Annotated in this window: 59 protein-coding genes (2 of these 59 only partly in view); 31 read left to right on the plus strand and 28 right to left on the minus strand. The window is 75.4% G+C overall.

From position 1 onward, the window contains the following. On the plus strand, positions 1–2,513 hold the 3' portion of the coding sequence (locus tag ACK586_RS07795) for an aldehyde dehydrogenase family protein (protein WP_409329892.1). 355 nt of this gene lie to the left of the window's left edge; only the last 2,513 of its 2,868 coding nucleotides appear in the window; its start codon lies off the left edge, out of view; the stop codon is at positions 2,511–2,513. Positions 2,514–2,613: 100 nt separating this feature from the next. Further along, complete coding sequence (locus ACK586_RS07800) at positions 2,614–3,480, plus strand: potassium channel family protein (protein WP_409329893.1); 867 nt, start codon at positions 2,614–2,616, stop codon at positions 3,478–3,480. Positions 3,481–3,511: 31 nt separating this feature from the next. Here the strand turns inward: ACK586_RS07800 and ACK586_RS07805 are convergent, their stop codons facing one another. Both ACK586_RS07805 and ACK586_RS07810 read right to left on the minus strand, forming a co-directional pair. Further along, on the minus strand, positions 3,512–3,745 hold the full coding sequence (locus ACK586_RS07805) for a hypothetical protein (RefSeq protein ID WP_409329894.1): 234 nt from the start codon (positions 3,743–3,745) through the stop codon (positions 3,512–3,514). Next, on the minus strand, positions 3,727–3,990 hold the full coding sequence (locus tag ACK586_RS07810; RefSeq protein WP_409329895.1) for a hypothetical protein: 264 nt from the start codon (positions 3,988–3,990) through the stop codon (positions 3,727–3,729). Before ACK586_RS07810 ends, ACK586_RS07805 begins: the two co-directional genes overlap by 19 nt. Before the next feature lie 137 nt (positions 3,991–4,127). Here ACK586_RS07810 and ACK586_RS07815 point away from each other — a divergent pair, with 137 nt between their 5' ends. From ACK586_RS07815 to gcvP, 12 genes are all read left to right on the plus strand, one after another. Next, positions 4,128–4,319, plus strand: a complete 192-nt coding sequence (locus ACK586_RS07815; protein ID WP_409329896.1) for a DUF1918 domain-containing protein — start codon at positions 4,128–4,130, stop codon at positions 4,317–4,319. 10 nt (positions 4,320–4,329) lie between these two features. Continuing rightward, the gene (locus ACK586_RS07820; RefSeq protein ID WP_409329897.1) at positions 4,330–6,423 is read left to right on the plus strand and encodes an elongation factor G-like protein EF-G2; all 2,094 of its coding nucleotides are present in this window, start codon (positions 4,330–4,332) and stop codon (positions 6,421–6,423) included. 160 nt (positions 6,424–6,583) lie between these two features. After that, positions 6,584–7,255: a cardiolipin synthase ClsA gene (clsA, locus tag ACK586_RS07825; protein ID WP_409329898.1), complete on the plus strand. Its 672-nt coding sequence runs from the start codon at positions 6,584–6,586 to the stop codon at positions 7,253–7,255. Next, positions 7,252–8,277 carry a DUF881 domain-containing protein gene (locus tag ACK586_RS07830; protein WP_409329899.1) on the plus strand — a complete coding sequence of 342 codons (1,026 nt, stop codon included), beginning with the start codon at positions 7,252–7,254 and terminating at the stop codon, positions 8,275–8,277. The genes clsA and ACK586_RS07830 overlap by 4 nt, the downstream gene beginning before the upstream one ends. A gap of 5 nt (positions 8,278–8,282) precedes the next feature. Further along, positions 8,283–8,615, plus strand: coding sequence for a small basic family protein (locus tag ACK586_RS07835; RefSeq protein WP_409329900.1), 333 nt, complete (start codon positions 8,283–8,285; stop codon positions 8,613–8,615). After that, positions 8,612–9,523 (plus strand): DUF881 domain-containing protein, encoded by a 912-nt coding sequence (locus ACK586_RS07840; RefSeq protein WP_409329901.1) that lies wholly within the window; start codon positions 8,612–8,614, stop codon positions 9,521–9,523. The genes ACK586_RS07835 and ACK586_RS07840 overlap by 4 nt, the downstream gene beginning before the upstream one ends. Positions 9,524–9,613: 90 nt before the next feature. Next, positions 9,614–10,009, plus strand: a complete 396-nt coding sequence (gene gcvH / locus ACK586_RS07845) for a glycine cleavage system protein GcvH (protein ID WP_409329902.1) — start codon at positions 9,614–9,616, stop codon at positions 10,007–10,009. 320 nt (positions 10,010–10,329) lie between these two features. Continuing rightward, positions 10,330–10,851 (plus strand): oxoglutarate dehydrogenase inhibitor Odhl, encoded by a 522-nt coding sequence (odhI, locus tag ACK586_RS07850; RefSeq protein WP_409329903.1) that lies wholly within the window; start codon positions 10,330–10,332, stop codon positions 10,849–10,851. Positions 10,852–10,855: 4 nt separating this feature from the next. Continuing rightward, positions 10,856–11,587 (plus strand): transcriptional regulator FtsR, encoded by a 732-nt coding sequence (gene ftsR, locus ACK586_RS07855; RefSeq protein WP_409329904.1) that lies wholly within the window; start codon positions 10,856–10,858, stop codon positions 11,585–11,587. 96 nt (positions 11,588–11,683) lie between these two features. After that, positions 11,684–12,166 (plus strand): bifunctional nuclease family protein, encoded by a 483-nt coding sequence (locus tag ACK586_RS07860; protein ID WP_409329905.1) that lies wholly within the window; start codon positions 11,684–11,686, stop codon positions 12,164–12,166. A 280-nt stretch (positions 12,167–12,446) separates the two neighbouring features. After that, positions 12,447–13,013, plus strand: coding sequence for a MerR family transcriptional regulator (locus tag ACK586_RS07865; protein WP_425330374.1), 567 nt, complete (start codon positions 12,447–12,449; stop codon positions 13,011–13,013). 76 nt (positions 13,014–13,089) lie between these two features. After that, a complete protein-coding gene (gene gcvP / locus ACK586_RS07870) occupies positions 13,090–16,107 on the plus strand; it encodes an aminomethyl-transferring glycine dehydrogenase (protein ID WP_409329906.1) in 3,018 nt (1,005 codons plus the stop codon). A gap of 45 nt (positions 16,108–16,152) precedes the next feature. On the opposite strand, the gene ACK586_RS07875 is transcribed toward gcvP, so the two are convergent. Both ACK586_RS07875 and coaA read right to left on the minus strand, forming a co-directional pair. Continuing rightward, entirely contained in the window at positions 16,153–16,353 is a 201-nt protein-coding gene (locus ACK586_RS07875) for a DUF5999 family protein (RefSeq protein WP_409329907.1), read from the minus strand. A gap of 260 nt (positions 16,354–16,613) precedes the next feature. After that, positions 16,614–17,573, minus strand: coding sequence for a type I pantothenate kinase (coaA, locus tag ACK586_RS07880; protein ID WP_409329952.1), 960 nt, complete (start codon positions 17,571–17,573; stop codon positions 16,614–16,616). Between the two features lie 127 nt (positions 17,574–17,700). Between coaA and ACK586_RS07885 the strand changes: the two genes are divergently transcribed. Beyond that, a complete protein-coding gene (locus tag ACK586_RS07885) occupies positions 17,701–18,501 on the plus strand; it encodes a GNAT family N-acetyltransferase (protein ID WP_409329908.1) in 801 nt (266 codons plus the stop codon). A 12-nt stretch (positions 18,502–18,513) separates the two neighbouring features. Here the strand turns inward: ACK586_RS07885 and ACK586_RS07890 are convergent, their stop codons facing one another. Further along, a complete protein-coding gene (locus ACK586_RS07890) occupies positions 18,514–19,059 on the minus strand; it encodes a YbhB/YbcL family Raf kinase inhibitor-like protein (protein WP_409329909.1) in 546 nt (181 codons plus the stop codon). Between the two features lie 167 nt (positions 19,060–19,226). Between ACK586_RS07890 and ACK586_RS07895 the strand changes: the two genes are divergently transcribed. Beyond that, complete coding sequence (locus ACK586_RS07895; RefSeq protein WP_409329910.1) at positions 19,227–19,982, plus strand: HAD family hydrolase; 756 nt, start codon at positions 19,227–19,229, stop codon at positions 19,980–19,982. Then, on the plus strand, positions 19,979–22,342 hold the full coding sequence (locus ACK586_RS07900) for a glycoside hydrolase family 65 protein (RefSeq protein WP_409329911.1): 2,364 nt from the start codon (positions 19,979–19,981) through the stop codon (positions 22,340–22,342). The genes ACK586_RS07895 and ACK586_RS07900 overlap by 4 nt, the downstream gene beginning before the upstream one ends. On the opposite strand, the gene ACK586_RS07905 is transcribed toward ACK586_RS07900, so the two are convergent. Next, entirely contained in the window at positions 22,343–23,047 is a 705-nt protein-coding gene (locus ACK586_RS07905) for a M50 family metallopeptidase (protein ID WP_409329912.1), read from the minus strand. A gap of 263 nt (positions 23,048–23,310) precedes the next feature. Here ACK586_RS07905 and ACK586_RS07910 point away from each other — a divergent pair, with 263 nt between their 5' ends. The 3 genes from ACK586_RS07910 to ACK586_RS07920 are packed head-to-tail and all read left to right on the plus strand — an operon-like array spanning position 23,311 to position 24,409. Then, positions 23,311–23,772, plus strand: a complete 462-nt coding sequence (locus ACK586_RS07910) for an SRPBCC domain-containing protein (protein WP_409329913.1) — start codon at positions 23,311–23,313, stop codon at positions 23,770–23,772. After that, positions 23,769–24,176: an ArsR/SmtB family transcription factor gene (locus ACK586_RS07915; RefSeq protein ID WP_409329914.1), complete on the plus strand. Its 408-nt coding sequence runs from the start codon at positions 23,769–23,771 to the stop codon at positions 24,174–24,176. The genes ACK586_RS07910 and ACK586_RS07915 overlap by 4 nt, the downstream gene beginning before the upstream one ends. A gap of 14 nt (positions 24,177–24,190) precedes the next feature. Further along, complete coding sequence (locus ACK586_RS07920; RefSeq protein WP_409329915.1) at positions 24,191–24,409, plus strand: hypothetical protein; 219 nt, start codon at positions 24,191–24,193, stop codon at positions 24,407–24,409. A 15-nt stretch (positions 24,410–24,424) separates the two neighbouring features. Here the strand turns inward: ACK586_RS07920 and ACK586_RS07925 are convergent, their stop codons facing one another. Further along, positions 24,425–24,589, minus strand: a complete 165-nt coding sequence (locus tag ACK586_RS07925) for a hypothetical protein (protein WP_409329916.1) — start codon at positions 24,587–24,589, stop codon at positions 24,425–24,427. A 120-nt stretch (positions 24,590–24,709) separates the two neighbouring features. After that, entirely contained in the window at positions 24,710–26,851 is a 2,142-nt protein-coding gene (gene helR, locus ACK586_RS07930) for an RNA polymerase recycling motor ATPase HelR (RefSeq protein ID WP_409329917.1), read from the minus strand. A gap of 296 nt (positions 26,852–27,147) precedes the next feature. Between helR and ACK586_RS07935 the strand changes: the two genes are divergently transcribed. Both ACK586_RS07935 and ACK586_RS07940 read left to right on the plus strand, forming a co-directional pair. After that, positions 27,148–27,474 carry a GYD domain-containing protein gene (locus tag ACK586_RS07935; protein WP_409329918.1) on the plus strand — a complete coding sequence of 109 codons (327 nt, stop codon included), beginning with the start codon at positions 27,148–27,150 and terminating at the stop codon, positions 27,472–27,474. A gap of 491 nt (positions 27,475–27,965) precedes the next feature. Continuing rightward, positions 27,966–28,175 (plus strand): hypothetical protein, encoded by a 210-nt coding sequence (locus ACK586_RS07940; RefSeq protein ID WP_409329919.1) that lies wholly within the window; start codon positions 27,966–27,968, stop codon positions 28,173–28,175. A gap of 21 nt (positions 28,176–28,196) precedes the next feature. Here ACK586_RS07940 and ACK586_RS07945 read toward each other — a convergent pair whose 3' ends face one another. Beyond that, the gene (locus ACK586_RS07945) at positions 28,197–28,607 is read right to left on the minus strand and encodes a hypothetical protein (protein ID WP_409329920.1); all 411 of its coding nucleotides are present in this window, start codon (positions 28,605–28,607) and stop codon (positions 28,197–28,199) included. 139 nt (positions 28,608–28,746) lie between these two features. Between ACK586_RS07945 and ACK586_RS07950 the strand changes: the two genes are divergently transcribed. The 4 genes from ACK586_RS07950 to ACK586_RS07965 all read left to right on the plus strand — a co-directional run bounded on the left by ACK586_RS07950 (position 28,747) and on the right by ACK586_RS07965 (position 31,848). Further along, a complete protein-coding gene (locus ACK586_RS07950) occupies positions 28,747–29,523 on the plus strand; it encodes a glycerophosphodiester phosphodiesterase family protein (RefSeq protein ID WP_409329921.1) in 777 nt (258 codons plus the stop codon). After that, positions 29,520–30,398 carry a lysophospholipid acyltransferase family protein gene (locus ACK586_RS07955; RefSeq protein WP_409329922.1) on the plus strand — a complete coding sequence of 293 codons (879 nt, stop codon included), beginning with the start codon at positions 29,520–29,522 and terminating at the stop codon, positions 30,396–30,398. Before ACK586_RS07950 ends, ACK586_RS07955 begins: the two co-directional genes overlap by 4 nt. A 145-nt stretch (positions 30,399–30,543) precedes the next feature. After that, complete coding sequence (locus ACK586_RS07960) at positions 30,544–31,311, plus strand: thymidine kinase (RefSeq protein WP_409329923.1); 768 nt, start codon at positions 30,544–30,546, stop codon at positions 31,309–31,311. A gap of 192 nt (positions 31,312–31,503) precedes the next feature. Beyond that, on the plus strand, positions 31,504–31,848 hold the full coding sequence (locus ACK586_RS07965) for an RNA polymerase-binding protein RbpA (protein ID WP_409329924.1): 345 nt from the start codon (positions 31,504–31,506) through the stop codon (positions 31,846–31,848). 97 nt (positions 31,849–31,945) lie between these two features. Here the strand turns inward: ACK586_RS07965 and ACK586_RS07970 are convergent, their stop codons facing one another. The 3 genes from ACK586_RS07970 to ACK586_RS07980 all read right to left on the minus strand — a co-directional run bounded on the left by ACK586_RS07970 (position 31,946) and on the right by ACK586_RS07980 (position 36,216). After that, positions 31,946–32,449 carry an FxsA family protein gene (locus ACK586_RS07970; protein WP_409329925.1) on the minus strand — a complete coding sequence of 168 codons (504 nt, stop codon included), beginning with the start codon at positions 32,447–32,449 and terminating at the stop codon, positions 31,946–31,948. Between the two features lie 77 nt (positions 32,450–32,526). Beyond that, positions 32,527–34,182, minus strand: a complete 1,656-nt coding sequence (gene lnt, locus ACK586_RS07975) for an apolipoprotein N-acyltransferase (RefSeq protein ID WP_409329926.1) — start codon at positions 34,180–34,182, stop codon at positions 32,527–32,529. A gap of 474 nt (positions 34,183–34,656) precedes the next feature. Next, the gene (locus tag ACK586_RS07980) at positions 34,657–36,216 is read right to left on the minus strand and encodes an amidohydrolase (RefSeq protein ID WP_409329927.1); all 1,560 of its coding nucleotides are present in this window, start codon (positions 36,214–36,216) and stop codon (positions 34,657–34,659) included. Between the two features lie 24 nt (positions 36,217–36,240). On the opposite strand from ACK586_RS07980, the gene ACK586_RS07985 reads away from it, so the two are divergent. After that, positions 36,241–36,771: a GNAT family N-acetyltransferase gene (locus ACK586_RS07985; protein ID WP_409329928.1), complete on the plus strand. Its 531-nt coding sequence runs from the start codon at positions 36,241–36,243 to the stop codon at positions 36,769–36,771. 5 nt (positions 36,772–36,776) lie between these two features. Here ACK586_RS07985 and ACK586_RS07990 read toward each other — a convergent pair whose 3' ends face one another. After that, positions 36,777–37,637: a lysophospholipid acyltransferase family protein gene (locus ACK586_RS07990; RefSeq protein ID WP_409329929.1), complete on the minus strand. Its 861-nt coding sequence runs from the start codon at positions 37,635–37,637 to the stop codon at positions 36,777–36,779. A gap of 44 nt (positions 37,638–37,681) precedes the next feature. Then, a complete protein-coding gene (locus ACK586_RS07995) occupies positions 37,682–38,848 on the minus strand; it encodes a carboxylate-amine ligase (RefSeq protein ID WP_409329930.1) in 1,167 nt (388 codons plus the stop codon). 143 nt (positions 38,849–38,991) lie between these two features. Here ACK586_RS07995 and ACK586_RS08000 point away from each other — a divergent pair, with 143 nt between their 5' ends. Continuing rightward, entirely contained in the window at positions 38,992–39,837 is an 846-nt protein-coding gene (locus ACK586_RS08000) for a hypothetical protein (protein ID WP_409329931.1), read from the plus strand. Between the two features lie 17 nt (positions 39,838–39,854). Here the strand turns inward: ACK586_RS08000 and ACK586_RS08005 are convergent, their stop codons facing one another. From ACK586_RS08005 to ACK586_RS08015, 3 genes are read right to left on the minus strand one after another with little or no spacing between them, the layout of a single operon-like run. Continuing rightward, the gene (locus tag ACK586_RS08005; RefSeq protein ID WP_409329932.1) at positions 39,855–42,005 is read right to left on the minus strand and encodes an intein-containing Rv2578c family radical SAM protein; all 2,151 of its coding nucleotides are present in this window, start codon (positions 42,003–42,005) and stop codon (positions 39,855–39,857) included. A 46-nt stretch (positions 42,006–42,051) separates the two neighbouring features. Continuing rightward, entirely contained in the window at positions 42,052–42,198 is a 147-nt protein-coding gene (locus ACK586_RS08010) for a hypothetical protein (RefSeq protein ID WP_409329933.1), read from the minus strand. After that, the gene (locus ACK586_RS08015; protein ID WP_409329934.1) at positions 42,195–42,464 is read right to left on the minus strand and encodes a hypothetical protein; all 270 of its coding nucleotides are present in this window, start codon (positions 42,462–42,464) and stop codon (positions 42,195–42,197) included. The genes ACK586_RS08010 and ACK586_RS08015 overlap by 4 nt, the downstream gene beginning before the upstream one ends. 126 nt (positions 42,465–42,590) lie before the next feature. Here ACK586_RS08015 and ACK586_RS08020 point away from each other — a divergent pair, with 126 nt between their 5' ends. Further along, positions 42,591–42,842, plus strand: coding sequence for a glutaredoxin family protein (locus ACK586_RS08020; RefSeq protein WP_409329935.1), 252 nt, complete (start codon positions 42,591–42,593; stop codon positions 42,840–42,842). On the opposite strand, the gene ACK586_RS08025 is transcribed toward ACK586_RS08020, so the two are convergent. Both ACK586_RS08025 and ACK586_RS08030 read right to left on the minus strand, forming a co-directional pair. Then, entirely contained in the window at positions 42,839–43,306 is a 468-nt protein-coding gene (locus ACK586_RS08025; protein ID WP_409329936.1) for an Lrp/AsnC family transcriptional regulator, read from the minus strand. The two genes, ACK586_RS08020 and ACK586_RS08025, sit on opposite strands and share 4 nt — an antisense overlap. Further along, a complete protein-coding gene (locus ACK586_RS08030) occupies positions 43,281–44,420 on the minus strand; it encodes a M24 family metallopeptidase (protein ID WP_409329937.1) in 1,140 nt (379 codons plus the stop codon). The genes ACK586_RS08025 and ACK586_RS08030 overlap by 26 nt, the downstream gene beginning before the upstream one ends. 75 nt (positions 44,421–44,495) lie before the next feature. Between ACK586_RS08030 and ACK586_RS08035 the strand changes: the two genes are divergently transcribed. Then, complete coding sequence (locus ACK586_RS08035) at positions 44,496–45,413, plus strand: 5'-3' exonuclease (protein ID WP_409329953.1); 918 nt, start codon at positions 44,496–44,498, stop codon at positions 45,411–45,413. Between the two features lie 19 nt (positions 45,414–45,432). On the opposite strand, the gene ACK586_RS08040 is transcribed toward ACK586_RS08035, so the two are convergent. The 8 genes from ACK586_RS08040 to ACK586_RS08075 form a co-directional block, all read right to left on the minus strand. Beyond that, positions 45,433–46,050: a DUF4333 domain-containing protein gene (locus ACK586_RS08040; RefSeq protein ID WP_409329938.1), complete on the minus strand. Its 618-nt coding sequence runs from the start codon at positions 46,048–46,050 to the stop codon at positions 45,433–45,435. A 102-nt stretch (positions 46,051–46,152) separates the two neighbouring features. Further along, positions 46,153–49,017: a DEAD/DEAH box helicase gene (locus ACK586_RS08045; RefSeq protein ID WP_409329939.1), complete on the minus strand. Its 2,865-nt coding sequence runs from the start codon at positions 49,015–49,017 to the stop codon at positions 46,153–46,155. Between the two features lie 174 nt (positions 49,018–49,191). Next, positions 49,192–50,091, minus strand: coding sequence for a diacylglycerol kinase family protein (locus ACK586_RS08050; protein ID WP_409329940.1), 900 nt, complete (start codon positions 50,089–50,091; stop codon positions 49,192–49,194). A gap of 7 nt (positions 50,092–50,098) precedes the next feature. Continuing rightward, on the minus strand, positions 50,099–50,983 hold the full coding sequence (gene tatC, locus ACK586_RS08055; RefSeq protein WP_409329941.1) for a twin-arginine translocase subunit TatC: 885 nt from the start codon (positions 50,981–50,983) through the stop codon (positions 50,099–50,101). 91 nt (positions 50,984–51,074) lie between these two features. Beyond that, a complete protein-coding gene (gene tatA / locus ACK586_RS08060; RefSeq protein ID WP_409329942.1) occupies positions 51,075–51,440 on the minus strand; it encodes a Sec-independent protein translocase subunit TatA in 366 nt (121 codons plus the stop codon). Between the two features lie 64 nt (positions 51,441–51,504). Next, complete coding sequence (locus ACK586_RS08065; RefSeq protein ID WP_409329943.1) at positions 51,505–51,711, minus strand: hypothetical protein; 207 nt, start codon at positions 51,709–51,711, stop codon at positions 51,505–51,507. A gap of 10 nt (positions 51,712–51,721) precedes the next feature. Further along, positions 51,722–52,705 carry a helix-turn-helix transcriptional regulator gene (locus ACK586_RS08070; protein ID WP_409329944.1) on the minus strand — a complete coding sequence of 328 codons (984 nt, stop codon included), beginning with the start codon at positions 52,703–52,705 and terminating at the stop codon, positions 51,722–51,724. Further along, complete coding sequence (locus tag ACK586_RS08075; RefSeq protein WP_409329945.1) at positions 52,702–53,679, minus strand: helix-turn-helix transcriptional regulator; 978 nt, start codon at positions 53,677–53,679, stop codon at positions 52,702–52,704. The genes ACK586_RS08070 and ACK586_RS08075 overlap by 4 nt, the downstream gene beginning before the upstream one ends. A gap of 124 nt (positions 53,680–53,803) precedes the next feature. Between ACK586_RS08075 and ACK586_RS08080 the strand changes: the two genes are divergently transcribed. Continuing rightward, positions 53,804–54,931: a DUF3866 family protein gene (locus ACK586_RS08080; protein WP_409329946.1), complete on the plus strand. Its 1,128-nt coding sequence runs from the start codon at positions 53,804–53,806 to the stop codon at positions 54,929–54,931. Between the two features lie 49 nt (positions 54,932–54,980). Here the strand turns inward: ACK586_RS08080 and pafA are convergent, their stop codons facing one another. Beyond that, positions 54,981–55,889 carry the 3' portion of a Pup--protein ligase gene (gene pafA / locus ACK586_RS08085; RefSeq protein WP_409329947.1) on the minus strand. 450 nt of this gene lie beyond the right edge of the window, so the window shows 909 of its 1,359 coding nt (coding positions 451–1,359); its start codon lies off the right edge, out of view; it ends in the stop codon at positions 54,981–54,983.

The following is a 55,889-nucleotide window of genomic DNA, read 5'->3' on the forward strand; positions in this document are numbered from 1 at the left end:
GCCCGGGCGGGGCGGGCGGCGTCGGCGGCCTGCTGGACCTCGCCGATCCCGAGAACCCGCTCGCCGGGGCCAGCGTCGTGTACGTCCCGTACTGCACGGGCGACCTGCACCTGGGCGGCGCCACCCAGGACTACGGCGGCGGGGTGGTCGTGCAGCACGTGGGCCGGACCAACGCGACCACGGCGCTGGAGACCATGGCGCAGGAGTTCCCCGACGCCGCCGAGGTGATCGTGCTCGGGCAGAGCGCGGGCTCGGCCGGTGCCCCGCTCTACGGCGGCCTGGCCCACGACCTGCTGCCCGAGGCCCAGGTCACCGTGCTCGCCGACGCGTCCGGCGCCTATCCGGGCGACGAGGCCATCACCGGCGTCGTCGGCGGCCTGTGGGGCATCTTCGACCAGCTCCCGGACTGGCCGGAGGCCGCCGGTGACGCGCCGACGGCGTGGTCCCTGCCGGGCCTGTTCGTCCAGGCCGGCGAGCACGTGCCCGGCATCCGCCTGGCGACGATCAACACCGCGGACGACGAGGTGCAGCGCGCCTTCGCCGACCTCATCGGCTTCGCCGACACGCCGCTGGTCCAGCTGATCGACGCCAACACCGAGGCCATCGAGGCCGCCGGGGTCCAGCTCGACACGTGGCTCAGCCCCGGGACGACGCACGTGCTGACCGCGCGGGACGACGTCTACGAGACCGAGGTCGGCGGCACCCGGCTGATCGACTGGATCGCCGCCGTCCTCCCCGGCGAGGACGTGGAGGACGTGCGCGGCTGTTCGCGCGCGGTCCCCGGCAGGGGCCGTCCCGGGTACCCGGGACGGCCCCTGCGCCGTTCGGCGAGACGGGCCGGCGTGCGCCGTCGCACCCGCCGCGGGAGCGCCGGACCGGTGCCGGTCGCGGCCCTTGTCACCGTGTGGGCACTGTTACAGAGTTGCCGAACTGTCGACGGATCGCGGTCCGGGGCCTCCGGCGCGGCGCGGCAGGTGATCTCCTGGAGCGGCGTCATGACAGCGGTGCAGAGCGAGAGCGGGGTCCTGGCCGGCGACGACCGGATCCTCATCGACGGGGAGCTGCAGCACAGCGGCAGCGGTGCGTTCTTCGACGTGGAGAACCCCGCCCTCGGCGAGGTCGCCGGACGGTGCACCGACGGCACGCCCGAGGACGTCGACCGCGCCGTCCGGGCGGCCCGGCGGGCGTTCGAGCAGACGGACTGGAAGCGCGACGTCGAGTTCCGGCACCACTGCCTGATGCAGCTGCACGAGGCGCTGGAGGAGGAGCAGGAGCGGCTGCGCCGGATCGTCGTGACCGAGACCGGGACGCCGGTGATGGCCACGTACGGCATCCAGATCGCGCACCCGGTCGAGGAGTCGGCCCACTGGCCGCGGTTCGGGCGCACCTTCGAGTACCTGCAGGAACTCGGCACCGACACGGCCATGGGCATGAGCTCGCGCCGGGTGCTGCAGTACGACCCCATCGGCGTCGTCGCGGCCATCACGCCGTGGAACACGCCGCTCTACCTGAACATCGCCGAGTCGGTGCCGCCGCTGATGGCCGGCAACGCCGTCGTCCTCAAGCCCGCGCAGCTCACCCCGTGGATGGGCACGGAACTGGGCCGGATCGTGGCCGAGAAGACCGACATCCCGCCGGGCATCTTCAACGTGGTCGTCGGCGAGTCCAACGAGGTGGGCGGGGCGCTGGCCGCCCACTCCGACGTCGACATGGTCACCTTCACCGGCTCCACCGCCGTGGGCCGGTCGATCCTCGCCGCCGGCGCCTCCACGGTGAAGAAGGTGATGCTGGAGCTCGGCGGCAAGTCCAGCCTGATCGTCCTCGACGACGCCGACCTCATGGCGGTGCTGCCCACCGCGGCCGGCACCGCGTGCTTCAACTCCGGCCAGAGCTGCACACTGGCCAGCCGCATCCTGCTGCCGCGGGCGCGCTACGAGGAGGGCATCGCGATCCTCAAGGGCGCGATGGAGATGATGCCCTACGGCGATCCGTGGGACCCCAACAACATCCAGGGCGCCCAGATCAGCCGCACGCAGCAGCAGAAGGTGCTCGGGCTCGTCCAGTCGGCCCTCGCCGACGGCGCCCGGCTGGTCACCGGCGGCGAGGCGCCCGACCACCTGCCCGGCTACTTCACCGAGCCCACCGTCCTCGCCGACGTCGACCCCCGCTCGCGGATCGGCCAGGAGGAGATCTTCGGCCCGGTCCTCACGGTGACCCCCTACGACACCGAGGAGGAGGCGATCGCGATCTCCAACGACACCGTCTACGGGCTGTCCGGCGAGGTGGCCAGCGCCGACGAGGACCGGGCGCTGCAGGTCGCGCTGCAGATGCGCGCCGGCACGATGGTCGTCAACGGCGGCTCGTACTTCGGGCTGAAGACCCCGCTCGGCGGCTACAAGCAGAGCGGCCTGGGGCGCCGCAACGGCCACTGGGGCTTCGAGGAGTACCTCGAGATCAAGGCCATCGGCCTGCCGCTGCGCGAGAACGGCAACGGCCCCCGCGTCGTCGACTAGCGGCGGAGCCCGTCGGCCCCGGCGGGACCTCCCGCCGGGGCCGACGGCGCCCGGTGCCGGCTGGCAGGCTGGCCCGGCGCCGGAGATCGTCACGTGGTCGGTGACCGATGTCGGTGGCGTCCTCGTGCTCCTGGTGCTCCGGGACGTCTTCCACACGATCTGGCACCCGGGTGGCCGCGGTCGCCTCAGCTCCCGCGTCATGGCCGCGGTCTTCCGGGTGGGGCGGAGCCGGGGATGGCGCTCGCGGGCGGGGACCGGTCCCACCGGCCTGCTGCTGGTGGTCCTCACCTGGGTGGTGCTCGTGGTGATCGGCTGCGCGCTGGTCTACTGGCCGCACCTGCCGGGCGCGTTCTCCTTCGACGTCGGCCTGGTCCCGGCCGCGCGGGAGGACGTCCTCGACGCGGTGTACCTGTCCGCCGTGACCCTCAGGACCCTCGGCTTCGGCGACGTCGTCCCGGTGGCCGGCTGGCTGCGGGTCGTGGTCCCGGTGCAGGCGCTGGTCGGTTTCGCCCTGCTCACCGCCGCCGTCACCTGGGTGCTGCAGGTCTACCCGGCGCTCACCCGGCGACGTGCCACGGCCGTGCGGCTGTCGCTGCTGCGCCGGGTGGGAGCCGCGGACCTGGTGACCGGCCCGTCGACGCTGGCCGCGCAGCTGCTGCACGACGTCGCCGGCGAGCTGGTCCAGGTGCGCATCGACGCGACCCAGTATGCCGAGACCCACTACTTCCGGGAGGCCGATGCCGACGCCTCCCTGCCGGCGATGCTCGGGGTGGCGCTGGACCTCGCCGAGCGGGCGCGCACGTCCTCCGACCGCGACGTCCGTTTCGCCGGGGAGCTCCTGCACGCGGCGGTCGCCGACCTGCTGACCGTCGCGGACGAGGAGTTCCTGCGGGCCGGGGGTGACGTCCGCACCCGGTGCGCGGCCTACGCCGCGGCGCACGGGCACGAGGTCGCCACGGCGGCCTGAGCCCGGCGACCGCCCGGCTCGGGCCGCGTCGTCAGGCGGCACCGGGTGGCGAGCCGGCGGGGGTGCCGGCCACGGAGAGCAGCTGGCTGGCGGCCAGGACCACGACCTCCGTGACCGCCGTCGGCCAGCCGATGCGGCTGGCCAGCAGCCGGCCGGCCGACCGGGACCCGCGGACGGCCGCGAAGAGGACACCGCCCGGGCGGGCCGCCCGGAGGAGCCGCAGCGCGCGGGCGAACCGCAGGAAGGTCACGGCCAGGAAGACCATCTGCGCACCCAGAAGCGACGCCGGTCCCGGGCCGCCCGCAGCACGAACCCGGCCACGAACACCACCCAGCACAGCCGGCCGACGACGGTGAGGGTGGCCACCAGCCCCGCCTCCTGGGCGAGGACCTGCCCCAGCACGACCAGGACGAACACCGGCCCGAGCACGCCCATGGGCGTGTCCAGCCGCCGCGCCAACCCGTCCCGTTCCGGGGAGCCGGCCTCGTCCGGGGTGCCATCGGTGCGCATGCACGTCACCTACCCCGCCCACCGCGGAGCCGGCGGTCGACCGCCGGCGGAGGGCCGAGGGGGTTGATCGGCCCCCTCCGCACGGGGCAGGGTGTGAGCCACACCACATCGATGAGCGCGCCGTTGCGGAGGTCGCCGTGGAGGCACACGTCGGAGACCGGATCGTCGTCCGTTCCACCCACACCGGGGAGCCGGCGCGCACCGGCCGGGTGATCCGGTGCCACGAACCCGACGGAGGCCCGCCGTACGAGGTGGAGTGGGAGCCCGACGGGCACACCGGCCTGTTCTACCCGGCCGGGACCGCCACCGTCGTCCGCGAGCAGGACTGAGGGCCGGGGGATGGTCAAGGACACGGCCCCGGCCCCGGCCCCGCGAGCCGCCGAGCGGGTCCGCAACGTCGCCCTCGTCGGCCACGCCGGCGCGGGCAAGACCACACTGGCCGAGGCGCTGCTCGCGGCCTCCGGGGCGCTGCCGCGCGCCGGCCGGGTCGAGGACGGCACGACCTGCCTCGACGCCGAGGACGTCGAGGTCCGCCAGCAGCGGTCGGTCGGCTTGGGCGCGGCGACGATCGAGCACGACGGGCACCGCGTCACGCTGCTGGACACCCCGGGCTCCCCGGACTTCGTGGGCGAGCTGCGGGCCGGGCTGCGGGCCGCGGACGCGGCGCTGTTCGTGGTCTCGGCCGCCGGCGGGGTGGACGCGGCGACCGTCCAGCTGTGGGAGGAGTGCGCCGCGGTCGGGATGCCGCGTGCCGTCGTCCTCACCCAGCTCGACCGGTCCCGCGCCGACGTCGACGACACCGTCCGCGCCTGCCAGGCGATGCTCGGCGAGGGGGTCTTCCCGCTGCACCTGGTGCAGCGCGGCCCCGACGGCGGCGTCCGCGGGCTGGTCTCCCTGCTCGAGCCGCACCCCGACGCCCCCGATCAGGCCGAGGCCGACCGGCTGCGCGCCGAGCTCATCGAGGCGGTGATCGGCGAGAGCGAGGACGAGACGCTCATGGACCGCTACCTCGCCGGCGAGGAGCTCGTCGTGGCCGACCTGGTGGCCGACCTGGAGACCGCCGTCGCCCGCGGTCACTTCCACCCCGTGCTGTGCGTCGCCCCGCTGACCGGCGTCGGCGTGCCCGAGCTGCTGGACCTGCTCGTGGCCGCCTTCCCGTGCCCGGTGGAGCACGGCTGCCCGCCGGTGACCCGGCCCGACGGCCGCCCGGCGCCGGCGCTGAGCTGCGACCCCGAGGGCCCGCTGGTCGCCGAGGTGGTGAAGACGACGACCGACCCCTACCTCGGCCGGGTCTCCCTGGTGCGGGTCTTCTCCGGCACGCTGCGCCCCGACACCCCGGTGCACGTCTCCGGGCACGGGATGGCCGACCGCGGCCATCCCGACCACGACGTCGACGAGCGCGTGGGCGCGATCTCCTCGCCGCTGGGCACGGCGCTGCGCCCGGTCGCCGCCTGCCCGGCCGGCGACGTCTGCGCGGTCGCCCGGCTCACCTCCGCCGAGACCGGGGACACGCTGTCCTCCCCGGAGGACCCCCACCTCATGACCCCGTGGGAGCTGCCGGTGCCGCAACTGCCGGTCGCCGTGGAGGCAGCCTCCCGCGCCGACGAGGACCGGCTGGCCACCGCCCTGGCCCGGCTGGCCGCCGAGGACCCGACGGTCCGCGTCGAGCGTCGCCCCGACACCGGCCAGCTGCTGCTGTGGTGCGTGGGGGAGGGGCATGCCGAGGTGCTGCTGGACCGGCTGCGCTCGCGGCACGGCGTCGCCGTCTCCACCGTGCCGGTCCGCGTGCCCATGGTGGAGACCCTCGCCGGACCGGCCCGGGTGACCGGCCGGCTGGTCAAGCAGTCCGGCGGGCACGGCCAGTACGCCGTCGTGGTGGTCGAGGCCGAGCCCGGCCCGCCGGGCTCCGGCGTGGTCTTCGAGCAGCGGATCGTCGGCGGCACCGTGCCCGGGCAGTTCCACGGCAGCGTGGAGAAGGGCATCCGCACCCAGGCCGCCCGCGGGGTCAACGGCGACCGCCCGCTGGTCGACGTCCACCTGACCCTCGTCGACGGCAAGGCCCACTCGGTGGACTCCTCCGACGCCTCCTTCCAGTCCGCCGGCGCCCTGGCCCTGCGGGAGGCGGCCTCGGCGGCCGGCACCCGGGTGCTCGAGCCCTGGTGCGAGGTCGCCGTCGTCGTGCCGGGGGAGTACGTCGGCGCGGTGATGAGCGACCTGGCCACCCGGCGGGCGCGGGTGACCGGCACCGATCCCGATCCCGACCGCGACCGGACGACGGTGCGCGCCGAGGTCCCCGAGGTGGAGCTGCTCAGCTACGCCGGCGCGCTGCGGTCGGTCTCGCACGGCACCGGGTCGTTCACCCGCGCGCCCCTGGGCTACGAGCCCGCCCCGGCCAACCTGGTGGCCGCCGGCCTCGTGGCGGTGCCGGCGTAGGCCCCCGCGACCGCGACCGCGGCCGGTCCGGCCGGTCGCCGCGGGTCCTGCCCGGCGAGGACGGCGTGGGCGCCACGTGCGGACGACGGCGCGGGGGACACTAGCCTCGGCAGCGGACCCGAGCGGGTCCGCTGCGAGCGCGCGTCGGGCGGGAGGAACGGTGACGTCGTCGAACGGGTCGTCCCTGCCCGTTCCCCGGCCGGTGCCGGAGGCGGTTCCCGCCGTCGACCGGGTCGCCGACCGCAACCAGCTCCCCGAGCGGGTCTGGACCCTGCCCAACGCCCTGTCGGTGCTGCGCCTGCTGGGTGTGCCGCTGTTCCTCTGGCTGCTGCTGGGTCCCGAGGCCGACGGCTGGGCCGTCGTCGTCCTCATGGTCGCCGGGTTCACCGACTGGGCCGACGGGGCGCTCGCCCGCGCGCTGGGCCAGTACAGCCGGCTGGGGGCGCTGCTGGACCCGGCGGCCGACCGCCTGTACATCGTCTCGACGCTGATCGCCTTCGTGCTGCGCGACGTCGTGCCGTTCTGGGTCGTGGCCGTGCTCGTGGGCCGGGAGCTCGTGCTCGGCGTGATGCTGCTGGTGCTGCGCCGCTACGGCTACCCGCCGCTGCAGGTGCACTACCTGGGCAAGGCGGCCACCTTCATCCTCCTCTACGCGTTCCCGCTGCTGCTGCTCGCCGACGGCGACGGGCCGCTGGTCGCCGTCGTGCAGCCGGTGGCCTGGTCGCTGACCATCTGGGGCGGCGTCCTGTACGTCGCCGCCGGCCTGCTCTACGTCGTCCAGGTGCTGGGCCTGGTGGCCGCGGAGCGGCGGGCCGCCCGGGCGGTGCCGTGACCGCGCCCGTCCGGGGCGGCGGGCTCCGAGCGGCGGGCGCCTCGCTGCTGGACCAGGTGCTGGCCGAGACCCTGGATCCGGCCTACGAGCAGGCCGCCCGGGCGCGGGAGGAGAACCCGGCCCCGAGCCCCCGGCGCCGGGGCGGGGGCCGGCTGGCCGTCGCCCTCGTCATGGTCGCCGCGGGCGTGCTCGCCGCGGTCACCTACCACCTGACCGCCGTCGGCGCCGAGGGGAGGCAGGCGATCCGCGCCGCCCTCGTCGCCGACATCGGCAACGCGCAGGACCGCGCCGACGACCTCGCCGCCGAGCTCGAGCAGCTGCGTGCCGACGTGTCCCGCGCCCGCGAGGACGCGCTGGCCGCCTCCGACGAGGGCCGCCAGGCCCTCGACGAGCTGGACGCGGCCGAGCAGATGGCCGGCACCGTGCCCGTCACCGGGCCCGGCCTGCTGGTCACGCTCGCCGACGCCGCGGCGCCCGCGCAGGACGACCCGGTCGGCGGGGACGCCGAGGTCGACCCCCGGGGGCAGGTCCGCGACGACGACATCCAGCTCGTGGTCAACGCCCTGTGGGCCGCCGGCGCGGAGGCCGTGAGCGTGAACGACCAGCGGCTGGGTCCCACCACCGCGATCCGCTTCGCCGGCCAGGCGGTGCTCGTCGACTTCCGCCCGGTGACCAATCCCTACGAGATCCGTGCGATCGGGGACCCGTCGACCCTCCGCTCGGCCTTCCTCACCGTGCCCGAGGTGCAGTCGCTCGCGCTGATCGCCGAGTCCTACGGGCTCACCTTCGAGCTCGCCCAGCGCGACGACCTGTCCCTCCCCGCGGCCCGGACCCCGCAGCTGCGCGCGGGCGAGCTCGTCCCGGTCCCGGGCGACCTCGCCGGCACGGCGCCCGCCGGCGAGGACGCGCCGCCCGCGACCGAGGACGCACCGCCCGCGGGCACCCCGCCGGGGACCGCACCCACCCCCGACCCGGGTGCCGCCGATCCCGGCGCCACCCCCGATCCCGACCCCGGAGGCTGACCCTCGTGATCCCCGTCCTCGGGCTGGTCGTGGGGGTGGTGCTCGGCCTGGTCCTCGACCCGACCGTCCCGCTGTGGCTGCAGCCCTACCTGCCGATCGCCGTCGTCGCGGCCCTCGACGCGGTCTTCGGGGGAGTGCGCGCCCGGCTCGACGGCATCTTCGACGCGAAGGTCTTCGTGATCTCGTTCGTCTCCAACGTCGTCGTGGCCGCGCTGATCGTCTTCCTGGGCGACCAGCTCGGTGTGGGCGCGCAGCTGTCGACCGCGGTCGTCGTCGTCCTCGGCATCCGGATCTTCGGCAACGCCGCCGCGATCCGCCGGCACGTGTTCCGGGCATGAGCGACGCTCCGCGGCCCGGCGTCCCCGGCGGCCGCCCCGATCCCGACGACGAGATCCCGGCCGCCGGGTCGGCGGAGGAGCCCGCCGCCGGACCGGCGGACCGGGAGGACCCGGCCGGCAGCACCGAACCCGACGGCAGCACCGAACCCGACGGCAGCACCGAACCCGACGGCAGCACCGGACCCGACGGCAGCACCGGACCCGAGGGCAGCGGCAGGACCCGGCGCCGGCGCGACCCGGTGGCGGCCGCCCTCATCGGCGTCCTCACCCTGCTGCTCGGGTTCGCCTTCGCCGTGCAGATCCGGGTGACCGACACCGAGCAGGCGCTGACCGGCGCCCGCGAGGAGGACCTGGTCCGCATCCTCGACCAGCTGGAGGCCGACGAGGCCCGGCTGCGCTCCCTCCTCGCCGACCAGCGCTCCGCACTGCGCGAGCTCAACGACTCCGACAGCCGCGCCGACGCCGCTCTGGACGAGGCGCGACGCCGCGCCGACGCCCTCGCCATCCTCAACGGCACCGTCGCCGCCCGGGGCCCCGGACTGATCATGACGATCCGTGACCCGGCCGGCGAGGTGCGGGTCGCCGACGTGCTCGACGCCATCCAGGAACTGCGCGGGGCCGGCGCGGAGACCATGCAGATCGACGGCGTGCGCATCGGGGTGAGCTCCGCGGTGACCGGCGAACCCGGTGGGCTGCGGATCGACGGCGAGCCGCTCACCAGCCCCTACGAGATCCGCGTCATCGGCTCCCCGCAGGACATGGAGACGGCGATGAACATCCCCGGCGGCGTCGTGGACAACGTCAACCGCCGCGGCGGGAGCGTGGTCATCGCGCAGTCCGACAGCGTGCTGGTGGACGCGTTGCGGCCCCTGGAGACGCCTCAATACGCTGAGCCCGACGCCGACTAGAGAAACGACCCCCTCCTCCCCACGCCACGCCCCGCGCGCCGCGGGCCCCGGGAGGGGGCCACCCACCACCGAGGCCAGGAGCCCCGCCCCATGAGCGTGCCCGCCGACCGCCGCTACACCGACCAGCACGAGTGGACCCTCGTGCGGGAGGGCGAGGAGGGGACCGTCGTGCGCGTGGGCATCACCGACCACGCCCAGGACGCGCTCGGCGACATCGTGTTCGTGCAGCTGCCCGAGGTCGGCGCCGAGTTCTCCGCCGGGGACCCCATGGGGGAGGTGGAGTCGACCAAGTCGGTCTCCGACGTCTACGCGCCCGTCGCGGGCACCGTCGTGGCCGTCAACGAGGCGCTCGACGCCACCCCGGAGACGGTGAACGCCGACCCCTACGGCGCGGGGTGGCTCGTCGACATCCGCACCGGCGACGGCGACCCCACGTCTGCGCTGCTCGACGCGGCGGGCTACCAGGCGCTGGTCGACGGTTCCTGACCCGCCCGGGGGTCGCCGGCAACGGGCCGGGCCGGGGCCGCGGCGGGCGCCGACGGCGTGGGAGCCCACGGGTCACCCGGAGGCGGATCACTATGCTCGACGGTGCGTCCGCGCGCCCCCGGGAGGCCTCCCGGGGGCCGTGACCGTGACCCTGGACCTGCGGTTGACCCTCGGGTCCACCGCTGGTTCCATGACCAACGGCCCGCCGCGCCCCGTGCGGCGGCCGACCCACGACGGCACCGACCGGTCCGTCGTCCGCCGGCCGCCCGCGGCCAACCCCCAGGCCCGCGGCGGTGCCCCCTGCACCGGAGGAGACAGACGTGCACTGCACTCGTTGTGGACACAACAACCCCGAGGGCAGTCGCTTCTGCGCGCAGTGCGGCTCGGCCCTGGCACCGGAGCGGATCGGCGAGTCCACCAGCGTCATCCCCAAGGTCGGCGGGGAGGACTCCGGCGAGGTCGCCGAGGTCGCCGTCGAGACCGCCGCCGACGCCCACGCCGGCGCGGTCGAGTCCCTGCCGCCGGGCTCGGCGCTGCTGGTGGTCAAGCGCGGCCCCAACGCCGGCAGCCGGTTCCTGCTCGACCAGGACGTCACGACCGCCGGGCGTCACCCCGACAGCGACATCTTCCTCGACGACGTCACCGTCAGCCGCCGGCACGTGGAGTTCCACCGCGAGGGCGGGGGCTTCTCCGTGCACGACGTCGGCAGCCTGAACGGCACCTACGTCAACCGCGAGCCGGTCGACGTGGCCACCCTGGCCGGCGGCGACGAGGTGCAGATCGGGAAGTTCCGACTGGTGTACCTCACCGGCCCGCGCACCGGCGAGCCCTCCGCGCGCTGAGCCGGTGGCCGGAGCGCGAGCCCGCGCGTCCGGGGACGGCGCCGACGAGCACGTCTCCCGGCTCACGATCGGGGAGGTGCTGAGCGTCCTGCGCGACGACTTCCCCGACGTGACGATCAGCAAGATCCGGTACCTCGAGTCCGAGGACCTGGTCCACCCCGAGCGCACCGCGTCCGGCTACCGGAAGTTCTCCCCGGCCGACGTCGCGCGGCTGCGGTACGTGCTGGCCGCCCAGCGCGACCAGTACCTGCCGCTGCGGGTGATCAAGGAGCACCTCGACGCGCTGGACCGAGGCATGCCCCTGCCCGGAGCCGGCGGGCCGGCGGCCGACGCGGCGGGGGCCGTGGCCGAGGCCGGCGCGGGCGACGGCGCGATGACCCCCGAGGCGTTCGCCGCGGCCGCCGGGATGGACCTGGCGCAGCTCGCCGACTGCGTGCAGTTCGGGCTGCTCGCGACCGATGCCGACGGCCGGCACCCGGCGTCGGACCTGCCCGTCGCGCGGGCCGCCGCCGCGCTGGCACGGCACGGCCTGGAACCACGGCACCTGCGGGTCTACCGGACCGGTGCCGAGCGCGAGGCCGGCCTGGTCGAGCAGCTGGTCACGCCGGTGCTGAGGGCCCGGTCGGAGGACGCCCGGGCCCGGGCGACGGAGAAGCTGCGCGAGCTCGCCGGGCTGTCCGCGCAGCTGCACACCGCGTTGCTGGAGGCGCGACTCCGGGACCTCCTGCGCTCCTAGGTCGGGCGTACCGTGGTCGCCACAGGTCCCCGGGGCGTCCCGATCGCGTCGGCCCGGGACCCGATCAGCCGTACCGCCGCAGCCGAGGAGTCTCCCGTGCAGGAACTGCGTGTCGTCGGGGTCCGGGTGGAGCTGCCCGGCAACCAGCCGATCCTGCTGCTCAAGGAGACGCAGGGCGAGCGGTACCTGCCCATCTGGATCGGTGCGGTCGAGGCCGCCGCGATCGCCTTCGAGCAGCAGGGCGTGCGGCCGGCGCGGCCGATGACCCACGACCTGCTCCGCGACGTCGTCCGGGCGCTCGGTGCCACGCTCGAGGCGGTCAACATCACCGAGATGCGCGACGGGATCTACATCGCCGAGCTCGTGCTGGGCGAGGACCGCGTGGTCAGCGCCCGTCCCTCCGACGCCGTCGCGCTGGCGGTCCGCACCGGGGCGCCGATCTTCGGCGCCGAGACGCTGCTCGACGAGGTCGGGATCGAGATCCCCGACGAGCAGGAGGACGAGGTGGAGAAGTTCCGCGAGTTCCTCGACCAGATCTCCCCGGAGGACTTCGGCGCCGGCTCCGGCTCCGGCGGCTGAGGACCCCGCCCGCGCCGGGACCGGAGGGGCCGGTGTGACCCCGGGAGGAACAGTCGTCACACCCGCCCCGCCCGCACCGTCCCGGCTCCAGTGCAGCGGCAGCACCGCCGATACCCTCCCTTCGGGTCGAGTGCAGCGACACGCCGCCCCGCTCAGTTGACCGACCCCAGGGCCCGGCTTACCGTTCGGCGAACAACACCGGTGTGACACCGCCGTCCGTGGGTGCCGTACCGGGTCGCCGTCCCCGACCGGGGGCGGGACGCGGAGGAGGGACGCCGACGTGAGCGACCAGAGCACTGGCTCCCAGGGTCAGCTCTTCAGTGACGCCGCCGTCGGCGCCCCCTCGTACGACGAGGTGGACACCGACCTCGTCGGTTACCGCGGCCCGACCGCGTGCGCCGTCGCCGGCATCACCTACCGGCAGCTGGACTACTGGGCCCGCACCGGGCTGGTCGCCCCCTCGGTGCGCAGCGCCACCGGCTCGGGCACCCAGCGGCTGTACTCCTTCCGCGACGTCCTGGTGCTCAAGGTCGTCAAGCGGCTGCTGGACACCGGGGTCTCGCTGCAGAACATCCGCAAGGCCGTGGACCACCTGCGCAACCGCGGGATCAAGGACCTCGCCAACGTCACGCTGTTCTCCGACGGCGCCACCGTCTACGAGTGCACCTCCGCCGAGGAGGTCGTCGACCTGCTGGCCGGCGGGCAGGGCGTCTTCGGCATCGCCGTCTCCGGCGCGCTGCGCGAGCTGTCCGGCGAGCTGGCCGAGCTGCCGGCCGAGCGGGTCGACGGCGCGCCGGTGCAGGCCGACGACGAGCTGTCGCTGCGTCGCCGCCGCAAGGCGGTCTGAGCGGAGCCTGGGCCGGGCCCTCGCGCGAGGCGGACCGTCGGGCAGGTGGCCCGGCGATTGAGGTAGCGTCGCAGCAATGGCGGACGCTGCCCCGAGCCCCTCGTCGAGCCCCCTCCCGTCGCTGCGGTCGCTGAGCCCCGCCGGCTCCTTCGCCGGCCGGCACATCGGCCCCCGGTCGGCCGAGACCGCCGAGATGCTCGCGGCCGTCGGGTACGACTCGCTGCAGTCGCTGGTCGACGCCACCGTGCCCGAGGCCGTGCGCGACCGCCGCCCGCTGGACCTCCCGGCCGCCGCCGACGAGGCCGCCGTCCTCGCGGCGCTGCGCGAGCGGGCCGCCGACAACGAGGTCGTCACCTCCATGATCGGGCTGGGTTACTCCGGCACGGTCACACCGGCGGTCATCCAGCGGGTCATCCTCGAGAACCCCGCCTGGTACACCGCCTACACGCCCTACCAGCCCGAGATCAGCCAGGGCCGGCTCGAGGCGCTGCTCAACTTCCAGACCACCGTCGCCGACCTCACCGGGCTGCCCGTGGCCGGCGCCTCGATGCTGGACGAGGCCACCGCCGCCGCCGAGGCGATGACGCTGGTCCGCCGCGCCGGCCGGGCGAAGCCGGAGGCGGTGTTCGTCGTCGACGCCGACACCCTGCCGCAGACCCTCGCCGTGCTCGAGACCCGCGCCGCGCCGCTCGGCATCCGCCTGCACGTCGCCGACCTGTCCGGCGGCTGGCCCGCCGACCTGCCCGAGGCCGGCGCGTTCGGTGTCCTGCTGTCGTTCCCGGGCGCCAGCGGAGCGGTCCGCGACCACCGGGCGCTGGCCGCCGCGGCGCACGAGGCGGGGGCGGCCGTCGTCGTCGCCGCCGACCTGCTCGCGCTGACGCTGCTGGAGGCACCGGGGGAGTGGGGGGCCGACGTCGCCTGCGGCAGCAGCCAGCGCTTCGGGGTCCCGCTGGGCTTCGGCGGCCCGCACGCCGGCTACCTGTCGGTGCGCGAGGGGCTGGCACGGCAGCTGCCCGGCCGGCTGGTCGGCGTCTCCGTGGACGCCGACGGCGACGTCGCCTACCGGCTGGCGCTGCAGACCCGCGAGCAGCACATCCGCCGGGAGAAGGCGACCAGCAACATCTGCACCGCGCAGGTCCTGCTCGCCGTCATGGCCGGGGCGTACGCCGTCTACCACGGTCCCGAGGGGCTGGCCGGCATCGCCGCCCGGGTGCACCGCTGCGCGGTGGCGCTCGCCGGCTGGCTGCGCGCGGGCGGCCTGCAGGTCGCGCACGAGGCCTTCTTCGACACCGTGACCGTCGCCGTCCCCGGCCGCGCCGCCGAGGTCGTCCGCACCGCCGCGCAGCGCCGGGTCAACCTGCGCCTGGTGGACGCCGACACCGTCGCCGTCGCCTGCGACGAGACGACGACACCGGAGGTGCTGGCGCTGGTGGCCGAGGCGTTCGGCGTGCCGGCCGACGAGTCGGCGCTGGACGACGACGGTCCCGACGCGCTCCCGGCCGGGCTGCGCCGCACCACGCCGTACCTGACCCACCCGGTCTTCTCCGCGCACCGCTCGGAGACGGCGCTGCTGCGCTACCTGCGGTCGCTGTCGGACAAGGACCTCGCCCTCGACCGCACGATGATCCCGCTGGGCTCGTGCACGATGAAGCTCAACTCCGCCGTCGAGATGGCCGCCATCACCTGGCCCGAGTTCGCCGGCATCCACCCCTTCGCCCCGGCCGAGCAGACCCGTGGCTACCGCCGGCTGATCGACGAGCTGTGCGAGGGGCTCGCCGAGATCACCGGCTACGCGGCGGTCAGCGTCCAGCCGAACGCCGGTTCGCAGGGCGAGTTCGCCGGGCTGCTGGCCATCCGGGAGTACCACCGGTCGCGCGGGGAGGAGCACCGCGACGTCTGCCTGATCCCCAGCTCCGCGCACGGCACCAACGCCGCCAGCGCGGTCATGGCCGGGATGCGCGTGGTCGTCGTCGCCTGCGACGAGGCCGGCAACGTCGACCTGGCCGACCTGCGGGTCAAGGTCGACCAGCACGCCGGCCGGTTGGCCGCGATCATGATCACCTACCCGTCGACGCACGGGGTGTTCGAGACCGAGGTGCAGGACATCTGCGCCGCCGTGCACGACGCCGGCGGACAGGTGTACGTCGACGGGGCCAACCTCAACGCGATGGTCGGCCTGGCCCGGCCGGGCCGCTTCGGCTCCGACGTCAGCCACCTCAACCTGCACAAGACGTTCTGCATCCCGCACGGCGGCGGCGGTCCCGGCGTCGGCCCCATCGGCGTGCGCGAGCACCTGGTGCCGTTCCTGCCCGGGCACCCGCTGGCCGACACCGGCGGGCGCGGGCCCGCTGTCTCCGCCGCGCCGTGGGGATCGGCGGGCATCCTGCCCATCTCGTGGGCCTACCTGCGGCTGATGGGCCCCGACGGGCTGCAGCGCGCGACCGAGCACGCCATCCTCGCCGCCAACTACGTCGCGGCGCGGCTGCGCGAGCACTTCCCGGTGCTGTACACCGGCCGCGACGGGCTGGTCGCCCACGAGTGCATCCTCGACGTCCGGCCGCTCACCAAGGCCACCGGCATCACCAACGACGACATCGCCAAGCGGCTGGTCGACTTCGGGTTCCACGCGCCGACGATGAGCTTCCCCGTCGCCGGCACGCTCATGGTCGAGCCGACCGAGAGCGAGGACAAGGGCGAGCTCGACCGGTTCGTGGCGGCGATGGTGGCCATCCGCGGGGAGATCGAGAAGGTCGCCACCGGCGAGTACGACCGGGAGGACAACCCGCTGCGCAACGCCCCGCACACGCTGGCGATGGTGGCGGGGGAGTGGGGCCGGCCCTACCCGAGGTCGACGGCGGTGTACCCGGTGCCGAGCCTGACCGGCCGCGGCTACCTGAGCCCGGTGCGCCGGATCGACCAGGCCTACGGCGACCGCAACCTGGTGTGCTCGTGCCCGCCGCCGGAGGCGTTCGCCGAGCCGTCGGACCACGTCCGGCCGGCGGCCGCACCGGTCGCGCACGTCCCCGACCGGGGTCAGGGCGCTCCGGACGACCTGGGCACCACCGAGGACGTCGTCGGCGCCGGTCAGGCGTAGCCGCGGCCCCTGGGTCCCCGCCACGGCGGGGACCCGGGACGGGCGTCAGGCGCCGGCGAGCACCGGCACGAAGTCGCGGTGGTGGGCCACGGCCCGGCCGTCGGGCAGCAGCTCGCCGTCGTCGTCGAACAGGACGACGCCGTTGCAGAGCAGGCTCCACCCCTGCTCGGGGTGGCTGCTCACCACCGCGGCGAGGTCGCGCGCGTCGTCGTCGGCGGCGGGGCAGGGGCGTACGTGAGCGCACATGGGGATCACTCCCGATCGGCGGCGGGTGGGCCGCGTGATGACGGTTCGTGCCCGGCTGGTGACCGGATGACGAGAAGTGTGCTCCGGCTCACGTCCGGTGTCAGGTGTCCGGGGAACGGAGTCACCCTCCCGGGTTGGCGAGACCTGCCAGCGCGCCGCCGTCGCCTCGCGTCCGCCTTCGTCCCACGACCGTTATCCCCAACATCGTCGCCGCGGAGCGGCCGCGGGTGTCGCAGGGGAGGAGGAGCAGCGAGGACCGGTCAGATCTTGCGCAGCAGGACCCGGCGCACCGAGTGGTCCGCGGCCTTCTGCAGCACCGCCCGTGCCCGGGAGCGCGTGGGCACGATGTTCTCCCGGAGGTTGGGCACGTTGACCGACCGCCAGATCTCCAGCGCGGTCTGCCGGGCCTGCTCGTCGCTGAGGTCGGCGAAGCGGTGGAAGTAGGCGCCGGTGTCGGCGAACGCGGTGCGGCGCAGCGCGAGGAACCGCTCGACGTACCACTCCTGGATGTCGCTCTCGGCGGCGTCGACGTAGACCGAGAAGTCGAAGAAGTCCGACAGGAAGACCTCGGGCGCGCGCCCGTCGGCCCGCCGCCCGGCCTGCAGGACGTTGAGACCCTCGAGCACGAGGATGTCGGGCCGGTCGACGTCCTGGGTGTCGCCGGGGACGACGTCGTAGGACTGGTGGGAGTACAGCGGCGCGGACACCCGGCCGCGGCCGCTCTTGACCTCGGCGAGGAAGCGGATGAGCGCCCGCCGGTCGTAGCTCTCCGGGAAGCCCTTGCGACCGAGCAGCCCGCGGGCCTCGAGGACGGCGTTGGGGAGCAGGAAGCCGTCGGTGGTGACCAGGTCGACCCGGGGTGCCCCCGGCCCGGCAGCGAGCAGGGTCTGCAGCAACCGGGCGGTGGTGCTCTTGCCGACGGCGACGCTGCCGGCGACGGCGATGACGTAGGGGACCTTGGCGCTGGTGTCCCCGAGGAAGCGGTTGCGGGCCGCCCACAGCCCTCGACTCGCCTCGACGTGCAGGTTGAGCAGGCCGGCGAGGGGGAGGTAGACGGTCGCGACCTCGTCGAGATCGATGCGGTCGCCGAGGCTCTTGAGCTCGGCCAGATCCTGCTCGTCCAGCGGCAGCGCGGAGCCGGCCGCGAGCGCACGCCACGAGGCGCGGTCGAACACCGCATAGGGCGAGATGGCCCGGGTCCCTGCCGTCACGGCGCCCATCGTGCCGTCCACGGGCGGGGCGCCCACGCCCCGGGTCACCCGACCGGGGTGGGCGCGCGCCGGCACCCGGGTCGGAGGGGCGGGCGGACGGCGGACGGACGGCCGGGTGGCGTCTACTGTCGGCCGCGTGGCGCACTCCGGGCTGTTCGACTGCATCGAGCAGTACCACGCGGCCGCTCCGCTGCCCGACGGCCGCATCGAGCGGGTCGGCGGGCTCGACGTCCCCGTGGTCGCGCCCGCCTGGCCCTACCCCGCCCGCCCGCGTCCGGGGGGCGCGCCGGTCACCACCGACGACGTGCGGGCCGCGATGGGCCTGCAGGAGGCGTCGGGGCTGCCGGTCGCGCTCGAGTGGATCTGGGAGCGGTCGGGGGGCACGGCGGCCGCTGCCCGGGAGGCCGGCCTCACCGTCGAGTACCTGCCGCTGCTGGTGCTCGACACCGCGATGGAGCTGCTGCTGCCGCACGGGGTCCGGCTCTACCTGGTCGGTGCGGAGGACCCGCAGCTGCCGCGCTACCAGCGGCTGGCCGAGCTGGCCTTCGCCACCCCGTCCGGCAGCACGGGCGGCGCCGCCACCGTCGAGGAGCGGGTGGCGGCCGGCCCGCGCACCGAGGTGCTGCGCGAGCGGATCGCCACCGGGCGCACCGTGATGATGGTGGCCGTGGAGGACGGCGAGCCGGTGGCCGTGGGCTCGCACCAGCCGCTCGACGTCGACGGCCGCGAGGTCAGCGAGATCACCGGGGTGGCCACGCTGCCACGGCTGCGCGGTCGCGGTCTCGGGGCGGGCCTGACCTCGGCCCTGGCCGAGCACGCCCGCGAGACCGCCGACCTCGTCTTCCTCACCGCCGGCGACGACGACGTCGCCCGCGTCTACGAGCGGGTGGGTTTCGCCTGGATCGGCACGACCGGCGTCGCGGACCTGCCGTCCTGAGCCGACGCCGTCCTACTCCTGCTCGTAGCTGACGACCAGCGTGGCGCGCGCCAGCGTGTGGCCGAACAGGGTGAAGCCGTGGAAGGCCGCCGAGGCATCGGCGGGCACGCCCAGGTCGTCGGTGTCGAGCGCGTGCACGACCACGAAGTAGCGGTGCGGCCCGTGGCCGGCCGGGGGAGCGGCGCCCACGTACCCGGCGAAGCCGGCGTCGTTGCGCAGCTGCAGCGCCCCGTCCGGCAGGCCCGCGCCGTCCTGGCTGCCGGCGCCCGCGGGCAGCTCGGTGACCGAGGCCGGGATCCCGGTCACGATCCAGTGCCAGAAACCGCTGGCGGTCGGGGCGTCGGGGTCGAAGACGGTGACGGCGAAGCCGCGGGTGCCCTCGGGGAAGCCCGACCAGGACAGCTGCGGGGACCGGTCCTCGCCGCCCGCTCCCATGACGCCGCTGACCTGGGGCGCGGGCATGGTCCCGCCGTCGCGCAGGTCGCTGCTGGTGACCTCGAACGAGGGGACGGGCGGCAGGAAGTCGTAGGGGCTGGGCGGCACCGGGCGGTCGGCCATGGGAGCTCCTCGCAGGTCGTGGGGGGTCAGCTGCCGACCCTAGGAGGGAAGCGGCCGCGCGGCCTCCTGCAGGGACCCGCCGCCTCGCCGGCCGGGGGGAGCCCGCCGGTGGCGGGCCAGGAGGCGTTCATCCGTCACGGGGGCGTCGTCGCCGGTAGCGTCGCAGCGTGCTCGGCCTCCCCGACGGCATCCGTGCCTGCCTCTTCGACATGGACGGCGTCCTCACCCGGACGGCGTCGGTCCACATGGCCGCCTGGAAGCGGACCTTCGACGAGTTCCTGCGGGCCCGCGACCCGGGCGCCCCCGAGTTCACGCAGCTGGACTACAACCGCTACGTCGACGGCAAACCGCGGGCCGACGGCGTCCGCGACTTCTTCGCCAGCCGCGGGATCACGCTGCCCGAGGGGACACCCGACGACGGCCCGGGCGCCCCCACCGTGCACGGCGTCGGCCGGCGCAAGAACGTCCTGCTGCTGCGCGAGCTGGAGGAGCACGGCGTGGAGGTCTACCCCGGCTCGATCCGCTTCCTGGAGGCGGCGCGGGCGGCGGGCCTGGCCACCGCGGTGGTCACCGCCTCGGCCAACGGCGAGCAGGTGGTCGCCGCCGGCGGCTTCGGGCAGCTGCTCGACGCCCGCGTCGACGGCGTGGTCGCCGCGCGCGAGGGGCTGCGCGGCAAGCCCGCGCCCGACACGTTCCTCGCCGCGGCGCGGGCACTGGGCGTGCCGCCGGCGCAGGCCGTCGTCTTCGAGGACGCCCTGGCCGGGGTGGCCGCCGGGCGGGCGGGGGAGTTCGGGTACGTCGTGGGGGTGGACCGGGTCGGGCAGGCCGACGCGCTGCGCGGGCACGGCGCCGACGTCGTCGTCACCGACCTCGCCGACCTCCTGGACGGCACCGCCGCGGCGGCCCCGGGGGAGCGGGCATGACGGAGGGGCGGGCGACCTTCCCCATCGAGCCGTGGGCGCTGACCGAGATCGGGCTCGACCACGCCTCGCTGGGCACCCACGAGTCGGTGTTCGCACTGGCCAACGGGCACATCGGCATGCGCGGCTCCTTCGAGGAGGGGGAGCCGATCGTCGTGCCGGGCACCTACCTCAACGGCTTCTTCGAGGAGCGGCCGCTGCCCTACGCCGAGGCCGGCTACGGGTTCCCCGAGCAGGGCCAGACCGTGGTCAACGTGACCGACGGCAAGCTCATCCGGCTGCTGGTCGGGGACACCCCGCTGGACCTGGACTACGGCGAGGTGGTCGACCACCGGCGCACCCTCGACCTGCGCCGCGGCACGCTGCGCCGGGTCACCGAGTGGCGGTCCCCGGCCGGCCGCACCGTGACCGTGACCAGCACCCGGATGGTGTCGCTGAGCCGCCGGTCGATCGCCGCCATCGAGTACACCGTCGAGTGCACCGACGGCCGCGGCGACCTGTACGTGGCCGTGCAGTCGGACCTGCTGGCCAACGAGCCGGTCGACAGCGGCAGCGAGTCCGACGATCCGCGGGCCGCTGCCGCGCTGCGCCGACCGCTGCTCAGCGAGCTCGCCGTCGGCCGCGGCCAGCGGGCGGTGCTGGTGCACCGCACCCGGCGCAGCGGCCTGCGCGTGGCCGCGGGCATGGACCACGTCGTCGACGTTCCCGACACCGCCACCGAGGACATCGAGTCCGGGGAGGACCTCGCGCGGTTCACCCTCGCCGCCCGGCTGCCCCAGGGCCGTCCGCTGAAGCTGGTGAAGTACCTGGCCTACGGCTGGTCCTCGCGCCGGTCGGCCGCGGCGCTGCGCGACCAGGTGGAGGGGGCACTGGCCACCGCCAAGCTGGCCGGGTTCGAGCGGCTGGTCAGCGAGCAGCGATCGGTGCTCGACGAGTTCTGGGCCCAGGCCGACGTCCAGGTCGAGGGGGACGACGAGCTGCAGCAGGCCGTCCGCGTCGGCCTCTTCCACGTGCTGCAGGCCGGACTGCGCGCCGAGCGGCAACCCATCCCGGCCAAGGGGCTCACCGGTCCCGGCTACGACGGGCACACCTTCTGGGACACCGAGACCTACGTGCTCCCGGTGCTCACCTACACCGCACCCCACGCGGCCCGCGACGCCCTGCGCTGGCGGCACTCCACGCTCGACCTCGCCAAGGACCGGGCGCGGGAGCTGGGCCGGCAGGGAGCCGCCTTCCCGTGGCGGACCATCCGCGGTGAGGAGACCTCCGGCTACTGGCCGGCCGGCACCGCCGCCTTCCACATCAACGCCGACATCGCCGACGCCGTCGTCCGCTACTGGCACGCCACCCAGGACGACGAGTTCGACCGCGACCACGGCGCGGAGCTGCTGGTGGAGACCGCGCGGCTGTGGGCCTCGCTGGGGCACTTCGACACCGAGGACGGCTTCCGCATCGACGGGGTCACCGGGCCCGACGAGTACACCGCCGTCGTCGACAACAACGTCTACACGAACCTCATGGCGCAGCGGAACCTGCGCGAGGCCGCCCGGGCCGTGGCCCGGCAGCCCGAGGTCGCCGGCCGGCTGCAGGTGACCGACGACGAGGTGGCGCAGTGGGAGCGCGCCGCCCGGCTCATGCGCGTGCCGTTCGACGCCCGGCTGGGTGTGCACATGCAGTCGGAGAACTTCACCCACCACGAGGAGTGGGACTTCGAGGCCACCCCGCCGTCCTGCTACCCCCTGCTGCTGCACTACCCGTACTTCGAGATCTACCGCAAGCAGGTCATCAAGCAGGCGGACCTGGTGATGGCCCTCCACCTGCGGGGAGACGCCTTCACCCAGGAGGAGAAGGCCGCCGACTTCGCCTACTACGAGGCGCGCACGGTCCGCGACTCCTCCCTGTCGGCCGCCCAGCAGGCGGTCGTCGCCGCCGAGACCGGGCACCTGGATCTGGCCTACGACTACTGGGCCGAGGCCACGCTGACCGACCTGCAGAATCTGCACGGCAACTCCGGCCACGGGCTGCACATCGCGTCGATGGCCGGCGGGTGGACCGTGGCCGTCGCCGGGTTCGGGGGCATGCGCGACCACGACGGGAGGCTGCTGTTCGCCCCCCGGCTGCCACCGCGGCTGAGCCGGTTGCGGTTCCGCGTCGTCTACCAGGGGCGGATCCTCGAGGTGGAGATCGGGCGGGAGCAGGCGACCTACCGGCTGGTCGAGGGGGAGCCGCTGGACGTGCACCACCACGGCCGGCGGATCACGGTGGGGGAGCGGGAGCAGACCGTCGACATCCCGCCGGCCCCGCCGGTCGAGCCCGTGCGGCAGCCGCACGGCGCCGCTCCGCGCCGCCGCGCCCGCGCCTGATCAGCCGAGCAGCCACGAGCCACCGAGGAGGAGGCAGCCCAGGTCCACGGCGAGGAGGACGCCGACCCACGCGAGCGCGGGCACGCCGGTGAGGCGGGCCAGCTGGTCGGCGTCGGAGTCCCGGGCCGACCGCCGTCGCCGGGCGCGCTGCAGCTCGACGACCGTCTTGGGCGCTGCCAGCAGCAGGAACCAGGTCAGACCGGCGGCGAACAGCGCCTGACCGGACGGCGGCAACCACCAGGTGGCCGCGAGCACGACGGCGCCGGTCGCCAGGACCGACCACAGCCCGAACCAGTTGCGGATCTGCACGAGCAGCAGCGCGAGCAGCGCCAGCAACGCCCACAGCAGCCCCACCGCGTACCCGGCGGCGAAGAGAGCGGCCGCGCCGAGGCCGAACAGGGCCGGGCCGGTGTAGCCGGCCGCGCAGGTCAGGACCATGCCCGGACCGGTGGGCCGTCCGGCGGACACGGTCAGCCCCGAGGTGTCGGAGTGCAGCCGGATGCCGGCCAGCCGGCGGCCGACCGCGAGCGCCACCAGCCCGTGCGCGCCCTCGTGGGCGATCGTGACGACGGTGCGCGCCGGACGCCACAGCGCGGGGGTGAGGACGACGAGCAGCGCGGCGGCCGCCACGGCCAGCAGCCATTCGCGCGGCGGGGCGTCCACCGGGGTGGCGACACGAGCCCAGAACCGGCCGAGGACGTCCACGGTCGGCTCCCTCCTGGGCGGATCGGCGAGAGGCCCAGCCTCGCAGACGCAGCCGGCAGCCGACCGGGTGGTCCACCGTTATGCCCAACAGACTTCCTGTCAGCAACATCCCCGGCACACCGGTCAACGGCCCTGGGCAACACAGCCCTAGCTCCTCGACGATGCAACACGGACTTCCCGGGCGCCAATCCGCAACCAGCGGTTGCGCTATTGGCGGCGCGCGGCTAGCTTCATCGCAACCGATGGTTGCGGGAGGGCAGGTCATGGAGTTCGGCACGATCGAGCGGCAGCTGCACGTCGACGCATCCCCGGAGGTCGTCTTCGACGTGGTGAGCAGCCCGGAGCACCTGCGGCAGTGGTGGCCCGACGAGGCGGAGTTCCCGGCCGAACCCGGGGGGAACGGCCGGATCGGCTTCGGTGACCCGGGGCAGGGGCGGACCTGGGTCCGGATCACGGTCGTCGACGCCGTGCCCCCACGGCTGTTCTCCTTCCGCTGGACCCACGAGGAGGGGCAGGCCGCTGCGGCCGGCAACTCGCTCCTCGTCGTCTTCGAGCTCGAGCCGGCAGGGGAGGGCACGCTCCTGCGGATGACCGAGAGCGGTTTCCGGGAGCGCGGGTGGGACGAGGCCCGCGCTGCCGAGGAGCGCGCCGACCACGTCACCGGCTGGGACTTCTACCTCCCGCGGCTCCTCGCCTACGCCGCGGAGGTCGGGGCGCGGGCATGAGCGTCGCGGTGGACGACGCCCTCTGGTCGGCGGTCGGCGACCCCACCCGCCGCCGGATGCTCGACCTGCTGCTGAGCCGCGGGACCGTCACGGCGACCGGGCTCAGCGAGCACCTGCCGGTGACCCGGCAGGCCGTCGCCAAGCACCTCGCCGTCCTCGCCCGGGTGGGACTGGTGCACCCCTCGACCGCCGGCCGCGAGCGGCGCTACCGGGTCGACGAGACGCAGCTGGCCCGGGCCGTCGCGCAGCTGTCGGAGGTCGGCGCCGCGTGGGACGGCCGCCTGCAGCGGATCAAGGGGATGGCCGAGGCGATCCAGCGCGCCGCCTCCGCCGACCACGGCCGAGAGCACGACGACCGAGAGCACGACGACCGAGAGCACGACGACCGAGAGCACGACGACTGAGAGGACGAAGGAGGATGGCGGACATCCTGCACCGCCGCATCCGCTGGGACATCCGCCGGGACGGCGAGTGGACCATCGTGCTGTTCCGGCACGAGGGCTGGCGCGAGGAGGTCGAGTTCATGCACCACTGCAGCACCACGTGGGCCACCTACCTCATGAGCCTCGAGGAGCTGGTGGAGACCGGCCGGGGCGCCCCGGACCCGCGCGACGTCCGGATCAGCGACTGGCACTGACCTCCGGAGGGGACGTCAGCCGTCGGTCTCCTCGTGACCGGCTCCGCCGCTGCCCCCGCTGTCCTGCTCGGTGGTGTCACGGTCACCGAACCAGCGCTCGATGGGGCCGTGGGTGTCGTCCCCGCAGGCGGTCAGCGAACCCACGAGGACGAGGAGGACGAACGGTCGCTTCAGGTTCATGAGGTCGCGGTGCGCATCCAGGGGGCGTGCCGAACCTGCCGGTTCCGGCAGTTCCGCGCGGTCTCTCGTTGCCGACCGCCGTCCGGGGACGCCGGCCCTTCCCGCGCGGCGCCGGGGTCATCACCCGGTCAGGACGACCAGCTGCTGGGTCGCCCGCGTCATCGCGACGTAGCGGTCGACCGCACCGGCCACGCCGTCGCCCGGGCCGCCGGGGTCCACGAGGACGACGAGGTCGAACTCCAGACCCTTGGCCAGCGCCGGAGGCAGCGCCCTCACCCGCGGGCGTTCCCGGACGGGGGCCGTCCCGATGACGCACGCGGTGCCCTTGGCGTGGGCGGCCAGCCACGTGTCGAGCACCGCGTCGAGCTCGGCCACCTGCCCGTGCCGCACAGGGGCGCCGCCGCGGCGGATCGACGTCGGCACGTTGGCGTCGGGCAGCACGGCCCGGATGACCGGCTCCGCCTCGGCCATGACCTCTGCCGGCGTCCGGTAGTTGACCGTCAGCGACGCGAGCCGCACGTCCCGGAGGCCGGCCGCGGTCAACCGCTCCTCCCAGCTCCCGGCGAAGCCACGCCGGGCCTGCGCGCGGTCGCCGACGACGGTCAGGCTGCCCGACGGGCAGCGCCGCAGCAGCATCTGCCACTCCGCGTCGGTCAGCTCCTGGGCCTCGTCCACGACGACGTGGGCGAACGGTCCGGCGAGCCGGTCGGGGGCGGCGCGGGGCAGCGCGGCCTCGTCGACCAGGGCGTCGCGCAGGTCGGCGTGGCGCAGGCTGGTCATCAGGAGCAGCTCGGAGTCGTCCGCGGCGATCAGCTCGTCGACGACCCGGGACATGCGCTCCTTCTCCACGGCCACCGCCGCCGCCTCCCGCTGCCGCCGCTGCGCCGCCTCCCGGTCGCCCACCCGCGACCGGGCGGCGTCCAGCAGCGGCAGGTCGGCGACCGTCCACGCGCGCGCGTCGGCCCGCTGCAACCGCTGCACCTGCTCGGTGGTCAGGGTGGGCGCGCACCGGCGCAGGTAGGCCGGGACCGACCACAGGTCGCCCACGACGTCCGCCGGGTCGAGCAGCGGCCACGCGCGCTCCAGCGTCCGGCGCAGCTCGCGGTCGCGCTGCACCAACGCACGGACCCGGTCGGGCTCGACGTCCCCCTCGTGGGCGTCCACGACGACGTCGAGCACCGCCTCCCACACCTGCTCGCGGGCCTCGTTGTGGGGAGTTCCCGGGTCGGCGGCCGCGAAGGCCTCGGCCCAGTCGTCGGCGGTGAGCCGGACGTCGGCCCACGGCGTGCTCACGGTCGTGCCCTCGCCGGGCGGTTCCTCGTAGAACCGGACCGCGGCGTCCACGGCGTCGACGAGGGCGAGCGCGCCCTTGAGACCCGCCACCTCGACGTCGTCCTCCGGCGGCGCCGCAGCACCCCCCGGCACCAGGTCCCGGAGGGTGCAGGTGCGCACGCCCTCCTCGCCGAGACCCGGGAGGACGTCGGCGACGTAGGCCAGGTACGGCTCGTGCGGGCCGACGACGAGCACGCCGCCGCGCGAGGCGAGCGCGGGCTCGGAGTGCAGCAGGTAGGCCGCCCGGTGCAGGGCGACGACGGTCTTGCCGGTGCCCGGGCCGCCGTCGACGACCAGTGCCCCGCGCGATCCGGCCCGGATTATCGCGTCCTGGTCGGCCTGGATCGTGCCGAGGACGTCGCGCATGCGGTCGGACCGGGTGGTGCCCAGGCTCGCGATGAACGCGGACTGGTCGTCCAGCGCCGCGTGCCCCTCGAGCCCGTCGGGGGTGAAGACCTCGTCCCAGTAGTCGGTCACCCGGCCGCGGGTCCAGCGGTAGCGCCGGCGACTGGCCAGGCCCATCGGGTCGGCGTGCGTCGCGCCGAAGAACGGCCCGGCGGCAGGGGAGCGCCAGTCGACGAGCAGCCGCCGGCCCTCGCCGTCGGTGAGGCCGAGCCGGCCGACGTACACCGGCGGGGCGCCGTCGGCGCGCACCATGCGGCCCAGGCACAGGTCGAGGCCGAAGCGGCGCAGCAGGCGCAGCCGCGCCGTCAGCCGGTGCACCTCGAGGTCGCGGTCGAGGGCTGCCTGGCCGTGCCGCCCGGTGGCGCGGCGCTCGGCGTCGAGCCGGCCGGTGAGGTCCGCGACCGTCCGCCGGAGGCTCGCGGCGACGGCGGTGAGGTGGGCCTCGTCGGCGGCGATCAGCGCGGGGTCGGCCTTGGGGGACAGGTGGGCGGGCAGGTCGAAGACGCAGGCGGTGCCGGTGGTCACGAGGGCGGCTCCGAGAGGATGGGGTGGAGAGGACGCCGGGAGGCGCGTCCTAGCAGGTCAGGACGTCGGCCGGGCGAGTGTGCGGCAGCGCCCGGGTCTTGCCGCAAGCCCCCCGCTGCGCTATACGTTGGAGTGGGAGGACAGGGGTCCTCCGATCGCCGTTGTCCGCCGCAGCCGGACGAGCCCCCTCGCCAGGCGCCCCGGGCCGCCACGACGGCCGTCACCTCGAGCCCTCCGAAGCCGACCGGCGGGCATCCCGTCCGGCCGGACCGCCGGCGACGGACGGGAGGGGACCGATGCCGCTGTACCTGACGAGGTTCGGCTACACCCCGGAGACCTGGTCGAGGCTGATCGCCCGGCCCGAGGACCGTCGCGAGGCGGCGCGGGCGTACATCGAGTCGGTCGGCGGGCACCTCCACGGCTTCTGGTACGCGTTCGGCTCCCACGACGGGTTCACGCTCTGGGAGGCGCCGGACAACGTGTCCATGGCGGCCGTCGTCCTGGCGATCGCCGCGGGTGGTGCGCTCGACCCGGTCGAGACGACGGTGCTGCTCACGGTCGAGGAGACGCTGGAGGCGCTGACCCGCGCCGGCCAGGTGGGGTACCGGGCGCCGGGGACCTGATCGACCCGGACACCGGACCACTACCTGACATAATGTGCATTATCGGCGCTCGGGGACGATGCAGCCGACGCAGGACAACCGGCGCTGTCCCGGGTTCGGCGGCGCCGCGTCGTGCCGACGTCGACCCGGGCGACCTCCGCGCCGCCCGGGAAGCCGTCCGGACGTCACCCGGCCGGCACCGACCCTCCGCCGCGGAGTTCCCCCCGCGCGCCAGTTCCTCCCGCGCGCCACCGGCCCGGACCGCTGGCCGCCCGGTGTCCGACGTCCGCCCGTCGCCGATCCCACCGCCGATCCCGCCTCTTCGGTGCCCGACCCGCCGATCCGGGTCCACCGGGCGGGGTCGGCGATCGGTCCGAGGCGTCCGATCGCCACCTGGACCGCTTCCCCGCCACCCAGGGACACCACCCCAGTAACGTCACGGTGACGTAATTGGGGGTGATGTGAGGCGATCCGACGAGCGCTCCGGCGACGATCTCCTTAGGGTCGGAGGTATGCACCTCCGCCGTCCCCTCGCCACCCTCCTGACCGCCCTCGCCCTGTTCGGCGGCGGCGCCACCCTGACCGGCTGCGGCGCGGCGGGCGATGACCAGCGGGACGGCACGACCGACGACGAGGTGAACCAGGGGCCGGGGCCCGGCCCCAACTTCTCGGACCCGCACCGCGACGTCGAGCAGGGCGAGGACAACCAGGACCCGGACTGATCCACGGCCGGGCCGGTCGGCTCAGCCGGCGCGCTCGGAGACCCAGAGCCGGTCGAGCCGGCCCGTCGAGCGCACGAGCTCGGCGATGGAGCGCTCCAGTTCTGCCTTGGTCGGCCGTTCGCCCAGCAACGTCTGCACGTCCTCCAGCGCGCACCGCAGCTGGTACAGCCGGTCCTGCAGGCCGTCGAGCTCCGCGCGGGTCACCAGGACGACGTCACCGGACAGCCCGGCCTTCGCCGTGGCGTTGCGCTGCTCGTAGGCGCGCTGCCGGCAGGCCTGGCCGCAGTACAGCCGCGGGCGACCCACCGAACCCTGCTGCGGCAGCACCCGCCGGCACCAGCCGCACCGCCGCTGCCCCGAACTCCCCCGATCGCCGTCCGGACCCTGGCCCTCGCCCTCGAGCACGACGACGGGCCCCTGCTGATCTGCCACGGGAGGCACCGTAGACGCCGCCACCGACAGGTCCGGGGGAACACGCCCGACACTCCAGGCGGCCGCTGTGCCGGGCATCCGCGACGCGCCCGGCGAGGGCCTGACCAGCGTGTCGGCGCGTCGCACTAGCGTGTCGGGCGTGCCCCCGGCCCGTTTCGCGTTCCTCGACGCGCCGACCCCGCTGGCGATGGCGCACCGCGGCGGGGCGATCGAGCACGTCGAGAACACCATGCCGGCCTTCCGGGCCTGCGTGGACATGGGCTACCGCTACCTCGAGACCGACGTCCAGGTGACCGCCGACGGCATCCCGGTCGTGTTCCACGACCCGACGCTGGACCGCGTGACCGACCGCAGCGGCCGCCTCGACCAGCTGCCCTGGTCGGAGGTGTCGACCGCGCTCATCGGGGGACGCGAGCCGATCCTGCGGCTGGAGGACCTCCTCGACGCCTGGCCCGACGTCCGCTTCAACCTCGACGTCAAGGCCGCAGGTGTCCTGGCCCCCCTGGTGCGGCTGGTCCGCCGGATGCGCATGACCGACCGCATCTGCCTCGGCTCCTTCTCCGACGCCCGCATCGCCGCCGCCCGCCGCCTGTTCGGCCCCTCGGTGTGCACCTCGCTGGGACCGCGCGGGGTGGCCGCGCTGCGGTTGTCCTCCTACTCCCCGCGCGCCGCCGGCCTCGTCCGCATCGACGCGGGCTGCGCCCAGGTGCCCCTGCGGCTGGGCGGGCGCGCCCTGGTCGACGAGCGGTTCGTGGCCACGGCGCACGAGCGCGGGCTGCAGGTGCACGTGTGGACCGTCGACACCGAGGAGGAGGCCGAGGCCATGCTCGACCTCGGGGTGGACGGCATCATGACCGACCGCCCGTCGATGCTGCGCGCCGTCCTGGAGAAGCGCGGGCAGTGGGAGCCGCGGTGAGCCGGCGCGACTGGCGGCCGGGGACGCCGCCGCTGCCCGACCACCTGGAGCAGCTCCTCCGGCCCGACGACCCCGACTGGTTCGCCCGGGAGCTGGCCATCGCCGCTGCGCCGCCGTGGTGGTTCTGGCGGTTCGTGCTGCGCCGGTTCTCCTGGCTCGTCGGCCTGTTCGGCCGGGTCGAGGTCACCGGGAGCATCCCCGAGGAGCTGCGCCGGGGTCCGCTGCTGCTGGCTGCCAACCACATCGGCGACTTCGACCCCTTCGTCGTCGCCGTCGCGCTGCACCGGGTCGGCGTGGTCCCGCGGATCATGGCCACCGGCGGGATCCTGCGGGCACCCGTGGCCGGCCCCCTGCTGGAGCGCACCGGTGCCATCCGGGTCGAGCGCGGCACCGAGCTGGCCCGACACGCCGTCCGGGTCACCGAGGTGGCCCTCGTCCACGGCGGGCACGTGGTCGCCTACCCCGAGGGGCGGGTCGGGCTGGCCGCCGACGGCTGGCCCGAGCGCGGGCGCACCGGCATGGCGCGGATGGCGCTGGGCCTGGGGGTGCCCGTGATCCCGGTCAGCCAGTGGGGCGCCCACGAGGTCCTGCAGTACGCCAACGACTGGGGCAAGCTGCGCACCCTCGCCCGCGCCGTGGTGCGGCGCCCCGCGCTGCGGGTGCACGTGGGCCCGCCGGTGCGGCTCGACGACCTGCGCATGGGCCGGACCGGGGACGCCAACCGGGCGCGTTACCGCATCGCCGCGGCGATCACCCGCGGGCTGGTGCCCCTGCGCGCCCGGGAGCAGGACCGGCCGGCCTTCGTCGACCCCACGCGCCCCACCACCGCGGTGGCGGCGTTCCCCGGCGGCGTCGTGCCGGACGACCTCCCGTGAGCCGCGTGCCGTGAGCAGCGTGCCGTGAGCAGCGTGCCGTGACTGTCGCCACGGACGGCTCCTGCGTCGCCGGCTTCGTCCTGCCGGCCCTCCTCCCGAAGCGCCGCGCCGTCCTGGCCGCGGGCGACACACCCCCGGAGCGGTTGTGACTCCTCCCGACGACGCGGTGGCCATGACCGTGCCCGACCCCGACCGGCGCGCCCGGCAGCGGCCCACCGCCGTCCCGGCTGCCGGGAACCGGCGCAGCCACCCGGCGCCGGCGCACCTGCGCTTCTTCCACGGGCCGATGGACTGCGGGAAGTCCACGCTGGCGCTGCAGGTCGACCACAACCAGGCCCGCCAGGGACGCTCGGGACTGCTGCTCACCCAGGGCGACCGGTCCGGGCGGCCACGGATCAGCTCGCGGGTCGGGCTCAGCCGGGAGGCCGTCGAGGTCGACTCCACCACCGACCTGCGGCTGCTGGTCCGCAGCCACTGGGCCGACGGCCGCCGGGTGGACTACCTGATCGTCGACGAGGCGCAGTTCCTCGCGCCGGCGCAGGTCGACCAGCTCGCCGAGCTCGTCGACGAGTCGCACGTGGACGTCTGGGCGTTCGGGCTCACCACCGATTTCCGCACCCGCCTGTTCCCCGGCACCCAGCGGCTGCTGGAGGTGGCCGACGACGTCCAGCGGGTGCAGGTGGAGGTGCTCTGCTGGTGCGGCCTGCCGGGGCTGCTCAACGCCCGCGTCGTCGACGGCGCGCTGGTGCGGCACGGGGCGACCGTCGTCGTCGCCGACACCGCTCCGACGCCGGCGCCCGGCGAGCCGTCGGCCGACGCCGACGTGCACTACCAGGTGCTGTGCCGGCGGCACCACGTCCTCGGGCAGCTCGGCCCGACCGCTGCCGGGCCGGGGCAGCTGGCGCTCCCCTGATCCCCCGTCAGGAGGATCAGGGGGCCGCCGAGCGCCCGGATCTCCCTCCATGCGATGATGAGCGGCCGACGCAGCGGAATCTCTTCCGGAGTTCTGCCGTTGGTCCTTTCGAATCCGCCGTCCTGTGGGTATGTCCCGCCGGACGGATCGGGTCGTGACCGAGACACCACCAGCACGAGAGGACGGTGTGCCATGGGCGAGCGTTCCCTGCGGGGTAGCCGACTGGGCAGCGTGAGCTACGAGACCGAGCGGAACACCGCACCGATCGAGCGCCAGTACGTCGAGTACAAGTGCGCGTCGGGTCACCTGTTCTCGGTGCCCTTCGCCGACGACGCCGAGGTCCCCGAGACGTGGGAGTGCAAGTTCGACGGCGGCGCGGCGAAGCTCGTCGGCGGTGCCGAGCCGGCCCCCAAGAAGGTCAAGCCCCCGCGGACGCACTGGGACATGCTGCTCGAGCGTCGTTCCGTCGAGGACCTCGAGGAGGTGCTCGCCGAGCGCCTCGAGGTGCTGCGCGGGCGCCGCACGCGCGCCAGCTGAGCACACCCCGCACGTCGGACGGCCCCGGTGGGAGAACCCACCGGGGCCGTTCCGCGTCCCGGGTCGCTCGCGCGCCTGACGAGAGGGGCGGCTCAGGTCAGCGGGGCGGGTCGTCCCGCACGACCTCCCCCTCGATGACCAGCGGACGGTCCGGTGAGGACGACGAGGGGTGCGGCGCCGGGCCGGGGACGCTCTCCGCGCGGGCGCTGCGCACGTGCACGGGACCGCGCAGGTGCGCCGGCAGCCGGGAAACGAACAGCCGCGCGAGCAGGCCGCGCACCAGCGGCCGGGTGGGCGGCAGCAGGCACAGCAGGCCCACGAGGTCACCGAGGAAGCCCGGCAGCAGCATGAGCAGCCCGCCGACGGCGACGAGTCCGGCGTCGCCCAGGGCGCGGCCGGCCGGGCGGCGCTCCTGCGCGCGGGCCCGCAGCTCGGTCAGCGCGCGGGTGCCCTGCCGGCCGAGCAGCAGCAGGCCCAGGGCGCTGGTGGCCAGGGTGAGCAGGATCGTGGCACCCACGCCGATCCAGTTGGCGACCAGCACGAAGACGACCAGCTCGACCAGCGCGAGCACACCGGCCGCGGTCCGCACACGACGTCCCACGAGTTCCCTCCTCGGTGCGGGGCCGGAGCGGACCCGCACCCGGTACAACGCCCGAGCGGGCCGTCTTGCTCCTGAACTCAGGGGCGGGCTGAGCGCCGGGCACGCCGGCGACGCACGGTGCCGGGGACGGCGACCGACGCCAGCGCCCCCACGCCGAGTGCGGTCAGCAGCCACTCGGGGCCGGCGCCCAGCCGCTCGGCGAGGGTGCTGGAATCGCGCTGGGCGATGTCCTCCACGAACGTCGCCGGCACGAAGAGGTCCGACCGGCGCACCAGCGAGCCGTCGGGCGCCACGACGGCCGAGATGCCGCTGGTCGCCGCCACGACCACGGTCCGGCCGTACTCGACGGCCCGCAGCCGGCTCGCGGCCAGCTGCTGCTCGCTCTGATCGGTGAAGCCGAACGTCGCGTTGTTCGTCTGGACGACGAGCATCCCGGCACCGGCGTCGACGGTGTCGTGCACGAGCCCGTCGTAGACCACCTCGAAGCAGATGACGTCGCCCACCCGGGCGCCGCCGATGTCGAGCACGCCGACCTCGTCACCGGCGCGGAAGTCACGCCGCACGAGATCGACCTTGTCGGTGAAGAACCGGAAGAACGAGCGGGCGGGCACGTACTCGGCCAGCGGGACCGGGTGCCGCTTGACGTACGTCTCCCCGGGGCCGGTCTCCGGATCCCACACGATGCCCGTGTTGCTGAGGAAGCGACCGGGGCCCTGGACCACCGCGCCGACCAGGATCGGTGCCTCGACGGCCTGCGCTGCCCGGTCGATGGCCCGGGCCGCGTCGTCGTTGGTGTACGGGTCGATGTCGGAGCTGTTCTCCGGCCAGACCACGAGGTCGGGCTGCCGCTCCTCCCCCCGGTCCACCGCGGCGGCCAGCTCGAGGGTCTGCCGGACGTGGTTGTCCAGGACGGCGCGGCGCTGGGCGTTGAAGTCCAGCCCGACGCGCGGCACGTTGCCCTGGATCACCGCGACGGTCCGGGTCGGGCCGCCCTCGGTCGACGACCCCCCGGGCAGCGGCAGCCAGGCCAGCGCGCCGACCAGCGGGACGGCGAGCACGGCCACCACCGCCAGCACCGCGACGCGCAGCGGCTCGGGCCGCTCCAACGGGCCGGTGCCGCCCCGGCGGTCCGCAGCCCGCCAGGTCCGGGCCAGCGCGAGGACGGCGGCGGCCAGCAGCGTGCCGGTCAGGGCGACGGCGAAGCTCACCAGCGGCACCCCGCCGTACGCGGCCAGCGCGAGGAAGGGGCCGTCGGTCTGGCTCAACCCCAGCCGGCCCCACGGGAAGCCGCCCAGGAACCAGCGTCCCCGCAACGCCTCGTCGGCCACCCACAGGGCCGCCGCCCACAGCGGCCAGAACCGCAGGCGCGAGGTCACGGCCGTCGCCGCGCCGAGCAGCGCGAGGTAGGTGGACTGGAACACGGCCAGCGCGAGCCAGGGGAAGGCGCCGACGTAGACCCCGGTCCACGACAGCAGCGGCACGAAGAAGGCGAGCCCGAGCACGAAGCCGAGCCACGCACCGGAACGGGCCCGCTCCCCCCGAACGGCCAGCGCCAGCGCCGCGGGACCCAGGACGGCCAGTCCGTGCAGCGAGTAGCCGGGGAACGCCAGGAGCAGCGCGAGACCGCCCGCGACGGCCAGCGCCGTGCGCCACGGCCACCGGCGGCGTGCCGGCGCGGGCGCCGGGCCGGGACGCTCGGCGGCCGCCGGTGCGCTCGTCGCCGCTGCCGACACCCCGTGCCTCCCGGAACCGTGCCCGGACGTCCGGGCGGTGGCGCGCCGGCGGGCGCCGGCCGGACCGCCGCCGTTCGCCGCGGTCCCGGCCAGCATCCCACTGTGCGCCGGCCGGCCGGTGCTGCCACCGGCCGGGCGCAGCAGGCGCTCCGGTGTCCGGGGAAGCCGGAACGGGACCGGCCGGCGGCTACTTCCCAGGCCGTCCCGCCCGGCCGCGGGATGCGGTCGGCGGGTCGTTGTCCGGGAGGTGCGGGCGTACGGTCCGCACCGCGGAGTCGCCGCGCGCCCCTCGAGGCCGGGCGCGACCTCCGGCGGCCCGGCTGGTGCGGAGGTCGTCCCCGCGCGGCCGGGAGGGCGCGCACCTGCTCCCGAAGGGCACCCGACGGTGCCCGGACGGAACTGCAGCGACTGTAGGAGCAGCACCGGCGCGGGCGTCCCGCTGCGGGTCACCCGTGCCGGACCGTGACCCGATCGTCACCGCGCCTGTGCGGAGCTGACCGGTTCGCCGGCCACGACCAGCTCCCGGCACGCCGGCCGGGCACGGTGGGCCAGCACCTGCGACAGGCTGCCGTCGGTCGCCCACAGCGCCAGGTCGGCGGGGGCGCCGATGCCGAGCGGTCCGGCGGCGTGCTCGTCGCGGACGGCGTACCAGCCGCCGTGCGTGGCGGCGTCGAACGCGTCGAAGGGACGCAGGCCCGATCCGGGCGTGCGGTGGTCGACGGCGGCGTGCACGCCGCCCCAGGGGTCCATCGGCGTCACCGGCGCGTCGCTGCCGAGCGCCAGCACGACGCCGGCGTCGACCAGGTCGGCGAACGGGTTGCAGGCCAGCGCCCGGCCGGCTCCGAGGCGCTCGGCGTACATCCCCGCCGTCCCACCCCAGGCCGCGTCGAACGCCGGCTGCACGCTGGCCACGACGTCCCAGGCCCGCATCCGGTCCGAGATCCCCGGACCGACCATCTCCACGTGCTCCAGCCGGTGCCGGCAGGCCCGCACGGCATCCGCGCCGAGCTCCGCGACGACCGCTCCGATCGCGTCGAGCACCTGGGCGACGGCGGCGTCCCCGATGCAGTGGAAGCCGGCCTGGATCCCGGCCAGCGTGCATGCCCGGACGTGCTCCACCAGGGAGGCCGTCTCGAACCGGAGGGCACCGGCGGTGTCGGGCCGGTCGCTGTAGGGCGAGCCGAGAGCGGCCGTGTGCGAGCCCAGCGCGCCGTCGCAGAAGAGGTCACCCCCGGCGCCGGCCAGGCGCAGCTCGCGCACCAGGTCCAGCCCGCCGCGCTCGGACAGCTCCCCCCAGTACCCCAGCACCCGCGGGCCGGGCCCCTCGCCGGCCAGCGCGAGCAGGGCGGTGAGGTCGTCGGCACCGGACACCTCGGGACCGGCCATCTCGTGCAGGCTCCCGATGCCGAGCGCCACGGCGGCACGCAGCGTCGCCTCCTGCGCGGCGCGCCGCTGCGGGGCGGACACGGCTCCGTAGGCGGCCTGGCGCGCGGCGTGGTGGGCGTCGAGCCGCAGCCGCCCGTCGGCGCCGAAGCCGGGCAGCTCGGCGATGCCGGGGACGAGCTCGAGCAGCGCGGTCGAGACGGTCGCGGAGTGGACGTCGACGCGGGCGAGGTAGACCGGCCGGTCCCCCGCGACCGCGTCGAGGTCGGCGCGGGTCAGACCGCGCCCCTCCGGCCAGCCGGTCTCGTCCCAGCCGGTGCCCAGGACGACGCCGCCGGGCGTGCGCCGCATGTGGTCGGCGACCGACGCCACGGCGGCTGCGAGGCTCGACCTCCCGTGGAGGTCCAGACCGCTCAGGGCGAGGCCGGTCGCCGTGGCGTGCACGTGGGCGTCGACGAAGGCGGGGGTGAGCAGGGCTCCCTCGCCCGCCAGCGTGCGCGCGGCCCGGGGCGCGTCGCCGGCGGGACCGATCCAGGCGATCCGCCCGCCGACGACGTGCACGGCGCGGCCGGGGCGGTCGCCGACGGTCACGTCGGTCAGCAGCAGGCTCATGGCGACGAGCATGACCACCGGTTCCGGGTGTCCGGGCACGGCCCCTCCGGGTAGGCCCCCGGGATGCCGCCGCCCGAGCCGCTGCCGCACGGCGCGCGGCTGCGCGTGCGGCCGTGGACCACCCGGCGCGACGACCTGTGCCGGCTGACCGATCTCTACGGCCGCGACGAGGTGACCCGGTGGCTGGGCGGCGGGCCGTCGGTGACGCCGGTCGAGCTGGTGGAGCGCTGGCGCCGGGTGAGCGAGGTCGACCCCCGCTACGGCTGCTGGGCGGTGGAGGTGGCCGATCCGCCCCGCGTCGCCGGCACGGTGCTGCTCAAGCCGCTGCCCGGCGGGCTCGGGGAGGTCGAGGTGGGCTGGCACCTGCATCCGGACTCGTGGGGTCAGGGGTACGCGACCGAGGCGGCCCGCGCCGTGATCGGCCGGGCCTTCCGCGCCGGGGTGCCGGAGGTCTACGCCGTCGTCCGGCCGGGCAACGCGGCGTCGGCGGCGGTGTGCCGCCGGCTGGGCATGGAGCCGCTGGGACGGCTCCGCCGCTGGTACGACGTCGAGCTGGACGTCTTCCGGCTCGTGGCACCGGCCGTCGTGGAGTGAGGGGGTCAGTCCTTGCTCGCCCGCCGGCGCAGCCGGGCCAGCGGATGCGGCCGCTTGCTGCGCTTGCGCGTGCCGGTGTAGTCGGCGACGTCGAGGAGCTTCGCCTCCTCCGGCGTCGGTGCCGTGCCGCCGAGGTGGGCGGGCTGCCACCAGAGGTCGTCGGGGCCGGCCGGCTGCTGCGGATAGGTGCGCTGCGCGCGGTCCAGCAGCTCCTCCATGGCGGTGCGGGTGCGCGCCAGGAGCCCCTCCACCGTCTCCCCCGGGCCGGGGACGAGCTTCTCGCCCAGCAGCACGGTGACCGCGACGTCCCGCCGCAGCTGCGGCTTGTGGTGCTTGGTGGTGATCCGATGCCCGCCCCACACCGCGGCCGGCACGATCGGGACGTCGGCGTCGATCGCCATCCGCGCCGCGCCGGCCTTGAGGTCCTTGACGGTGAAGCTGCTGCTGATGGTGGCCTCGGGGAAGATCCCGACCACCTCGCCGTCCTTGAGCGCGCGCACCGCCGATTCGAACGCGGCCGCGCCGGCGCGCCGGTCGACCGGGATGTGCCCCATCGCGCGCATGAAGGGGCCGGCGAACCAGTGGCCGAAGACCGAGGCCTTGGCCATGAAGCGGACCAGCCGGCGCTGCGGCAGCGCACCGAGGCCGAGGAAGGTGAAGTCCAGGTAGCTCACGTGGTTGCTGCACAGGATCACGCCGCCGGAGGCCGGCACGTGCTCGGCGCCGCGGACGTCGAAGCGGAAGCGGAGCAGCCGGAAGACGATCAGCGTCAGGCGGACGACGAACCGGTAGGGCCGGTCCCGCGGGTCCGGCCGGCGCCCGTACAGGTCCGACCGGACGACGTCGCGCCAGCGAGCGGTGTGCATGGGCGGGACCCTAATCCGGCCGGCGGGCCGGCGCCTGGGACCGGTCAGTCCGCTGTGGTGACCTCGACCGCGGCCCGGACGACGGCGGTGAGGTCCCCGCTGTCGCGGTGCACCCGGCGCTGCTGGTCGGCACCGGTTCCGCGGGAGAGGACCGTGGCCACGCCGGCGGCGACCCGCTCCTCGTCCCCGGCCTCGGCGAGCGCCGGGCGGACGTGGTCCAGCAGTGCGGCGACCACGTCGGCCGCCGGCGCGGGCCGGCCGTCGACCGGCGAGACCAGCTCCCCGCCGAGCCCCGAGCGTGCCGCGCGCCACCCGGCCACGCGGACCACCTCGCTGCGGACGTCGGGCGCCGCGACGCCCGCACGCCAGTCCCGCGCGGCGGTCTCGACCAGCCCGCGGACCAGGCCGGCGTGGGTCACGGCGTCCTCGACGTGCAGCGCGACGTCGGCGATGCGGACCTCGACGGTCGGCCACTTCTCCGACAGCCGGGCGTCGAAGTAGACCATCCCCGTGTCCACGATCGTCCGGGTCGCCACCAGATCGGCGACGACGCGGGCGTAGTCGGCGGCATCGGCGAACAGCTCGGTCGGCACGGACGAGGGCCACCGGTTCCACGACTGCGACCGGAAGCTGGCGTAGCCGCTGTCCCGGCCCAGCCAGTACGGCGAGTTGCTGGTCAGCGCCGTCAGCACGGGCAGCCAGATGCGGATCCGGTTGAGGACCGCGACGCCCTCCTCCTGGTCGGCGACCGACACGTGCACGTGGCAGCCGCAGGTGAGCTGCTCGAGCGCGGTCAGGCCGAACGTCTCGGCCATGTCGGCGTAGCGCTCCCCCGGCGTCGTCACCGGCTCCACGCGCACCGGCGAGCTGGCCAGCGCCGCCACGCGGGCGCCCACCGCCTGGGCGGCCGCGTCGGCTCGGCCTCGCCAGTACCTCAGCTGCGCGGTCACCTCGGCGAGGTCGGTGCACACCCGGGTGCCCAGTTCGATCTGCTGAGCCTTCAGCTCCGGGACGAGGTGCGCGGCGGAGCCGTCGTCGTCGCCGCCGTCCCCGTCGTCGTCGCCGCCGTTCCTGGTCTCCCGGTCGTGCCGGCTCACCGTCTCGGCCTCGCCCCACCGGGCGGCGACCTCGAGGGCCTGGGGCCCCAGCGGTGTCGGGACCCCGGACGGGTCCACGACCAGCAGTTCCTCCTCGACACCCAGGGTCCGCACGGACGCGTCCTCCCCACGGGGGGCCGACGGCATGCAGGAGTCGCCCGATCGGTGCTCCGGCGCCGGAGGCGCCGTCCTTGTCAACGGCGAGGATCGACGACGAGAAACCGGCGGATTGTTGGGGATAACGGTAGACTTCCGTCATGGCACGTGAGTGGCAGCTCCCCCTGCCCGCGATGCCGGCGCCTCCGCCCGAGCGGGCGTGGCGGCGGCTGACGGCGCCCGAGGGCTACGAACCCCAGTGGCGGCGGCTGGTCGACGCCGCCCTGGAACTGGGGCTCGGCCCCGACGACCTGGCCGAGGACGGTCTCGAACCGGTGGCCGTGGCACGCGGCTGGCGCCCGGCGACCGTGACGCTGTACAGCAAGGTCGCCCGCTACGGCGGGGTGGCGCTGCCGGTGCCCAGGACGCCGGAGCCCGACCCGGAGACGCTCGACCTGCGCCCGCTCACCGAGATCCGCAGCGAGGACCCGGAGCACCTGCGCGCGGTGACCTGGTGCGCGCTCGCGCTGGGCTGGCCGGCCGCCGTCGGCCAGTTCCGGTCGCTGCGCCGCGAGCAGGTGCACCCCTCGGCCGGCCGGCTGGTGGTCCGCACCGACGACGGCGAGTGGGCGGTGCCCGGGGCCACGACGGCGTGGCACGCCTGGGAGACCGTGCGCGGCCGCTTCCCGGCGCTGGCCTCCAGCCCGTGGGTGCTGCCGGCGCTGCGGCGCGGCCCCGGGCTGGACTCGCGGATCGGCGGCCGGCTGTCCAACCAGGCGCTGCAGGTGACGTTCTCCAAGCACGCCGTCGGCACCGGGAACCACCTGCGGGCCACGGCCGGCCCCCGCCGTCGCGAGCGGGCCGCGGCGCTGGCGGAGGCCTACCGGGAGCTCTCCTACGACTCCTATCGGCGGCTGGCGCTGGCCGCCGGTGCGCCGCCGGTCAGCAGCCGGGGCGTGGTGCGTGCGGAGCGGGCGGTCGCCCGCGAGGCCCGCCGCGCCGGCTGACCGGCGTCCCCACGGGGTCAGAGGAGCGTGAGCTGCTCCGGCACCTCGGGGACCCGGGCGCCCGCGCGGGTTCCGGTCGCGGGGGCGACGGCGGCCTCCTCCCGGCGCTCCGGCCTGCTCCCGGCCGGGAAGGACGACTCGCCGTCGCCCGGGACGCCCGTGCCGCGCGCCGCTCCCCCGGCCTGCCGGTCCAGCCCGTGCGCCGCGAGCAGCGGCGCGACCTGCCCGGCCAGCCATCGCCGGTACTCGGCGGGCACGTAGGCGCCCCGGCCGTACAGCTGCCGGTAGCGCGACACCAGGTGCGGGTGCTCGCGGGCCAGCCAGGCGGTGAACCACTCGCGGGCGCCGGGGCGCACGTGCAGCGGCACCACGGTCACCCCGGTGGCGCCCGCCGCGGCGATGGCGCCGATGGCGGCGTCGAGGTCGGTCCGGCGGTCGGTGAGGCCGGGCAGCACCGGGGCGAGGAAGACCCCGCAGGGCAGGCCGGCGTCGGTCACCGCACGGACGAGGTCGAGCCGGGCCCGCGGCGAGGGCACGCCGGGCTCGAGGGACGCGTGCAGCTCCTCGTCCCAGATCGCCATCGAGATGCCGAGCCCGACCGGGACGTCCCGCGCCGCCGCGGCCAGTAGGGGCACGTCGCGGCGCAGCAGCGTGCCCTTGGTGAGGATCGAGAACGGCGTGCCCGAGCCGGCGAGCGCGCCGATCACCCCGGGCATCAGCCGGTAGCGGCCCTCGGCGCGCTGGTAGGGGTCGGTGTTGGTGCCCAGCGCGACGTGTTCCCGCGTCCACGAGGGCCGCGCGAGCTCCGTGCTCAGGACGTCGACGAGATTGGTCTTGACCACGACCTGCGTGTCGAAGTCCCGCCCGCTGTCCAGCTCGAGCCACTGGTGCGAGCCCCGGGCATAGCAGTTGTGGCTGATCACCCCGTTCGCGATGAAGTCGCCCGTCCCGGTGGTGATGTCGAACATCGGCAGGGTCAGTCCCAGCGGCTCGACGCTCGTCACGCGCAGGTCGGCGTCGCTCGTGACCGCGAGCCCCTCCACGCCGCACGTCCGGCGGATCGCCGGGTCGACCGCGTGGACGAAGCGGAGGTGCTCTCGCAGCCCGCCGCGGACGCGCACGTACTTCAGCGCGTTCGGCCGACGTCCGTCCTCGAGCACGGAGTCGAGACCACAGGCAGTCAGGGCGGTCCGTGTGCGGGACAGCATGTCGGGATCGGTGGTGCAGATCCGCAGGACGTTCGTGCTGCGACTCCCGTCGGCATCGAAGATCCCGGCGAGGAAGCCACGCTGCCATGCCAGCGACGGGCGCTCCGGCCAGGTGACGATGTCCTGGATCGCGGCGACTGCGGCCGCGGCGGAGGTGCGGATGGCCGTCATCGCCCGCCGGTTCTCTGTGGCGGGTGAGAACTCGTTGGTCTCCGTGCGGATGCCGGCCTCGGTCAGGTACTCCCGCGTCCGCTGGAGACCCTCGGTGTCGGCGAGCGCGAGCCGGAAGCGGTGCTGGTCGCCGTGTCGACGACCGGGACGGCTGTCGCGGTGGACCTTCAGGTCGGCGTCGCCGCGGATCATCCCGGTGAGGTACCCGCGGCGGTAGTCGGCGCAGGCGGCGACCGGGCGCGCCGACCGGCCGAAGCCGAGCAACTCGTCGTTCGTCGTCAGATGGGGGCGCTGGGCGGGACCGCCCATCGCCCCCGTGACGTGCTTCCACCCCCGAACGCTGAGGAACCGGTGGTCGCCGCTGGCCACGATCTCCGTCCCGTCGGCCAGGGAGACCCGGTACGCGGGCTTGACCGTGGACCAGTGGGCGAGGACCTCCGTCGTCACGTAGTGGCGGTAGGTGTTGCGCCGTTCGGTCCCGACGATCCGGTCGCCGATCCGCAGATCGGCGATGGGCTTCTGGCGGCCGTCCGCCATGAGCACCATCGTGTCCCCCGACAGGCAGTAGGTGCACGCATGGCTGCAGCCGCGGTAGGGGTTGATCGTGTGCCGGAACGGCATCGCCGAGCCCGCCGGGACGGCGTTGAGCGCCGACCGCGCCCGGACCTCGTGGAAGGTCAGCCCCGGGAACTCCGGCACCTCGACGCTGCGCAGCAGGCCGCGGATCGACGGCATGCCGGGCAGGGTCGACCCGTCGTCCAGGTCCAGCCGCTGGGCGTCCCACCGCACCGGCCCATGCGAACACACGTTCGACGCCCTGTCCAGCGCAGCGCGGTCATTTGGGGACCACGTCGGCCCGCACGAGCACCACCCCGTCGGCGGAGGCGGGCGCCGACGGGACGACCGTGCGGTAGGCCGCCAGCCCGGCTGCGCAGGCAGCCGGGTCGTCGTCGCCGCGGAGGGCGACCGCGCGGGCGCTCACGTGCTCCCCCGCGAGCCACAGCTCGACCTCCGCGGGCTCGGTGAGTTGCGCCACCAGGTCTTGCGTTCCGCCGCGCCGACGAGCACCCAGACGACCCCGTCCGCGCGGGCGTAGTGCACGACCAGCTCGTGCGGTCGGCCCGTGCGCCGGCCGGTGTACCGCAGCACCGCGAGCCTCCGCCCGGCCCGCCTCCCCAGCGGTGACCGCAGCACCGGGCGCAGCAACGGGTTGGCCAGCCGGTTGGTGACCGCGAAGCCCCGGGACACGGCGAGCAGGCTAGTGCCGCGGCCGCCGTCCCGTGATGTGCTCCGCGGCGGGCGGCAGGCCGTTGCGCCGGTGTCGGGCCGGGGGGCACCGTGACATCACCAGCAGCCTCGCGGAAGGGGCCGGTCATGCCCGACGACGTCCCGATCGTGTACTACCGGCCCGGGTGCCCGTACTCGACCGCGCTGCGCGCCCGGCTCACCCTCCTGAGGATCCCGCACCGCTCGGTGCGCTTCCGCGACGACGAGGAGGGCGCGGCGGCCGTCCGCGCCCACCACCCGCGGGGGTACGAGCTCTCGCCGACCGTGCTCGTCGCGGGCCGGTACCTGACCGACCCCTCGCCGCGGCAGGTCCGCGAGGCGATGGCTGCCGAGGGCTAGATGGGCGGGCGGTCCTCGAACACCGTGGACAGCACGACCGTCGTCCGCGTGCTCACGTTGGCCAGGGTGCGGATGTCGCGCAGCAGTTGCTCGAGCGCCTCGGTCGTGGGCACGCGGACCTTGAGCACGTAGCTCTCCTCCCCCGCCACCGAGTGGCACGCCTCGATCGCGGCCAGGTGCGCGAGCTTGCCCGGCGCCTCCTCGGCCCGGGCCACGTCGATCGGCGTGATGGCCACGAAGGCGATCAGCCCGACACCCAGGGCGGCGGCGTCCAGCGTCGCCTTGTACCCCGTGATCAGCCCTCGCTGCTCCAGCCGCCGCACCCGCTGGTGCACCGCCGACACCGACAGCCCCACCCGCTCGGCGAGCTCGGTGTAGCTGGCTCGGCCGTCGCGGGCCAGCGCGGCGAGCAGGGCCCGGTCGATCTCCCCCGGCGGCTCAGCCGGGGAGTCGGACGAGCTCACGGGGACCGTGGTTGACCGAACGCACGCCGTCGGCGGTGCAGATGACGATGTCCTCGATGCGGGCGCCGCAGCTCCCGGGGAGGTAGATGCCCGGCTCGACCGAGAACGCCATGCCCGGCACGAGCGGCAGGTCGTTGCCGGCGACGATGTAGGGCGCCTCGTGGGTGTCCAGACCGATGCCGTGCCCCGTGCGGTGGATGAAGTGCTCACCCCACCCGGCGTCGCCGATCACCCGGCGGGCGGTCGCGTCGACCTCCTCGGCCGCGACGCCGGGACGGACGGCGGCGGACGCCGCCTGCTGCGCCTCCTGCAGCACGGCGTACCACTCGGCCGTCCGGGCGTCCGGCTCGCCGCCCACGACGTAGGTGCGGGTGCAGTCGGACCGGTAGCCGGTGGCGAGCTCCCCGCCGATGTCGACGACGACGACGTCCCCGGCCTGCACGACCCGGTCCGACAGCTCGTGGTGCGGGCTGGCGCCGTTCGGGCCGGACCCGACGATGGTGAAGTCCACCCCGACGTGACCCTCGGCGAGGATGGCCGCGGCGATGTCGGCGCCCACCTCGGCCTCCGTGCGGCCCACGCGGAGGAACTCCCCCATCCGCGCGTGCACCCGGTCGATCGCGGCGCCCGCGGTGACCAGCTCGGCCACCTCGGCGTCGGTCTTGACCATCCGCAGCCGGTCGAGGACCGGCGTCGCCAGCTCCAGGACCGACCCGGGGAGCGCCCGCTGCACGCCCAGCGCGTGCTCGGCCCAGGTCCGCGCCCCCACGGCCACCCGCGCCGGCGCGGTGCCCAGCCGGCCGGCCGCCTCCCGCGCCAGCAGGGCGAAGGCGTCGTCGGTCTCGTCCCAGGCCAGCACCTGCAGCCCGAGCGCGCCGGCCGGGCTCGCGTCGACCATCGGCGCCTCCAGCCGCGGCACGACGAGGAACGGCTCCCCGCGCCGCGGCACCACCAGCGCGGTGAGCCGCTCCATGGCGTGCGCGTCGTAGCCGCTGAGGTAGCGCAGGTCGGACCCCGGTGTCACCACCAGCAGGTCCAGGCCACGTTCCTCGGCCACGTCCCGCGCGGCGCGCACCCGCCCGATCGTCACCAGTACCCCCGTGTCGCTGCTCACGGCCGGAGGATATCCGTGGGGCACGACCGATCCCTCGGACGCCCCGGCCCGTTACCGTGCCCGGTCGTGACGACGATGCTGCTCGACGCGGCCAGCCTGTACTTCCGGGCCTTCTACGGCGTGCCGACGAGCGTGACCTCCCCGGACGGCCGGCCGGTCAACGCCGTGCGCGGCTTCCTCGACATGACCGCGCGGCTGATCACCACGCACGGCCCCGACCGCTGGGTGGCCTGCTGGGACGACGACTGGCGGCCGGCGTTCCGCGTGGCGGCGCTGCCGTCGTACAAGGCGCACCGGCTCGCCGCCGAGGGGGGCGAGGAGGTCCCCGACGAGCTGGGCCCGCAGGTGCCGGTGCTCGTGGAGGTCCTGGCGGCGGCGGGTCTGGCCCGGGTCGGGGCGCCCGGCTACGAGGCCGACGACGTCATCGGCACCCTGGCCACGCGGGCCCGCGGACCGGTCGACGTCGTCACCGGCGACCGCGACCTGTTCCAGCTGGTCGACGACGCCCGTGGCGTGCGGGTCCTGTACACCAATCGCGGCATCACCGACATCGAGGTCGTCGACGAGGCGGCGGTCGCGGCGAAGTACGGCATACCGGGCCGGGCGTACGCGGACTTCGCCGTCCTGCGCGGCGATCCCAGCGACGGCCTGCCCGGCGTCTCCGGGATCGGCGCCAAGACCGCCGCGGCGCTGATCACCGAGTTCGGTGATCTCGCCGGCATCCGGGCGGCCGCGGCGCGCACCGTCGTGCCGAAGGCGCCGCTGACCGCCGCGGTGCTCAAGAAGCTGCACGCGGGCGCGGGATACCTGGATGCCGCACCGGTCGTGGTGGCCGTGGCGAAGGACGTCGACCTGCCCGCCGTGGACGGCGACCTCCCCCGCCGGCCGGCCGACGCGCGTGCGCTGGCCACACTGGCCGAGGCGTACGGCATCGGCTCCTCGCTCCGGCGCCTCGGTGCGGCGCTGGGCTGGCCGGCCGACGCCCTCGGGTGAGCGCGCCGGCCGGGACGGCTCAGCTGTCGGCCGGGCCCCACGTGTAGTCGCCGTCGTCGCTGGTGATCTCGATGGTGATCGACACCTCGCCCGCGCCCTCCTCGGTCCCGGTGCAGGTGTAGGTGTTGCCCACCTCGACCTCCATGTCGTCCGGGCAGCTCAGATCGCTGAGCGTCGTCCCGTACTGGCTGGAGTACTGCTCGGTGACGTCCCGCTGCACGGCGCCCTGCTCCAACACGGTCGTGTTGAACACGAACAGCGGCAGGATGATCGCCGCCGCCACGATCACCAGGCCGAGGACGACGAGCCCGACGATCAGCCCCGTCCTCGACTTCTTCGGCGGCTGGCCGTACTGGCCGGGGCCGTAGCCGGGCTGCTGCCCGTACTGGCCGGGCTGCTGGCCGTACCCCCCGGGCGCCGGCTGACCGTACTGGGGCTGCCCGTACTGCTGGCCCGGCTGGCCGTACTGACCGGGCGACCCGGCCGGCTGGCCGTACTGCGGCTGGCCGGGCTGGCCGTACCCACCGGGCTGGCCGTATCCACCGGGCGCCGGCTGACCGTACTGGGGCTGCCCGTACTGCTGGCCCGGCTGCCCGTACTGGCCCGGCTGGTTGCCACCCTGCGGTGGGTTGGTCATCGTCGCTCCCCGGTCGGACGGTGTTCTGCGTGCCGCCCCGCGGCAGGGGGCGTGCGCATTCTGCACCACCGCCGTCCCGGTGACGGGTGCCCGACGCGCAGGTCACCCGCCCGCGGCGACCGCCACCACACCGCGTCGCACGCGCGCGATCGCCGCGCGCGCCGTGGCGGCCACCGCGTCGTCGGCGGTCTTGCCGAGCTGGTCGAGCAGGTCGAGCAGTTGCCGCGCCCAGCGCACGAAGTCACCGCCGGACAGCTCGGTGCCGGCCTGCTCGGCGCCGGCGAGCACCCGGTCCAGGTCCTGGCCGTCGGCCCAGCGGTAGGCCGCCCAGGCGAAACCGAGGTCCAGGTCGCGGGTGTGCGGCACGCCGTGGTCGGCCTCGACGTCGACCAGCCGGGCCCGGATGCGGCGCATCTCGGCGATCGCCGCGGACACCTTGCCGGCCGGGACCGCGGGCTGGGCCGGCGTCTCCCTCCGCGCCTCGAACACGGCCGCGGAGACGGCGGCAGCCAACTCCGCCGGGGTCAGACCCCGCCAGGCGCCCGCCCTCAGGCACTCGGCGACCAGCAGGTCTGCCTCGGACCAGATCCGCGACAACCGGCGCCCCTCGTCGGTCACCACCGGGACGTCGTCCACGGCGGGGACGACGGAGGTGTCGGCCGGCACCAGCGGCACGACCTCCGGCACGAGGTAGCCCAGCTCCTCCAGCACGTCGCAGGTGCGGTCGAACTGGCGGGTGAGGGAGCCGGTGCGCTCGGCCATGCGCCGCTGCAGCGCGTCGGCCTCGGAGACGGCACGCAGCCACCGGTCGGCCGCGCGCACCCGCTCCTCGCGATCGGGCAGGGAGTGGACCGGATGCGCCTTGAGCGCCCGCCGCAGGTCGTGCAGCACCGGGTCGTCGGCGGCCGCCGAGCGGTGCTTGACCCGGCGGGCGCCCAGATCGTGCTCGACCCGGGCGTTGCGCAGGGTCGCGGCGAGGTCGCGTCGGGCGTGCGGGCTGCGGTGGTTGAAGTTCCGCGGCACCCGGACGCGCGCCAGCGCGGTCACCGGCGTCGGGAAGTCCACCGCGGCCAGCCGGCCGGCCCACTTGTCCTCGGTGACCACCAGCGGGCGCGCCTCGCCGCCCCCGCTCAGCCCGGCGTCGGGGACGCCGGGGTCCAGGACGACGGCCAGCCCCTGCCGCCGGCCCGAGGGCACCCGGATGACGTCGCCCGGGCGCAGCGCGGCCAGGGCCTCCGCGGCCTCCAGCCGGCGCTTGGCCTGCGAGTCGCGGGAGAGCTCCTTCTCCCGGTCGGAGATCTGCCGGCGCAGCTGCACGTACTGGGCGACGTCCCCGCCCTCGCTCGACATCTCCGCGGCGAAGCGCTCGGCGTCGCGCTCGTGCCGCGCCGCCGAGCGGGCCAGCCCGACGACCGAGCGGTCGGCCTGGAACTGCGCGAAGGAGGAGGCGAGCAGCTCCCGGGCGCGGGCCCGGCCGAAGCTGCCGACCAGGTTGACGGCCATGTTGTAGCTGGGCCGGAACGACGAGCGCAGCGGGTACGTGCGGGTGCTGGCCAGCCCGGCGACCACCGAGGGGTCCATCCCCGGAGCCCACACGACGACCGCGTGGCCCTCCACGTCGATGCCGCGGCGGCCGGCGCGCCCGGTGAGCTGGGTGTACTCCCCCGGTGTCACGTCGACGTGCGCCTCGCCGTTCCACTTCACCAGCCGCTCGAGGACGACGGTGCGGGCGGGCATGTTGATGCCCAGCGCCAGGGTCTCGGTGGCGAACACCGCCTTGACCAGGCCGCGGACGAAGCACTCCTCGACGGTCTCCTTGAACGCCGGCACCAGCCCGGCGTGGTGGGCGGCGATGCCGGCGAGCAACCCCTCGCGCCATTCCCAGTAGCCCAGGACGTGCAGGTCCTGCTCGGGCAGGGACCCGGTGTGCTCGTCGACGATCGCGGCGATCTCCGCCCGCTCGGCCTCGTCGGTCAGCCGCAGCCCCGCCCGCAGGCACTGGTCGACGGCGGCGTCGCAGCCGTTGCGGCTGAAGACGAAGGTGATGGCCGGCAGCAGGCCGGCGCGGTCGAGCCGCTCGACGACGTCGGGGCGGGCCGGCGGGCGGAACCGCGGCCGGGTGTCGAACCCCTCGCGGCGGCGGTTGCCCCCTCCCCCGCCACCCCAGGTGTCCAGCCGCCGCTCGTACTCGCGGACGAAGCGCACCAGCTCGGGGTCGACCACCGACGCGCCGCGCTCCCGGGTGGACAGCTGCCGGGGCTCCTCCCCCTGCTCGGCGGCGTGCGCCGCGGGGCGCAGGGAGAACAGGTCGAACACCCGGTTGCCGACCAGCATGTGCTGCCACAGCGGGATCGGACGCACCTCGCTGACCACGACCGTCGTGTGGCCGCGGACGGTGACCAGCCAGTCGGCGAACTCCTCGGCGTTGCTGACCGTCGCCGACAGCGACACGAGGGTCACCGACTGCGGGAGGTGGATGATCACCTCCTCCCACACGGCGCCGCGGAAGCGGTCGGCGAGGTAGTGCACCTCGTCCATCACCACGTACCCGAGCCCAGTGAGCGCCGGGGACTCGGCGTAGAGCATGTTCCGCAGCACCTCGGTGGTCATCACCACCACCGGCGCGTCCCCGTTGATCGCGTTGTCGCCGGTGAGCAGGCCCACCCGGGCCTCGCCGTAGCGCTCCACGAGGTCGGCGTACTTCTGGTTGGACAGGGCCTTGATCGGCGTCGTGTAGAACGCCTTGCGCCCCTCGGCCAGCGCCTTGTGGACGGCGAACTCGCCCACGACGGTCTTGCCGGCGCCGGTCGGGGCGCACACGAGGACGCCCGCCCCCTCGTCCAGCGCCTCGCAGGCCTGCACCTGGAAGGGGTCGAGGGAGAACCCGAGCTCCGCCGCGAACTCGGCGAGGGCCGGGTGCGCGCTCCGCCGCCGGGCAGCCGCGTACCGCTCAGCGGGGCTGGACATGGACCCCACGGTAGGCGCTCGCGGCCGGGCGCTCAGCCCGGACGGCGCCACGTCCGTCGCGGTGTCGCTGCGTCCTCCATTCCTGCCGCAGCTCGCCGCCGCTTTCGGCGGCGTTGTTGGGGATAACGGTCGACGACGTGACGGGTGCCGTCGGCGGTACCGACGGCGATCCGCTCAGGCCCGGCCGGCGCCGAGGACGTGCAGCGCGCCGGGCACGCACTCGGCGACCGCGGGCAGGACCGCCACCGGCTCGCCGTCCGCGTAGGTCGTCAGGCCCGGGGCGGCCAGCTCGACCCGGGCGGCGCGGTGCACGGAGACCGCCGGGTGCTCGACGTGGGTGCCGGCAGCAAGCCGCGGCCGGGTGCGCACCAGCTCCCGGCGGCTCACCGGGCCCACCACGGTGACGTCGAAGACCCCGTCGGCGGGATCGGCGGCCGGGCACACCCGCATGCCGCCGCCGTACCAGGCGGTGTTGCCGACCGCGACCAGCGTCACCGGCGCGGTCGTCGTCTCGCCGTCGAGGGTGAGGCGCACCTCGCGGGGGCGCAGCCGGGCGAGCTCGGCGAGGATCGCGACGTCGTAGCGGCGGGGGCCGCGGGGCCAGCGCAGCCGGTTGGCGCGGTCGGTCACGGCGGAGTCGAAGCCGCAGCACAGGACCGTGGCCCACCACCGCTCCCCCGTCCGGCCGGCGTCCACGGTCGTGGCCGTCCCGGCGCGCAGGTCCTCGACCGCCGCCGCCGCGGCGGCGAGCGGGTCGCCGGGCACGCCGAGGGCCAGGGCGAGGTCGTTGCCGGTCCCGGCGGGGACGACGGCGAGCGGGGTCGCCGTCCCGGCCACGGCCTGCAGGGCGGCGTGCGCCGCGCCGTCCCCGCCCACGGCGACCACGGCCGCCACGCCGCCGGCGACCGCGGCGGCTGCCTGCCGCTCGGCCTCGTCCCGCGTGGTGGCGGGCAGCACCCGGGGATCCACCCCGCCGGCGCGCAGCGCGTCGAGGACGCCGGCGGCCGCGCTCCGGGCGCGGCCGCGCCCGGCGGCGGGGCTGACGAGGACGGCCGCGGACGGCCCGGCGGGCACCGCGGGGTCAGCGCCGGGTCGGGGCGCGGCGGCCGGGTACCGGCTGCTCGTCCAGCGCTGAGGGGCTCGCGTCGAGGGCCGAGGGGGCGACGTCCAGCGGCGAGGCCTCGTCGTCGCCGAGGTCGTGGAAGTGCTCGGCCGCGGCGCGCTTGGCCCGCCGCTTGTCGACGAACCGGGCGATCTGGATGGCGAGCTCGAACAGCACGCACATCGGGGCGGCCATCAGCAGCATCGTGAACGGGTCCTGCGTCGGCGTGATGAACGCCGCGAACACGATGGTGAGGAAGAAGATCCAGCGGCGGCCCTTGCGCAGGGTGTCGTAGCTCAGGACGCCGACGAGGTTCAGGACCACGGCGATCAGCGGCAGCTCGAAGCTCACCCCGAAGGCCAGCAGCAGGGCGATGACGAACCCGATGTAGTCCTGGGCGGTCAGCGCGATGGCGACGCCGTCACCGGCCAGCCCGAGCAGCAGCGCCAGGCCCTTGGCCAGCGAGATGTAGGCGAGTGCCGCGCCCAGCGCGAACAGCGCCGAGCTGGCCGCGACGAAGGACACGCCGTAGCGCTTCTCGTTGCGCTTGAGGCCCGGGGTGATGAAGGCCCACAGCTGGTACAGCCAGAACGGGGCGGACACCACGATGCCGACGATGAACGAGATCTTGAGGCGGATCAGCGCTCCGCCGATCACGTCGGTGACCAGCAGCTCGCAGTCGCCGGTCGTGCCGCCGGTGCCCAGCGCCCGCAGGTCGCTGTCCAGCCCGCAGTACGGCGCCCGGATGAACTCCCCGAGGCCGTGGTCGTACCACCAGAAGGCGACCGCGGTGCCGATGGCGATGAAGAACAGCGCCTTGCCGATGCGGTTGCGCAGCTCGGTGAGGTGCGCGATGAGCGACATGGTGGCCGCCGGGTCCCGCGGCGGCCGGCGCTTCCGGCGTCCGCGGGGAGGGGCGGCCTCGCTCACGTCGTCGTGCCGGGTCGGGCGGGGCTCAGCGCGGCGTGTCGGCGGAGTTCGCCGCCGCGGCGCGCGCCCGCAGGGCAGCGGCCTGCGCCTCGGCCGCCCGCGCCTCCGCCTCGAGCTGGGCGGCGTGCGCCTCGGCCGCGGTCACACCGTCCGGGGTCGCCGGCGGGACGATCTCCCCGCGCAGCGGCGCCGAGGTCTGCGCCGGCTCCTTGCCGCGCACCTCCGACGCGCGGTCGGTGGCGCGGTCGTCGTCCTTCATGCCCTTCATCTCGCCCTTGAAGATCCGCAGCGAGCGGCCGAGGGAGCGCGACGCGTCGGGCAGCTTCTTGTACCCGAAGAGCAGCAGGACGGCCAGGATGATCAGACCGATCTCCAGCGGGCCGAGGTTCATCGGGTTCCTCCAGGGGTGGGTGTCGAGCAGATCCTACGCCGGGGCCGTCCGGCGGCCAGCCCCCTCAGGAGGGGGTCACCGGCTGTTCACCGGAGCGCCCGGCGCCCCGCGCCTGCACCGCCTGGGCCTGCGCCAGCAGCGGCGCGACCTCGCGCTCCAGGGCCTGCGCCTCCCGGCCCAGCCGCTGGAGCGCGCCGAGCACGCCGTAGGCGAGCCCGGCCAGGACGACCAGGCACAGCACCGGGACGGCGATCCAGACGACCAGCAGCACGCCCTCGACCCTAGCCGCCGGCGGCCGGGGCGGGCCCGTACCGGGCCAGCGCCGCCCGCGCGTCGGCGGCCACGGCGGCGGCCAGCTCCGCCGGCTCGTCCACCACGGCGCCGCCGCCCAGGGTCGCCACCAGACGGCGGGCCCAGGCCAGGTCGGCCGTCCGGACGGCGACGCCGAGCCCCCCGGGCGGGTCGTCGACCTCGCGGACCTCCTCCACCGGGTAGTACTCGGCCACCCAGCGCGCGTTGCCGGCCAGCCGCAGCCGCACCAGCGGCGCCTCGGGGCCGGGCCGGTAGACCCCGCCCTCGACGTCGCGCTCGTGCGCCTCCGGCGGCGGCGCGGCGGGCTCGTCGAGGACCACGACGTCGTCCACCCGGTCCAGGCGGAACAGCCGCACCCCCTCGGCGCGCCGGCACCACGCCTCCAGGTAGGTGTGGCCGTCGACCAGCAGCAGCCGCATCGGGTCGACGGTGCGCTCGGTCCGCTCGTCCCGCGTGGGGACGTAGTAGTGCAGGTGCAGCGCGCGGCCGCGCTCGAGCCCCTCCCGGACGACGGCGAGGGCCTGCTCGCGGGCGTCCACCGACAGCGCCACCGGGGTGACCCGCTCCCCCGCGTGCCCCGCCACCGCGGAGATCTTCGCCAGCGCCCGGCTAACGGCCTCGCGCTCGGCGAGTCCCGGCGACTCCAGCAGCGCGCGCAGCGCGACCACCAAGGCCACCGCCTCGTCGGTGGTGAGCCGCAGCGGCCGCACCATGCCGGCGGTGAAGGTGACGCGCACCCGGTCGCCCTCGAACGACAGGTCGATCAGGTCACCGGGCCCGTGGCCGGGCAGCCCGCACATCCACAGCAGCTCCAGGTCGCGCCGCAGCTGCTTCTCGGGGACGCCGAAGTCGCGGGCGGCCTCGGCCAGCGGCACGCCGTCGGGCCGGGCGGTCAGGTACGGGATCAGCGACAGCAGCCGCGTCATCCGCTCGGTCGTGCCGGGAGCGGTCATCTCGGCTCCCCCATCGCCGCCAGCCCGGTCAGCCGCTCGACGACCGCGTCGCGGACCGCCTGCGGGGACTCCACGAGCACGTCCGCGCCGTAGGCGGCCAGCTCGTCGGCCAGCCGCCACGGCTCGGTGGTGCGCAGCTGCAGCAGGTCGTCCCCGTCGGCGGCCGGGCCGAGCGGGGTGGCCCGGCGCCGGAGCCCCACCGCCGCCCCGGGGCGGGCGCGGACGACGACGAGCTGCTCCTCCCCGCCGTCCTGGCGGGCCACGAGCGCGGCCAGGTCGAGGTCCGGCGGGGGCTCGAAGGCGCCGGCCGGCCCGCTCACCCGCGGCGCGCCGACGACCCGGGAGAGCCGGAACACCCGCGGGGCCTGCCGGTCGAGGTCGTGGCCGACGAGGTACCAGCGGCCGTGCCAGGCGACCACACCCCACGGCTGGACCCGGCGGTGCGCCGGGGCGCCCTCGTCGGGCCGGCGGTAGTCGAAGGCGATCTGCCGCCGATCACGGGCGGCGGTGTAGCAGGGCTCGAAGGCCGGTTCGTCGGAGTCCAGCCGCGGGCGCACCGGCAGCGACCGGGCGGGGTCGACGTCCACGCCGGCGGCCTTGAGCTTGACCAGCGCGCTGTGCGCGGCGCCGGCCAGCTGAGCGGACTCCCACAGCCGCAGCGCGAGGCCGACCGCGGCGGCCTCCTCCCCGGTGAGCGTGAGCTCGGGCAGCTCGTAGTCGGCGCGGGCGATGCGGTACCCGTCCTCGGTGTCGAACGCGCTGGTCCGCCCCGTCTCCAGCGGGACGCCCATCTCCCGCAGGTCGGCCTTGTCGCGCTCGAACATGCGCTTGAAGGCCTCGTCGGCCCGCTCGGTGCCGTCGTCGGCCTCGTAGCCGGGCACGGTCGCCCGGATCCGGGCCGCGCTGACGTACTGCCGGGTGCCGAGCAGGGCGATGACCAGGTTCACCAGCCGTTCCGCCCGCTTCGCCGCCACGGGCCCAGGCTAGTCATCCCCGCACTCCCCGCTCGGCGGACCGGTGCCGGATCGGCCCCGGTGCAGGGGCCCCGCGGCGAGCCTGGAAGGCGCGGGGGGCCGGCGGGTCCCTACTCTGCCTGCCGTGGGGGACGAGCAGACGACCGCGAGCCGGATCCGCTGGCGACGGGGCACCGTGACCGCCGTCGGCCGCACGTGGCGCGACGCCGTGGAGCTCACCGCCGACGTGCCCGGGGACGGCGCCGTGCGTTCGCTGGCGCACCCGTCGATCGTCGGCCACCCGGAGGTCGGCGACGACGTGCTGCTGAACACGACGGCGTGGGCGCAGCGGCTGGGCACCGGGGGCTACGCGCTCGTCGTCGCGCTGCCCGACCGGCTGCCGCCCGACCCGACCGGTCCCGGGCACCTGGTCAAGGCGCGGTACACGCCGCTGCAGGTGAGCGTGCAGGGCGTCGACGAGCAGGACACCGAGCACCACGCCGTCATCGCCGAGGCCGACGACCTCGACGGCATGCCGGTCGTCGTCGCCGACCTGCACTCGGCGCTGCCGGCGGTGCTCATCGGGGTCCTGGCCACCGACCCCGACCTGCGGGTCGCCTACGTGATGACCGACGGGGGCGCGCTGCCGGCCGGCTTCTCCCGCACGCTGTCGGCGCTGCGGCCGTCGCTGGCCGGCGTGGTGACCGTGGGCCAGGCGTTCGGCGGGGACCTGGAGGCCGTCACCGTGCACACCGGCCTGCTGGCCGCGCGGCACGTGCTGCGCGCCGACGTGGCGATCGTCAGCCAGGGGCCGGGCAACCTGGGCACCGGCACGCCGTGGGGCTTCTCCGGGGTCGCGGCCGGCGAGGCCTGCAACGCCGTCGCCGTGCTGGGTGGGCAGGCCGTCGGCGCTCTGCGGATCTCCGACGCCGACCCGCGGCCCCGGCACCGCGGGGTCTCGCACCACTCGCTGACGGCGTTCGGGCGGGTCGCGCTGGGCGGGGTCACGCTGGTGGCGCCGCGCGGCCTGGGGTCGGAGCTCGGCCGCCAGGTGGAGGAGGACCTGGCCGGCCAGCCCGAGCGCAACCCGGTCGTCTGGATCGACGTGGACGGGCTGGAGGAGGCGCTGGGGCTGTCCCCGGTGCCGCTGTCGACGATGGGCCGCGGCTACGACGAGGAGCGGCCCTACTTCCTCGCCGCGGCTGCGGCCGGGCGCTACGCCGCCCTCCGCGTCCCGCTCCCGGCCGACACCGAGGTGACCGCGGCCGGCTGAGGACCGAGCGGAGTGCGGGAGTCGAGGAATCCTCGCCTCGCGCACTCCGCTACATGCTCGCGATGAGCTTGTCCACGCGCTCGTCGACGGACTTGAAGGGGTCCTTGCACAGCACGGTGCGCTGCGCCTGGTCGTTGAGCTTGAGGTGCACCCAGTCGACGGTGAAGTCGCGCCGCTTCTCCTGCGCCCGGCGGATGAACTCGCCGCGCAGCTTGGCGCGGGTGGTCTGCGGGGGCACGTTCTTGGCCTCGAACACCCGCGGCTCGTGCGCCACCCGGTCGACGGCGCCGTTGCGCTCGAGGAGGTAGTACAGGCCGCGGCGCCGGCTGATGTCGTGGTAGGCGAGGTCCATCTGGGCGATCCGCGGGTGCGACAGCGGCAGGTCGTGCCTGGCCCGGTAGCGCTCGATGAGCTGGAACTTGGCGGCCCAGTCGATCTCGCGCTCGATGAGCGAGAGGTCACCGCCGTCGACGGCCTTGAGCACCCGGCCCCACAGCTCGAGCATCTGCCGGTGCACCGGGCCGAAGCCCTCCCGGTCGACGAACTCGGTGGCGCGGGCGTGGTACTCGCTCTGGATCTCCAGCGCCGACATCTCCCGGCCGTTGGCCAGCCGGACCTTCCGGCGGCCGGTCATGTCGTGGCTGATCTCGCGGATGGCGCGGATCGGGTTCTCCAGGGCCATGTCCCGGATCGGCAGGCCGGCCTCGATCATCCGCAGCACGAGGTCGGTCGCGGCGACCTTGAGCAGCGTCGTCGTCTCGCTCATGTTGGAGTCGCCGACGATCACGTGCAGCCGCCGGTAGCGTTCGGCGTCGGCGTGCGGCTCGTCGCGGGTGTTGATGATGGGGCGCGAGCGGGTCGTGGCGCTGGAGACGCCCTCCCAGATGTGCTCGGCCCGCTGGCTCACGCAGTAGATGGCTCCGCGCGGGGTCTGCAGGACCTTGCCCGCGCCGACGAT

This window comes from Trujillonella humicola (assembly GCF_046233715.1).
Classification (GTDB): domain Bacteria; phylum Actinomycetota; class Actinomycetes; order Mycobacteriales; family Geodermatophilaceae; genus Trujillonella; species Trujillonella humicola.

Bases quoted from the DNA above. Each gene is read 5' to 3' on its own strand.
- gcvP (WP_409329906.1), top strand. From the start codon at position 13,090: ATGGCGGACGCTGCCCCGAGCCCCTCGTCGAGCCCCCTCCCGTCGCTG.
- ACK586_RS07925 (WP_409329916.1), bottom strand. From the start codon at position 24,589: ATGAACCTGAAGCGACCGTTCGTCCTCCTCGTCCTCGTGGGTTCGCTG.
- ACK586_RS08000 (WP_409329931.1), top strand. From the start codon at position 38,992: ATGGCACGTGAGTGGCAGCTCCCCCTGCCCGCGATGCCGGCGCCTCCG.
- ACK586_RS08035 (WP_409329953.1), top strand. From the start codon at position 44,496: ATGCTGCTCGACGCGGCCAGCCTGTACTTCCGGGCCTTCTACGGCGTG.
- ACK586_RS07875 (WP_409329907.1), bottom strand. From the start codon at position 16,353: ATGTGCGCTCACGTACGCCCCTGCCCCGCCGCCGACGACGACGCGCGC.
- ACK586_RS07910 (WP_409329913.1), top strand. From the start codon at position 23,311: ATGGAGTTCGGCACGATCGAGCGGCAGCTGCACGTCGACGCATCCCCG.
- ACK586_RS07890 (WP_409329909.1), bottom strand. From the start codon at position 19,059: ATGGCCGACCGCCCGGTGCCGCCCAGCCCCTACGACTTCCTGCCGCCC.
- tatC (WP_409329941.1), bottom strand. From the start codon at position 50,983: ATGTCGCTCATCGCGCACCTCACCGAGCTGCGCAACCGCATCGGCAAG.
- ACK586_RS07900 (WP_409329911.1), top strand. From the start codon at position 19,979: ATGACGGAGGGGCGGGCGACCTTCCCCATCGAGCCGTGGGCGCTGACC.
- ACK586_RS08020 (WP_409329935.1), top strand. From the start codon at position 42,591: ATGCCCGACGACGTCCCGATCGTGTACTACCGGCCCGGGTGCCCGTAC.
- ACK586_RS07940 (WP_409329919.1), top strand. From the start codon at position 27,966: ATGCACCTCCGCCGTCCCCTCGCCACCCTCCTGACCGCCCTCGCCCTG.
- ACK586_RS07805 (WP_409329894.1), bottom strand. From the start codon at position 3,745: ATGGTCTTCCTGGCCGTGACCTTCCTGCGGTTCGCCCGCGCGCTGCGG.
- ACK586_RS07810 (WP_409329895.1), bottom strand. From the start codon at position 3,990: ATGCGCACCGATGGCACCCCGGACGAGGCCGGCTCCCCGGAACGGGAC.
- ACK586_RS07985 (WP_409329928.1), top strand. From the start codon at position 36,241: ATGCCGCCGCCCGAGCCGCTGCCGCACGGCGCGCGGCTGCGCGTGCGG.
- ACK586_RS07820 (WP_409329897.1), top strand. From the start codon at position 4,330: ATGGTCAAGGACACGGCCCCGGCCCCGGCCCCGCGAGCCGCCGAGCGG.
- ACK586_RS07935 (WP_409329918.1), top strand. From the start codon at position 27,148: ATGCCGCTGTACCTGACGAGGTTCGGCTACACCCCGGAGACCTGGTCG.
- ACK586_RS08040 (WP_409329938.1), bottom strand. From the start codon at position 46,050: ATGACCAACCCACCGCAGGGTGGCAACCAGCCGGGCCAGTACGGGCAG.
- ACK586_RS08070 (WP_409329944.1), bottom strand. From the start codon at position 52,705: ATGACCGCTCCCGGCACGACCGAGCGGATGACGCGGCTGCTGTCGCTG.
- ACK586_RS07915 (WP_409329914.1), top strand. From the start codon at position 23,769: ATGAGCGTCGCGGTGGACGACGCCCTCTGGTCGGCGGTCGGCGACCCC.
- ACK586_RS07840 (WP_409329901.1), top strand. From the start codon at position 8,612: ATGAGCGACGCTCCGCGGCCCGGCGTCCCCGGCGGCCGCCCCGATCCC.
- ACK586_RS08045 (WP_409329939.1), bottom strand. From the start codon at position 49,017: ATGTCCAGCCCCGCTGAGCGGTACGCGGCTGCCCGGCGGCGGAGCGCG.
- tatA (WP_409329942.1), bottom strand. From the start codon at position 51,440: ATGAACCTCGGCCCGCTGGAGATCGGTCTGATCATCCTGGCCGTCCTG.
- ACK586_RS07920 (WP_409329915.1), top strand. From the start codon at position 24,191: ATGGCGGACATCCTGCACCGCCGCATCCGCTGGGACATCCGCCGGGAC.
- ACK586_RS07965 (WP_409329924.1), top strand. From the start codon at position 31,504: ATGGGCGAGCGTTCCCTGCGGGGTAGCCGACTGGGCAGCGTGAGCTAC.
- coaA (WP_409329952.1), bottom strand. From the start codon at position 17,573: ATGGGCGCCGTGACGGCAGGGACCCGGGCCATCTCGCCCTATGCGGTG.
- ACK586_RS07990 (WP_409329929.1), bottom strand. From the start codon at position 37,637: ATGCACACCGCTCGCTGGCGCGACGTCGTCCGGTCGGACCTGTACGGG.
- gcvH (WP_409329902.1), top strand. From the start codon at position 9,614: ATGAGCGTGCCCGCCGACCGCCGCTACACCGACCAGCACGAGTGGACC.